We start from the raw sequence: 55,705 nt of genomic DNA, 5'->3' as shown, positions 1-55,705 counted from the left end.
CAGACCCACCACGCCGCGCAGTACCCGGCCCTCCCCCACGACGGGCAGCAGGTAGATCGTCTCCGCCTGCGCGGCGAGCGCACGCACCTGATCCAGGGCTTCGCTCACGACCGCGTCCTCAGGCAGGAACAGCACCTCGGGGGACATGTAGCGGCCGATGGCGTTCTTCGGATACCCGAGGACCGCGGCGGTCATGTCCCGTTCCGCGGGATCCAGGCCCCGCAGCATCCGATCGGCGACCGAGGCGGGCAGCTCGTCCAGCAGGGAGGCGCGGTCGTCCGGGTCGAGGGCCTCGATGATGTCGGAGACCTGCTGGGTGCGCAGCGCGGAGATCAGCTCCGCCTGATGTCCCGTGGACAGCGCGTCGAACACGTCCAGCGCACGGTCCTTGCCCAGCACGCGGAACAGCAGCGCCGCCTCCGTGGCCGGACTGCTCTCGACGAGGTAGACGAGCTCGGAGTCAGGGAGCAGATTCGCCTCGAGGGCGAGCTGCTCGAGCTCCTGCTCGGTGTGGGTCGGGGCTCGCAGCAGATCCAGGACGGTGTCGATGTCGGCGCCGGGGATGCTCATGATCGCCCGTCACGTCCGGCGGACGTCGCCGGGTCAGCGGTGTGGTCCGCCCCCTGTCGGTTCCGCCGCACCCGCAGCGTCTCGAGGACGCCACCGGCGATGCTGCCGATCGCGAGGGCGACGAGCCCGATCACGATCATCGTCGACACCCCGATCCCCGATCCGCCGCCGAGCAGGATCAGAACGCTGATCAGCAGGAACAGCGCCGTGATGGCCCCGGCGAGGGACAGTCCCAGGCGCACTGCGGGAACCCGGGAGGCGATCCCGGCGAGCGCCCCGACGATCGCGGCGATGGCCACGAGATCGATGATCACCCCGGCGATCGCCACCAGCACCGAGGAGGACATCGCGAGGAACAAGGGAATGTTCTGCACCGGTTCACCGAGGGCGACAAGCCCGCCGCCGGTGATCGCGAGGATCATCCCAAGCTGCTCGCCGCCACGGTCCAGGGCCGTGAGGACAGCGAACACCCCAGCGGCGATCACGCACAGCAGCCCCAGGATCATCGCGATCTGGCCGATGGTGGCGATCGTCCCGTCCGAACCGATGAAGACGCTCGTCAGCGCGAGGATCACGCCGAGCAGCAGGCCAAGGCCCACGGCGAGTCCGGCGCGGTTCCAGGACGGGCGGGGGGTTGCGGCGACCGCGCCGACCAGCACCAGGGAGGTGGGCACGGCGATCAGCACGCAGGCCAACGCGACAGCGACCAGCTCGGTGGGGTTCACGTCGAAGGACATGGTGTCAAGCTCTCGTCTCGGGGCGGCAGGCGCGGTGGGCGCCCACCCGTCGGGCATCCATCATGCCCCGCCAGGGCGGCGCTGTGGTGGGGTGCGGCGCTGTCGTGCGGGGCTGGTGCGGGTGCGGTGCGTGTGCGGGGGCGGCGCTGTTGCGGGGCGCAGCGCCGAGCTCACAGCACCAGCAGTGCGAGCGCGGAGATGACCGTCAGAGCCAGCACCAGGTTCTCGAACAGGGCCTGCGGGATGCGCCGCGCCACCTTCGCGCCCAGGTAGGAACCGATCAGCACGATCGGCACCAGCAGCAGATCGAGGGTGAGAACCTCGCGGGTCATCAGACCCAGGCCCGCGGAGAACGGCACCTTGAACAGGTTGATGATCGCGAAGTACCAGGCGGAGGTGCCCAAGAACGTCAGCACCGGCATGCGCATGGCATAGAAGTACATGCTCATCACGGGGCCGGCGGCGTTGGCGACCATGGTGGTGAAGCCGCCCAGGAGGCCGAAGCCGATGCCCTGCGCTGTGGCCGCGGCACCGGGGCGACTGCCCCCGGTAGAGAGGGCCGACGAGTCCGGGTCCCCCTCGGCGTTGGCGACGGCACGCGTCTCACGACGGCTGGTGACCCGGCGTCGCCACACGGTGACCACCACGAGCGCCAGCAGGATCAGCCCGATGGTGACCCGCACGGTGGGCCCGTCGGTGATGGCGAAGAACCACACCCCGATGAGCACGCCGACCATGGCGCTGGGCAACAGCCGGATCAGGGTTCGAACATCCGGCTCCCGGCGGTAGACCCACAACGCGGTCATGTCCCCCACGATCAGGAGCAGCAGCAGCGCGGCGGTGGACTCCTTGGCGGGCAGAGCCAGGGCGAACAGGCCCACGGCGATCGTCCCGGCGCCCGGCAGCGCGGTCTTGGAGAAGCCCACCACGAGGGCACCGAGCACCAGCACCACCCAGCCGACAGAGCTGAGGCCGGGCGGGAGGGCGAGGAGGTCGGACACGGCCGGGAACCTATCAGGGTGGGGCGGAGGCGAGGGGCAGGGTCCAGGGATGGCTGGGGCGGAGCTGGGCTGGGGCGGGCCAGGGCTGGGGCGGGCCAGGGCTGGGGCGGAGCTAAAGCGGAGGGAATCGACCTCTCAGCGGCACATGCCCTGCATAGTGCACGCACCGTGCCGCTGAGCGGTCGATTTCCTCCGGCCCTTCTGGAGACACGGCGACGCGAGGCCCGTCGAGACCACCGCAGGGTCCAAGCACGGCCCCGGCGGACGCCTTCCACAGACGGCACTGTGCTGACCGGCCGCGTGCATATTGCAGGTCGCCGGTCATCTGAGTACCTTTCGCGGAAGCACCCGCGGCAGAAGCAGCCCCCGCTCGGCCACCCCACCGCTACTGTGACCCCATGACCTCCCTCACGACCCGCCGGGCCGGGTTGCTCCTCTCGCTGCTCACGCTGCTGCTGGCGGCGAGCCTTGCTGGCGCTCCTGCCGCCTGGGCATGCAGCTGCATGGGGTACGACTTCGACGAGGCGATCGAGGCGGCGGACCTCATCGCGGACATCGAGATCGTCGAGGTCATCGACGACGACCAGGGAGACGTCACCTACTACGCCGCCGTGGACCGCGTGTGGAAGGGCGAGGAGTCCCGCACCATCGAGTTCTCCACGCACGAGCAGACCGCCGCTTGCGGCCTGGGTCGCCTGAGCACCGGTGACCGTATCCGGGCCTGGGCGAACGGCGCGGACGGCTCCTACTCGATGACCTGGTGCGCATATCCGATGGATCCTCCGGAGGACGAAGCGGCGGCGCTCACCGAGAAGCTCGGGGAGCCTGCCGATCTCACCGACCAGCAGATCCCGCCGGGCCCGAGAGGGGAGGACCCGGAGCTCGACGACTCCCCCGGCTCCCTGTCTATCGCCATGGTGGTCGGCGGCGCAGTGCTCGCCGCAGCCCTGGGGCTCATCCTGGCCGTCGGGGCTGTCACGGTGGTTGTGCTGCTCGTGCGGCGCAGCAACCGCCGCAGCTGACCAGCCCAGGGCCCGATGCGGCGCCCGTCCAGCCGGAGCCGTGGCCGCGAAGACCGCGGAGCGACGACGCTCACCGCTCACCCGATCCAGTCGGTCGCGACCTCACCACCGTCAGCAGCCGCTCGGAGCGCTCCGATCCTGCCGAGGGCTACGGCACCGGTCTGCTCGCCGACGGCTGAGGACACCGCATGCGGCCTGCCCCGAGACGCTGCGGGAGATCGGTCCCGGGCGTGGGCTCGGCCGGATGCCCCCTCCCAGCCCTGCCGCTCATCCTCCCCTGCCGCACCGTGCCCGGTACGCTCGGTCGGAGTGACACGTCGGCGGGGGCCGACGGGTGAGAGCAAGGAGGAACCATGGACGGGGTGAGCATGGGCTTCGGCGCATTCGGCGCGATGTTCTCACTGGTCGCGCTGCTGCTGGTCCTGGCGGGGCTGTGGATCGTGATCTCAGCCGTGCGGGACCTGCTGCGGGCGCGGCGTCTGGCCTCGAGCGGCATCCGGACCGAGGGGCGGGTGATCTCCTCGCACGTGCACTACAGCGGCACCCGGGAGAACCGCTCCAGCCGCGTCGTCGAGACGATCGAGTTCACCACCGACCGCGGGCAGACTGTCCGCGCGAACCCGGTGGTCAGCGACATCGGGACCGTGGACCGCAGCGGGATGAGCGTGACCGTGCTCCACGACCGCGACCGGCCCGAGCGCTTCATCGCGCCGCAGAACGGGCGCGGCATCTCCGCGCGGGTCCCGGTGATGCGGATCGGCTTTGGCCTGCTGTTCCTGGTGGTCATCGGGATCATCGTGAACGGCGGTCGGATGATCCTCGGCCAGCTCCCCTTCTTCTGAGGCGACGCCGGCCCACCGGAACCGACGCCGCCTCGGGCTGCGTCCGCAGAAAGGGGACCCCCGCGGTACGGCGCGGCGCTGAGCTCCGCCGAGTGCTGCTGGAGCCCCTTTTCTGCTGATCCCCTCCCGGCGCCGTATCCGCCCGCACGCCTCCGCTCTGCCGATGCCGCGTCAGCTCTGCGCCGGGCCGCGCGATCGCCGGGCCGCACAGGTCGCCGGATCAGCTCTGCGTGTCTCCGCCGCCGTCGGACGGCGCATCCGCCGGGGGTTCGCCGCCCTCGCCCGGTGCACCCTCGGGCGGGGTGCCGCCCTCACCGTCGGGGCCGCCCTCTCCATCGGCCGGCGGCTGGCCGCCCGGACCGCCCTCGCCGCCGCCCATCCCGCCGACCTCCGGCTCGGTGGTGGTGTCGATGGGGACGTCGATCGTGAAGGCGTAGCCGGAATCCAGGTCGCCGGACAGGGTCGCGAGCTGCTGCTCGTAGCCGTCGGAGAAGACGTTGTCGGTCTCGAGGGTGAGCTGGGAGAGGTTCTCGGCGCTGCCCGCGTACTCGGTGAGCTCGTACACGCCGTCCGCCTCCGCCTCGGGCATCGCGATCTGGGAGGTGAGGATCGCGTTGCCCGCATCCACGATCGACTCCGCATCGGGGAACACCTCGAAGTGCAGGTGCGGCCAGCGGCCCGCGTAGCAGCCGGGGAAGATCGAGGTGAAGGTGACCGCCCCCTGCGCGTCGGCGATCTGCACGCCGCGCAGGTAGGTCTCCTCCTCCACGCCCTCGGAGTACATCGAGTACCGCCCAGCCGCATCGCACTGCCACAGGTACACCGCCGCACCCTCCATCGGCACGTCGCCGCCGGCCATGTCGATGATGGTCATGGTGATGTCGAGGGGGACGCCCTCGACGGTGGTGCCTCCGTCGATCGAGGAGCGGATGTCGGAGCGCTCCACGCCGCTGGTCTCGAGCACGTCGGCGCCGTTGGAGCCGTCGCCCGGGTAGGGGCCGGCGGTCTCGCCGGGCATCTCGGTCAGCTCGGAGGCGGTGGTGCCGCCGGCGTCACTCGCCCCTCCCCCGTCGCTCGCGGCGGCGGTGGTGGAGGCGGAGCCGCCGGTGCAGGCGGCGAGGACGGCGGTGACGCTGCCCGCGCCGAGCACGCCGAGCGCGCCGCGTCGGGAGACCAGAGTGCCGACGTCGAAGGCGAGACCCTGGTCCTCGACGTCCTCGGCCGGGTGGTGGAGGGGCCGGCCCTCGAAGCTGTTGCGCGGTGCGGTGCCCGAGGGGACCGCTCCGGCGGAGTTCTGTGCGGCGGTGTGCTCGCGCGCCTCGGGATAGGGGCGGCCGACGCGGCGGGGGTCGGTGGTGTCCATGACGGTTCCTCTCGGTTTCCTGTGTGGAGCCGGAAACGTAGAGACGCAGGCTGTGGAGCCGCTGTTACCTTTCCGTGACATGTCGGGAGGGTGCCCGGGAGCTCGCTGGGCGTCATGGGCGACGCGGTCCCCGGGGCGGCGGCGAGGGCTCGGGCCGCACTCGGCCGTGCAGAGTCCTGAAGGTCGACCCTGACCTGCGACGGGGGCATGGGGCCTGTCGGCCGGAGAGGAGGATGGCGAAGCGTCGGAGGTGCCGCCTCGAGAAGTGGGCGGGGCCGGGCGCGCTGTGACGCAGACCGCCGCCGAGGCTGCCCCCGTGCACGCTCACGACGGATCTCGTACGGTGCTGAGCATGCGCCTCCTCCTTCTCCGGCACGGTCAGACCCCCTCCAACGTCGACGGAATCCTCGACGCCGCCTATCCGGGGCCCGGGCTCACCACGCTCGGTCACACCCAGGCCCGTGCGGTGCCCGCCGCGCTCGCGCACGAGGACATCGCCGGGATCCACGTCTCCCGCCTGCTGCGCACCCACGAAACGGCGGCTCCGCTCGCGGCCGCCCGCGGGCTCAGTCCGCGGCTGACCGAGGGGATCGAGGAGATCCGCGCCGGGATCTACCAGGGCCGACAGGACGCGGAGGCCGTCGATGCGTATCAGGACAACCACCAGCGCTGGAGCGCCGGGGTCCTCGAGGACGGCCTGCCGGGCGGGGAGACCGGGCGGGAGTTCTGGGACCGCTGGACCAGGGCGCTGCGGCACATCGCGGACCAGCACGCCGAGGACGCGACCGTCGTCGTGGTCAGCCATGGCGCCGCGATCCGCGTGTTCGCCTCGGTCGCCGGAGGGCTCGGCGCCGCCTCGCTGTCCGAGCGGCCGCTGTACAACACCGGTCTGGTCACCCTCATCGGCAGCCCTGCGAGGGGATGGCGCGTCGAGGACTGGGTGAGCAGCCCCATCGGCGGCGAGCACCTGCTGCGCGACGCCGAGCACGACGTGACCGCGGACGACGCGGCCGACGCGAAGGCCTGAGGCGCGACGGCCGAGCGGCGCCGACGTTCCCGCGGGAATGTCATGCCGCGCGCCGGGCGTTCCCGCGGGAACGCCCGGCGGCGCAAGTCACCGCGCCGTCGGCCACTCCAGGCGCGGGGTGTCCGGGCCCTCGTAGGGCGCGTCGCCGACCTCGGCCTGCATCTGCGCGGTGAGCTGCTGCATCGCGGCGAGCTGCTCGGCGTAGGCGGGATCGGCGGCGACGTTAATCATCTCGCGCGGATCGGCCACGAGGTCGTAGAGCTCGTCCTCGATCGGCATGATCCGGTCCGATGAACCGGGGGTGCCGAGCCCATCGTTGTAGTAGCGGATGTACTTCAGCTCCGGGGTGCGCACGCCGTAGTGCGCGGGAGCGTGATGCTCCGGGTCATCGTGCTCCCAGTAGCGGTAGTAGACGGCCTGCCGCCAGTCGGGGACCTCCGTGCCGTGCAGCTGGCGCAGGAAGCTGCGGCCCTGCTGGTCGGGCAGTTCGGCCGACGGGTCCAGCCCCGCGGCCTCGAGCAGCGTCGCGGCGATATCGACGTTGCTGAGGGTGTCGGTGACGCGGGTGCCGGGCGGGATCGTCTCGGGCCAGCGGGCCAGCATCGGCATGGTCAGCGACTCGTCGAGCATCAGGCGCTTGTCGAACCAGCCGTGGTCGCCGAGGAAGAACCCTTGGTCCGAGGTGTAGATGAACAGGGTGTTCTCCGCGACGCCTGCATCCTCGAGGTGCTCAAGGAGCTGGCCGATGGAGTCATCAACCGCCTGGACGCACCGCAGGTAGTCGCGCATGTACCGCTGGTATTTCCAGGCCGCGCGCTCGCGGCGGTGCTCCTCGCCTTCGAGCTGCGTCGGCAGCTGATCCTTGTAGTCGGTGGGGGTGAGGTCATCGAGCTGCATCCGCACCTGCTGCACCACCTGGGCGCGACCCTCATGCTCATCCCACATCGTCTCCGGCTCGGGGATGGTGCCTTCTGCGTAGCGGCCCGCGTAGCGGGGGTGGGGGATCCACGGCCGATGCGGAGCTTTGTGGTGAACCAGCAGGCAGAACGGCCGCTCCGGGTCGCGCCGCTCCAGGAAGCCCAGGGACTGCTGCGTGACCACGTCAGTCGCGTACCCCTCGGTCTGCTCTCGACCCTCTGGCCCGATCATCTCCGGGTTCCAGTAGTCGCCCTGGCCAGGGAAGATCCGCCAGTCATCGAAGCCGCGCGGCAGCGCCTCCGGTGTGGTGCCGAGGTGCCATTTGCCAAAGATCGCGGTCTGGTAGCCGTGCTCCTGGAGGGCTTCGGGGACGGTCCGCACGCGGTGGTCGAAGATGGAGTAGATCGACGGGGCACGGTTGATGTGGCTGTAGGTGCCCGTGAGGATCGAGGCGCGCGACGGGGTACAGATGGAGTTCGTGCAGTACAGGGCGTCCATCCGCGCGCCCTCGTCGGCCAGGCGGTCCATATGCGGGGTGGTGTTCACGCGCGAGCCGTAGGCGGAGATGGCGTGGGCGGCGTGGTCATCGGAGAGGATGAACACGATGTTGGGGCGGGCGGCGCGGGGGCTTGCGGCGCGGGGGCGGGCGGCGCTGGGACCTGCGGTGCTGGGGCGGGGAATGTCCGGCATCATCGACCTTCGCTCGGCGGTGCGAACCAGTCTGTCACGTGCGGAACACGCTGCCCAGGCATGACCAGACCCGGGACCGACGGCCGCTGCGGGACCGCTTCCTGGCACTGCCGGCGGCGGCACCCCTCGTCGCCGGCTGCACAGTCTCGCCGTCAGCCGCACAGTTCCACCGTCGGCCGCACAGTCCTGACGGCACGCCCCGTCGGCCCCCTTCCCCGTAGACTCGCGGCAGTCCCCGAGGAGGACTGCGCACCATGGCACCCTCGAGCGGCTCGAGGGCGGGACCAGCCACGTGCTGCGCTACCTCGTCGATGAGCGCGAGGGGACCTACCGCGAGGACCACCGCACCGACGTGCCCTATCCTCGGCCGTCTCCAACGCTCACCGCCTGGGCGGCGGCACTATCCAGGACGGCTTCGTCGTCGGCTCCGGGCGGGCCGGGGTGTTCAGCGAGCACGCGGCCGACGGGACGGTGCTAGGCAGTTACCGCTACTACGTCCCCAACGACGGGTACCGGCTGTACAAGAACACCTTCGCGGGGTGCTGGTTCGCGCGGGAGTGAGGGGCGGGGCTCGAACGGGTGGTCGATGGGGCGGCGACAGGATGCCACTCACGGCCCCGGTGGAGTGCTCGCTGGAGCGCCCTGTGAGGTGAGCCGACGAGAGGCGCGCCCACGACGGGCATCAAGTCGTCTGTCAGACCCGTTTGGCACACTGGAAGCTCAGCGCGGAGGTAGGAGGCCAGGGTGAGCGAGCAGTTCTCAACACTCGAGATCTGTGCCGGGGCAGGAGGCCAGTCGTACGGTCTTGAGCAGGCAGGGTTCGGTCATGAGCTCGCGGTCGAGATCGATCGTGACGCCGCGGCCACCCTTCGCGCGAACCGCCCTGCCTGGCAGGTCCACGAGGGTGATGTCCGCGAGATCAGCGGCTTAGACTTCCGGGGGATCGACCTCCTGGCCGGGGGTGTCCCCTGTCCGCCGTTCAGCGTGGCAGGTAAGCAGCTGGGGGCCGATGACGAGCGTGACCTCTTTCCGGAAGCTCTCCGGCTGGTGCGGGAAGCACGGCCGCAGGCGGTCATGCTGGAGAACGTCAAGGGACTCGCATCGGCCCGGTTCAGCACGTACCGCCAGTCGATCCTGGATGAGCTCTCCGCCATGGGCTACGAGGCTGATTGGCAGCTGCTCCTCAGCTCAGAGTTCGGGGTCCCGCAGCTGCGGCCGCGCTTCATCCTCGTCGCGTTTCGGTCCTCGAAGTTCAAGAAGTTCCACTGGCCCGGCGCAGTGGGGACGCCGCCGTCCGTCGGCGAAACTCTCGGCTCACTTATGGCCGCTCGGGGCTGGGCGGGTGCTGAACGCTGGGCCGACCAGGCGAACGGCATTGCGCCCACCATCGTGGGGGGATCGAAGAAGCACGGTGGTGCAGACCTGGGACCCACGCGCGCGAAGGCCGCATGGCTCAAGCTGGGGGTGGACGGAAAGGGTGTTGCCGATGAGGCACCCGGCCCGGAGGCTCCGCTAGACCACATCCCGCGCCTAACGAATGAGATGGTGGCGAGGATCCAGGGGTTCGACCGGGACTGGAGTTTTTCCGGCCGCAAGACCTCGGTGTACCGCCAGATCGGGAATGCTTTTCCGCCCCCGGTGGCGAAGAGCATCGGGATGTCGATTCGTGAGGCACTCGGGGCACCCGCAGCCAAGCCTGCGCGCGACGGCAGTCAGCTCCGTATCGTCGCCTGACCGCTGAATACCGTTCGTCCGGTGAGTCTTTCGGCTCATGGAGTGGAGGGGCCGGGAGGACAGCGGTGTCTCCGTCGCGGGCCTGACGCCAGTACCTGCCGCCCAGATATGCGCCGGTGTCGTCATCACTGGGCACCACGCGCACCGAAATGTACTCATCGGGGCGGGGCACGGGGACTCCCAGCGCGATCGCGATGCGCCGATGATACTTTCCGGAGAGAATAAGAATTGACTCTTTAGCGAGAATGTCGCGGGATCCACCGTTGCCTCGGACTCGCTTTTGCGCATCAAGCTGTCGACTCACCGTTGCCACGATGCTGCGGTGGACGAGGCGCCCCTCCGCGGCACGGAAGAGTTCATGGGTGCGCTGCGTGCCGAACTTGTGCGCGAAGATCCGGTCGACCTGTTCGGAGTCAAGCTGCAGCAAGACGTTCGGCGGCAGCGGAGCATCCCGCCACAGCCAGTGCACCCTCGCGAGCCCTTCCCTGCTGAGAGAGCTTTTCTGGTCACGGTTCCGGGACGTCTTCCGGACAGCCTCGGTGACGCGGATGATTCCCAGGGACCAGACGGCATCGTGATCGCTGCCGGTTGCCACAAGCGCCAGTTCATCGAACACTTCGGGGGGCAGCATCCATCCGCCCATCGACTGGGACCACTTCGCATCGACCTGGTGGCCCGCAATACGAAAATCTGTCGTATCGCCGCCGTCGAACTCAAACTCACGCTGAGCAAAGATTTCAAACAGGGTGCCGAAGTGGGTTTTCTCCGTCTTCATGAGTTGGTCCCACCGGTAACGGCCAGTCTCCTGGCCGTTATATATCACGTCGTAGGTGTGCCGGATGACAGCGGCCCAACGCTCTCCCGTCGGGTCGAGGCGTCGAAGCTCTGTCACGACCTCCTGGAGCGCGTCATCGCGCGTCGGCTCGTCATCCTGCAGTTCCGGATCCATGGCATGAGGTTAGCCGTCGACCGTGGCGCACGCCGCAGAGTCACCGATCAGCCTCCGTCACCGCGAGGTCGGAGTCGACGGCGCGCCCCGCTCCCCCGCTGACCGGCCCCGCCGCACTCCCACCACCCCGAACACCAACATCCCCGCCACCGGCACCAGCGGCCACCACCAGGTGACACCGCCCTCGCCCGCCACGCCGACGTTCGCCATGACGGCAAGCCCGGCGATGATCGCAAGCGCCGCCCCGAGGGGTTTCCACACCGGCGGGGCGGGGCGATCGTCGGGCCGCGGGGTCTCGAAGCGGCCCATCACCAGCACCATCAGACCGGTGAGCGCCAGCAACACGAGCGCCCACAGCGGCCGGGTCGCCCACCACAGCCCGCTCAGCGGCTCGGGCAGCAGCGCCGTCGCCCCGAGGCCGAGCAGCAAGTAGGCAAGGCCCACCATGACGGTCAGGTGCCACAGGAACCAGGTCATGATCCGCAGGTTCACCATGACGGTCACCATCCACACGCGCGGCCTCGCGAGCAGCGCCTCGAGGGGCTTTTCGAGACTGAGTACGAGCCCGGCCTGCAGCATCCCGAGGAACGCCATGGTGACGCGGGTGGGGCTGGAGTTGGAGATCGCATCGGCCGCGGAGGAGATCATCGACACGGGATAGGGGCCAAACGCCACGAGAGCGAGTAGCCCGATCGCGCCGATCGCGGCAAGCAGCATCCGTCGGCCGATCCCGGCGAGGCGACCATCCAGCCACGCGTAGCCGACCTGGTGGAACGCCGCCCACACCAGCAGGTAGTTCGGGTAGCCGAGCAGCGGCTGGTCCAGGCTGATGCTCAGCGCATCCACCGCTCCGGCGAGCGCGACACCGCCGACGATGGACCACCAGCCGTAGCGTTCCCACAGCACCAGGCACGGCGGGGCCGCGAGGATCACCATGAGGTAGGCGGCGAGGAACCACGTGGGGATCAGCGCCATCTGGCTGGCAAAACCGACCGTCGCGGGATCCGCGCCGGCCAGCACCGCAACCACGGCGATCACCAGCCAGGCCAGCAGCAGCGGGATCAGGGGGATGCCCAGGCGGCGCAGGCGCGTGCGCAGCCACTGGGCGTAGCCGACGCCCTTACGGCGGGCCGAGCGCCAGGACAGGGCATTGGAGTAGCCGCCCACCAGGAAGAAGATCGGCATCACCTGGAACACCCAGGTCAGCGGATGGGTCCAGCGCGCTTCGTCGAGCACGCCGTGGGGCTGGATCCCGCCGGTGGGGTCCACGGCGATGATCGTCCAATGCCCCAGCACCACGACGGTGATCGCGGCGGCGCGCAGGAAGTCCACGACGCGGTTGCGGCTCGCGGGCGTTTGCGCGTCGATCCTCTGCGCCCTGGTCATCGGCCGATCCGTCATCGCGCGTCCCTCCCCTCGGGCGCGCGCCGCTCGCGGCCCTGGTGAAGGAGCCAATCTATCCGAGGGCGGGCGGGGCACCCCACGATCTGCCATCCTCTCCCCATGAGCCGCGATGCCCAGCACCCCGATGAGTCCCTGACCCCGGCCGCCTACTGGGAGCAGCGCTACACCGACGCGGATCGCGTCTGGTCTGGGAAGGTGAACGCCACGATGGCCGATGTCGTCGGCCCCCTCACCCCCGGCACCGCGATCGATCTGGGCTGCGGGGAGGGCGGGGATGTGCTGTGGCTGGCCGAGCAGGGCTGGCACGCGACGGGACTGGATATTTCCCCCACCGCCGTGGAGCGCGGGCGCGCCGAAGCCGCCGCGCGGGGGCTCGAGCAGGCGCGGTTCGAGGCCGTGGACCTCGAGACGTGGCGCCCGCAGCCGGGGACGTCGGACCTGGTGACCGCGTCGTTCTTCCAGTCGCGGGTGGCGCTGGACCGGATCGCGATCCTGCGCCGAGCCGGGACAGCGCTCCGCCCGGGTGGGCATCTGGTGATCACCGCGCATGCCGGGCCGCCGTCGTGGAGCACGGAGCACCGCTTCACGCTGCATCCGGCCGCGGAGCAGCTGGAGCAGCTCGCGCTGCCCGAGCCAGAGTGGGAGCTGCTGATCGCCGAGGATCGTGAGCGCCCCGCCACGGCGCCCGACGGATCGGCCGGGCATCACCTGGATGCGCTGGTGGTGGCGCGGCGCAGGTGACGTCGTGGTGGCGCGGCGCCGGTGGGGCCGATGGGTGCGCGGCCGCGCGACCATCGGCCCTGGTCCCCGGGCGGCCATCGGCCCTGGTCCCGGCCTGCCCGGCCCGGCGCGCCGTAGAATCTTTGCATGTCACCGGCGTCATCTGATCCTGCCCCGGCCCGTCCGCTCGCGAAGCTCGACAAGGCCGCCTACGAGAAGGAGCTCAAGCGCCTGCAGGCCGAGCTCGTGGCGATGCAACAGTGGGTGATCGAGCGCGGCGAGCGGATCATCATCATCTTCGAGGGTCGCGATGCGGCGGGGAAGGGCTCGGCGATCAAGCGGATCACCCAGTACCTGAACCCGCGGCACACCCGGATCGTGGCGCTGCCCGCGCCGACAGAGCGGGAGCAGACCCAGTGGTATTTCCAGCGGTACGTGCAGCATCTGCCTGCCGCCGGGGAGATCGTCATCATGGACCGCTCCTGGTACAACCGTGCCGGGGTGGAGAAGGTCATGGGCTTCTGCACGGAGCAGCAGTACCACCGTTTTCTGCGGCAGGCCCCGGATGTGGAGCGGATGCTCGTGGAGGACGGGATCCGGCTGCTGAAGTACTGGTTCTCGGTGTCCGATGAGGAACAGGAGGCACGGTTCCGCTCCCGGGCCCAGGATCCGATGCGCCGCTGGAAGCTCTCCCCGATGGACGTCGAGTCGATCACCCGCTGGGAGGACTATTCGCGGGCCAAGGATGCGATGTTCGCGGCGACGGACCTGCCCGGCGCCCGCTGGGTGACCGTGGAGAGCGAGGACAAGAAACGCTCACGCATCAACGTCATCGCCGACATCCTGCAGCGCATCCCCTGGGAATACGTGGAGCCGCAGAAGATCGAGATCCCCGAGCGGCCCGCCGAGCGTGAGGACGGGTACCAGCGGCCCGACCGCTCCGGGTACGTGTATGCCGAGGATGTGGCCGAAGCGCTTGCGCGGCCCCGCGGCTCGCGCGGGAAGAACGGCAAGGGTGCGAAGGCACGGAAATCAGCGAAACAGGTGGCGTCGGGGCCGACGGGGAAGAAGCGGTCCTGAGGCGAGTCCGGGTCCACGGCCCCTGGCGGGTGCATCGGCCGCGGCCCCCATCCGCAGCCGACCCCCAGGGGCCGGACCCGGGTCCCGTCCTCACCCCCTCGGTGAGGCCCGCACCCAGTACCTGGAATCTATGACTGATCCGTGACCAGCGCGATGGGGCGGACTGCACGGGGAGAACTCCCCATCGGCGACGGGCCAATGGGGAGTTCGCATCACACGCCGTCGCGAGGCCCCCGTACATCCGGCGGCGTAAGCCGGTAGCGGGTGGTCCGGTCGCCCTGACCGCCTTCCATCGTCACGATCCCGTCGAGGAGTGGCTCGCGCAGCGCCCAGCGCAGCTGTGCGGGGCTCAGCGCGGTCCGCTCCTGGAGCTCGCGGAAGGAGAGGGGGCCCGCCTTCTTCAGCACGGCCCACACCTGCTCCCCATTGCGAGTCTGGAACGGCGCCGGGACCTCATCGACGATCCGGGTCGCCAGGTCCTCAGTGCGCTGCGCCGACGGGAGAGGAAACTGGACGGGTCCGACCATGACATCGCGCTCAGGGCGCCAGAGCAGAGCCTTGAACTGCACTCCGGTGTCGATGAGCTGCGGCCTCGGCAGCCCGCGGTCGGCGGTTGACCGGAAGACCTCGCGGATCCCTCCGCCTTCTCCTTCGATGATCGACGCACCATCGGCCGTGCGCAGCTTCTTCGCCATCTGATAGAGCCGCTGGTTGACCGCCGCCTGGGCGTGCTCCTCGCTCTCCAACTGATCCAGCGCCACACCGCGCAGCCCACCGGGGCTCTGGATGAACAGCGCCCGCGGCGTGAGGCGCACCTGCACTCCCTTGCCCATGCCGAGCGTGTTCGGACCCAGGTCACGATGCACCAGGGCATTGGCGAGAAGCTCCCGCACCGCATTCATCGGCAGCTCCGTCACGGTGTCCATGTGGCCGTCTGCGCGATATCCGGTGATGGTGTCCAGGTTGGTCAGCGCCCAGCCCAGGAGGTCATCGAGCAGCACGGGCAGTGGCCCGGTGAAGTCCTGGAGGTTGCGGGTGCGCGGCTGTCCCTCCCCGCCGCGCAGCTGGACGGCGGCCGTGACTGTGAGCCCCGGATAGCGGCCCTGGGGGTAGTCGCCGAGCGCATAGAGCCCCGCGAGCGTCGGCTCCCCCTGCGCAGTGATCACGCTGGTGCGACGGAGTATCTCCTCATCGGTCCGCTCCCGGAGCCGCCGGTCCCGCTCCCGGGCTGTGGCCAGGTAGGAGCGGACCAGGCCTGGGTCGAGGTCCTCGACGGTGAGCCCAATCGCCGGGGTGAGGTCGTAGCTGACCTGCTCCTCGGTATGGAGGCGAGCGACCTCCAGCATGCGCAGCTCGTGGTCCTGCATCCGGTAGGCGCCGTCGGACTGGCGCAGATATGCGCTGCCGCCGAATCGGGCCGGCCGCTCCGTGATGGGCAGCGGTGCGACGTGGACCAGGAGCACCCGCTTCCCCTCCACAGTGACAGTCTGGGATGTGAGCTGCGGGCTCGGACTCACACTGAGGCGCGCCTGGCTGGTGATGCCCGCCTCGAGCGCTGCTTCATCGTCGGTACCGGTGACGGTGAAGGCCCCGCCCTGTTCGTTGATCCCCAGGATGATCGTGCCCCCAGCAGGCATATTGGCGAAGGCGCAGAGGGTCTCGCCGAGCTGGGGGACTCCCCCGCTGGCCCGCTTGACCTCGATGGAGGTCGTATCACCGCGGCGTTCTCGCAGCTCATCCAGGACGTCCTGCAGATACTGTTCCGACCAGACCACACTGTCAGAGTAGCAGTCACACTGTCAGAGTGTCACCGATATCGGCGATGAATGACACTCTGCAGGGCATTCACAATGACACTCTGACAGTCTGCGAGATGGCGCCCCCACGCTCACCACTCGTAGCGCAGGTCCCGGGTGGGGCCGACGGAGGGCACATCGCGCAGCTGCCCCACCTCATGCCCTGCCTGCCAGGTGCCGGGCCGTACGCCGATCAGCTCGAGCAGCAGCGGGGTGACGTGCTCGCTGCGCAGCACGCTGCGGTCGGCCACCTGCTTGCGCAGGCGCTCCGCAGCGCCGTCGGGCCCCACCGCATGCAGGGCGAGGAAGGAGCGGCGCACCTGCACCTCGTCCTCGCCGTGGCCGCCCTCGTCCTTGTGGCCGTGGTCGGTGACCACGGCGATCAGCCACTCCTCCCCCAGCTGCTCGTACCGTTCACTGACGGCCTTGACCAGGTAGCGGGTGTGCTCATCGACGTCACGGATGGCCTGGCGATACTCCTCCCCAGTGGAGCCGTGAGCGTGCCCGGCCTCATCGACGCCCTCGAAGTACACGAACGCCGCATCGGGGCCCTCATGGTTCAGCGTCCAGGCGGCGCGGGTGCGCACCTGCTGATCGGCGCTGCGGCAGCCGCGGGAGAAGTCGGTCGCGGCGAACAGCTGGTGCTGCCCGCCGATCTGCTGATCCACCCGCTGATGGATCACGGGCCCGGCACTGGTGGCCGAGACCAGCGCATCCCACGTGCTCGCGGCGAAGGTGCGCGCCGCCGGATCGCCGAAGAACACCTGGGAGAGGAGGTCCGGGGTGCGGGCCAGACGGTGCCCCACGAACTCGTTCCACCACACATTGTTCTGCTCATGCGTGGTGCCGGTCAGCAGCGAGGCCCAGCCCGGCCCGGAATCGGTCGGCGGAGTCATCCACACCGGCAGGATCGCCCCGCCGTCCACGAGGCGCGCGAGGGTGGGCGCGAGGGGGTCGGCGGGCGCGGTGGGTGCGGTGGCGGGCTCAGCGACCGGGTCCGACGGGGGCTCGGCGGCGGGGTCGGCATCGACGGCTGGCTCAGCGGCAGGGGCCGACGGGGACTGCGCGGCGGGCACCGGCTCCGCGGCGAAGCGCGGGTCGGCCGGGTGGTCGGGCTCGGCGAAGCCGGGCACGCGGTCCATCACCGCGGGTAAGGCGAGGTCGATCCGCACCCCGTCCAGGCCGATGAGCAGGAGTTTCATGAGGGGTCCTCCGGGTTGTGGCGGTCAGCGGGCCGGGTCAGGCGCAGGGTGAGGATCTGGAAGGGCCGCAGGCGCAGCGGGATGCTCTGCACCTGCTCAGCCGGGTGCAGCTCGCCAGACCGCTGCTTAGCCGACCGCTGCTCGCCATCCTCCGCGGGCAGCGGCTCGCCCTCGCCCGGCACAGCGCGGACGTCAATCTGCGGATCCTCGAGGTCTTCTTCGAGGGGACTGACCTCGCGGACGCGCTCAGCGGGCATCCCCAGGTGCAGGTGAGTGTCCACATGGCCGCCGTGGCCCTCGTGCAGACGCAGCACCATATCGCCGCTGCCGTCACGGGCCGGCAGCACCGCATCCACATGCACGCCCGGGTCCTCAATCCAGGCGGCCTGCAGGATCCCTGCCGACACGGCGCCTTCCTCGCGGGCAGCACCGGGGTCACCAGCGGCCCCCGCATCCCGCACGGCGCCGACGGCAGCCTCTGCCTCTGTGCCTGCCTTGCTTTCCACGAGCCGCAGCGGCAGGTGCATTGCCTCGGCGGCGTGCACCGCGCTCACCGGGTCCGCATCGGCCAGCAGGGCGTAGCGGATGGTGCGGCGGGAGCGGTCGGCGCGCGGGTCGGGCCAGTTCGGCGAGCGCAGCAGCGACAGGCGCAGCATCACCTGCGCGCCCGCCTCAGTGCCCGGCCAGCCGGTGCCGAGCTCCCCCGGCTCCTCTGTCTCACTCGGAGCGGATCTGCCGGGCAGCGCGTCGTAGCCGTAGCCGCCGTCGGTCAGCAGCGCCGCGCCATAGCCGGGTTCGGCGGCGAGCACCCAGCGCTGCATCGGCAGTTCGAAGCGGGCGAACTCCCAGGAGGTGTTCTCGTGGAAGGGGCGGGCCAGGTGTCCGAACTGGATCTCCGCCCGATGCTCCGTGGCGGCGATTGCGAGCGGGAACGCGGCCTTGACCAGGGTTTCCCGCTCGCCCCAGTCCACTTCCAGGCGCAGGTCCACGCGGCGGGCATCGGCCTCGAGGGTCACGTGCTGGATGGTTTCGGAGTCGCCCAGGCGGCGTCGGATCTCCACGCTCGCGCGCAGCTCAGAGGCCTCCACCAGGCGCAGCTGCGTCGGCTCCCCCACCCGGTCCTGGCGTGCCCCGCGGTAGTGGCGGTCCACGTCCCAGGCGTCGAACTCATTGGGCACATCTTGGAACATCTGCAGCTCATTGGCGCGCGCCCCGGCGGGCAGCAGCTCGCGCCCGGCCGTCAGGTCCCGCACCGCATCCAGCGTCCCATCGGCCGCGATATGCACGCTGAGCTGGCCGTTGTCCAGGGTGATGGTGCCATCCGCGTGCTGCTCGGCGCGCACCTCCTGCCGGGGCTCGCAGCGCACCTGCGCGAGCGGGGCGAGCGCCGAGCCGGGCACCTCCACCAGCTGCGGCCCCTCGGCCGTCTCCACGATCCCGCGGCGCCGGTGGCCGCCCGGGTTCAGCACCCGCGGCGCGGTTCCGGTGCCCAGCAGGGCGAGGCCCTCGGCGGTGATCGCCTCTGCCTGCTCGAGCATGCGGGCGTAGTCTTCGCGGGCTTCGCGGTGCACCCAGGCGATCGAGCTGCCGGGCAGGATGTCGTGGAACTGCAGCAGCAACGTGCGCTCCCACAGCCGATCCACCGCCGCGACGTCCAGCTCGCCCGCGCCCTGTCGCGTCACGAGCGCCCACACCAGCTCGAGGGTGCGCAGCGCCGCCTCCATCCGCCGGTTGCCCTGCTTCATCTCCAGCTGGGAGGTGAAGATCCCGCGGTGGAACTCCAGGTACAGCTCGCCGCGGTAGGTCGGGGCGGCCGACGCGTATTCGGCGCGCAGCTCGTCGAAGAAGCCGTCGGGGTCCCCCATGCGCAGGCGCGGGGAGCCGTCGAGGTTCGCGCGGCGGCGGGCCCGCTCGATCATGTCCGCGGTGGGTCCGCCGCCGCCATCGCCGTAGCCGAAGGGAATGACCTGCAGGCTCGAGCGACCCTTCTCGCGGAAGTTCCGTTCCGCGGCGGCGATCTCATCGGCTGTGAGCATCGAGTCGTACATATTCACCGGCGGGAAGTGGGTGAGGATGCGGGTGCCGTCGATCCCCTCCCACCACATACTCGAATGCGGCAGCTGGTTGGTGCGGCTCCAGGAGATCTTCTGGGTGAGGAAGCCGGTCAGCCCCATCTGCCGGGCGATCTGCGGCAGCGCCGCGGTGTACCCGAAGGAGTCCGGCAGCCACAGGGTGCGCGAACGCTGCCCGAAGACCCGGTCGAAGTACCGGATGCCGTGGGTGAACTGGCGGATCAGCGCCTCCCCGCCGGGCATCATCGCATCGGACTCCACCCACATCCCGCCGGAGGGGAACCAGCGGCCCTCCGCCACAGCCGCGCGCACGCGCGCGAAGATCTCCGGGTGGGCCTGTTCGAGCCACGCGTACTGCTGGGCGCTCGTGGCGGTAAACGTCAGCTCCGGATACTCCTGCATCAACGCAGTGACGTTGGAGAAGGTGCGGGCCACCTTCCGGGCGGTCTCCCGCACCGGCCACAACCACGCCGAATCGATGTGCGCATGGCCGATGGTGATCGCCTCGAGCGCGGAATCCGCGGCGGGGGCGGCGAGCGCGGGGGCCAGGACCGCGCGGGCGCGCGACGCGGTGGCGGGCACATCGTGCAGGTCCACAGCATCGATCGCGCGGTCGAGCGCCTCGGTGATGTGGGCGCGGCGTGGGGAGTGCTCTGGCAGCTCGGGCACCAGGTGGCGCAGGACGTCCAGGTCGTGCAGGAGCCCCCACACTGCGGGCCGACGGGTCACGAACCGGGCCTCGCGCAGGGAGTACAGCAGTTCGGGGCCCGCGGTGAGACGGTCGCCGATCTCGGTGGGGATGGTGCCGTGCTCGAACAGGTCCGGGTTCGCTGCCGCCTCCAGCAGGTAGGTGACGTGCTGCCCGGCCGGGGCGGTGACGGGCACGGTGCGGTTGCGGGAGTTGATGGCCTTCAGCGGCACGAGATCCGCATCGCGCAGCAGGCCCTCGCACTGGTTGCCCGGCCAGTCGTCCTTGAAGCCGAGGTCCGCCTCCAGCAGCACCGGACCATCGGCCGCGGGCACCTCCCCCTCGAGGCGGAAGAACCACGTGGACCAGGCCCGGCCCCACGGGTACGGGAGCTGGACGGCGGTGAACTCCTCGGCCGGCGGGACCTGCTGGACGTCGATCGGCTCACCGTCGCCGGGAACCTGCCACACGCGCACGCGCAGCGGCCCCAGATCCTCGTGCACCGCCGGGGTGATGCGTTCGGTGAGCGCCCGGTCCACGCGGGCCAGCACCCGCTTCTCGTCGTGGTGCATCGGGGTCTCAGCGCAGGTAGGAGAGCTCGGGGAAGGTGTGCGCGGCACGGTCCAGGGCTTGCCGGGCCACGCCCACGCCGTCGATCAGCGGGTGCAGGGCCAGGGCCTCGACCGCGAGCTCGCGCGACCCCTCGAGCGCGGCGCGGATCACGGTGCGCTCCACATGCTTCACGGTCGAGACCAGGCCGCGGGCGTGATCGGGCAGCGGGGACACGGGCAGCGGGCGGGCACCCTCGGCGTCCACCTCGCAGGGCGCCTCCACCACGGCGTCCTCGGGGAGGAAGCCGATGGTGGAGCCGTTGCGGACGTTGAGGATCAGCTGGGCGCGTTCCCCTTGGCCGATGGCGTGCATGATCGCCAGGGCCACGCGGTCGTAGCCGCCGGATTCGAGGTCCTCCTCGTCGCGGTCCATGCCGCCGGCGGCCTCGCGGGACGTGGCCATGTAGGTCTTCTCCCGGTCGCGCCGGGTGCGCTCCCACAGCTCATGGGCCTCACGGGGGCTGGCGTCCCGGGCCTCGCGGTAGAACGCGGCCTGCTGCTGGGCGAGGTACACGCCGCGGGTGTGCTCAGCGGCGGCATCGGCATGCAGCAGCTCGCGCGCATAGTAGTAGTAGTGCAGGTATTCGTTGGGGATGCAGCCCAGAGTCTGCAGCCACTCGGCACCGAACAGGCGACCCTCTTCGAAGTCCTCCAGCAGCGCGGGCTGTTCGAGCAGGCGCGGCAGCACATCGGTGCCGTCCACCTCGATGCCCTGCAGCCAGCCCAGGTGGTTCAGCCCCGCGTAATCCAGGCGCACCTCGCCGGTGCCGACGCGCGCCGCGGTACCCGGGGAGACGACGCCGCCATGCTCGAGGGCGGTGATCGCGCGGCGGGCCAGGCCGATCGGTGAGTCGCAGATCCCCAGCACGCGGTCCCCCAGCACGGTGCGGGAGGCCTCGGTGATGATGCCGGCGGGGTTGGTGAAGTTGATGAGCCACGCCTCGGGGGCGGTCTCGGCGATCGTGCGGGCGATCTGCAGGGCGACCGGCAGGCCGCGCAGCGCATAGCTGATGCCGCCAAAGCCCGTGGTCTCCTGGCCGATGATGCCGACCTCGCGGGCGATCTGCTCATCGGCTGCGCGTCCGGCGGTGCCGCCCACCCGGATGGCGGAGAACACAAAGTCTGCGCCGCGCACCGCCTCGGCGAGGTCCTCGGTGAGCACGACCGCGGGAGCGTCGGGGCGGTCCCCGGCGAGGTCGGCGAGGATCTTCGCCATGGCGCTCAGACGCTGGGGGTCGGTGTCGTGCAGGCGCACCTCGCTGATGCGGGCGTCCGAGGTGTCAGCCAGCAGTGTGCGGTAGACGAGGGGGACGCGGAAGCCGCCTCCGCCCAGCAGTGCGAGTCTCATGGGTGGATGACCTCCGTGGAGTGGGCGGCGGCGTGTTCAGCCAAGGGCGCGGGCAGGGGCTGGTCGGTGACCACCGCGTCGACGGTGGCCAGGTCGATGGCGCTGTAGGCACCGGTGCCGGGAATCTTGCTGGCATCGGCCAGCAGCAGCGAGGAGCTGGCGGCCCGCAGGGCGGCGCGCTTGACGGCAGCCTGGCGGGTGTCGGTGTCCCGCACGATGCCCTTGTCGCTGATGCCGGCGCAGCCCAGGACCGCGCGGTCGATGTGCAGGGCGCCGAGCGCACGCTCCACCTCGATGCCCTGGGTGCAGCGGTATTCGCGGTTGTAGTCCCCGCCCAGGACGATGAGGTCGATGCCCGGGGAGGCTCCGAGTAGGTCCACGACCCCGAGGGAGCTGGTGATGACGGTGAGCTCACGGCCGATCAGCTGACGGGCAAACTCGTAGGTGGTGGTGCCGACGTCCACGAACAGGGTCTGCCCGTCATGGATCAGGGCGGCGGCCGCCGCGGCGAGGGCCTGCTTGGCCTCGCTGTTGCGAGAGAGCACCTCGGCGAAGGGGTCGTCGATCGCGGGACCGGTGGCGTGATCGCTCACCGGGGAGGAGTCCGGGGCGGTGCTGGCGGCGCCGCCGGTCGCACCGGATGCAGACCCGGCAGCAGCGGCGCCGATGGGTGCTGCTGCCCCCTGCTCTGCGTGTGGCTCCGCACTCGGCACCGCGTCGGCGCGCGCGGGGTGCAGCCGCGCCCCGCCGAAGACACGCTCGATCGCACCGTTGGCCTCGAGAGCGTCCAGGTCGCGCCGCACGGTGGCGGTGGAGACGCCCAGCAGCTCGGCAATCTCCTGCGTGGACAGCACGGTGCGCTCGCGCAGCAGTGCTTCGAGGGCGGAGAGGCGGGCGATCCGGATCACGTCTCCACCCTAGTAGCGACCCCACCGACAAGCAACAAAGTCGCGCAACGTCGCTCACGGCTGCCCCGGTGGCCGCTTAGTCACTTCTTCACTTGATGTTCATCTATGCGCGCCCTTGACAGTTTTTGATTGCGAACTCACACTGTGGATCGTTACGTCGTCGGAGCAGCGGCGGCAGTGGCGGGATGCACCCCGCCACCGCCCCGCTCCCCCACCGAACGGAGAGCAGATGTCGTCACCGCCGACGATCACGCCGACCTCGAGCCCCACCGCCCCCGCGGACGCTCCTGCGCGGCGCGACCTGCTGGCCGTGGGCGAGCTGTTCCTCGACGTCCTCTACGGTCCGCTCGAGCGGGCACCGCGTCTGGGCGAAGAGCTGCACACCGACCGCGCCGCCCTCGTCCCCGGCGGGATCGCGAACTTCGCGCGGGCCGCCGCGGCGCTCGGGGCCCGCACCGCCGTGGCCGCCCCCGTCGGCGACGGCGATGCCGCCACCGCCCTGGTGCGCGCCCAGCTGCAGGCCGAGGGCATCGCCGTGGACGCCCTGCAGGTGCGGCCCGGCTGGGCACTGCCGATCACCTCCGCGATCGCCTACGACGGGGACCGCGCCCTGATCACCGGCGGAGCGGACCGCACCGGCGCGCATCGCATCACCCCGGACACCCGCGGGGCCGACGCCGTCGCGGTCCACCTGCACCTCGAGGACATGCCCTGGCTCGCGGGCACTGAGGGCAGGGTCTTCGCCGACGTCGGCTGGGACCCCACCGGGCGCTGGGACCGGGCGATCCTGCGCCACCTCGAGCACTGCTTCGCCATGCTGCCCAACGCCGAGGAAGCCCAGGCCTACACCCGCACCGACACCCCCGAACAGGCCGTGCGCGCCCTCGCCGAGCTGGTGCCGGTGGCAGTGGTGACCCTCGGAGCCCGCGGAGCGCTCGGGATCGACGCCCGCACCGGAGCGCAGGTGCACGTGGAGGCGCTCGACCTCGGACCGGCCGATGCCACCGGTGCCGGCGACACCCTGGGCGCCGCGCTCATCGTCGGCTTCTCCCTCGGCTGGGAGCTGCCCGCAGCTCTGGAGCTCGCGACTCTCGCCGCCACCGCCCGTGCCGCTGGTGTCGCCGGACCCGGCCGCATCCCCGCGCTGCCGCAGCTCGCCGAGCTCGCCCGCGCCCATGACCTGCCCCTCGTTGACCGTCTCGACGAGGTGCTGCGCAAGGACCCCCGCTCCGAGACCACCCCCGCCACCTCCGACACCTGCACGTCCGACCGTTCCACCCCCGCCCCCGCTCATCACCTGTCAGGAGATCTGTCATGACCGCTTTCCGTCCCCATCGCCGCTCCGTCCTCGGCGCCAGCGCGCTGGCCGCCATGGGCCTGCTGGCCGCCTGCTCCACCTCCACCACCGGGAAGTCCGGCGGTTCCGACGGCGGCGGTGCCGGCGGTGGCCAGAACACCATGTGGTACTGGCCCGAGGGCTTCGACGAGAAGATCATCAGCGCCGTGCAGGAGAAGTTCCCCGAGGCGGGATTCTCCCAGGTCATCCAGGGCGGCGACTTCAAGCAGAAGCTGCAGACCACCCTGCAGGCCAAGTCCGGGCTACCCGCCATCACCGGCATCAAGGGCGAGGACATCGCGTTCTTCAAGTCCGTCCCCGAGTACTTCGTGGATCTCAACACCCTGGGCGCCGAGGACAAGAAGGGCGAGTACCTGGATTGGAAGTGGGAGCAGGCCACCACGACCGACGGCAAGCAGCTGGGCATCCCGATCGACATCGGCCCCACCGCCCTGTTCTACCGCTTCGATGTCTTCGAGGAAGCCGGACTGCCCGCGGATCCCACGGAGCTGGGTGAGGCCATCACCGAGTGGGATGCGCTGTTCGAGATGGGCAAGAAGCTGCAGGAGAAGGACTCCGAGACCTACCTGCTGCGCAACCTCGCCGGCGTGTTCGACTATGCGCGCCGCCAGTCCGGCAAGGCGTTCATCGACGAGTCCGGCACCTTCATCGGCGCGGAGGAGCACGTCCGTCACGCCTGGGACCTCGCCGTCTCCGCCCACGAGATGGGCATCAACGCCGCGCTGGACTCCAACACCGCCGACACTGCCGCGATGGTCGCCTCCGGCAAGCTCCCCGCCGACTTCGGTGCCTCCTGGCACCTCGCGGACCTCATCGTCGACGCCCCCGACACCTCCGGGAAGTGGCATGTGACCACCCACCCCGGTGAGGCCACCAACCAGGGCGGCTCCTTCCTCGGCATCCCGGAGGGAGGCACGGAGGATCCCGAGCTCGCGCTCGAGATCATCTTCGAGATCCTCAGCGCCCAGAACCTCGCCACCGAGTACACGCACTCCGGCAACTTCCCGGCGAACATCGGTTCCTTCGACACCCCGGAGGTCACCGGCGAGGTCGAGTTCCTGGGCGGCCAGGTGGCCTCGGAGGTCTTCTCCGCCGCCGCCGAGCATGTGCGCCCGCTGTTCGAGGACTCCCGCGACGGCACCGTCGGCGCCCCGTTCTGGGCCCAGCTGACCGAGGTCGAGGCCAGCGGCAAGGACCCCGAGACCGCGTGGAACGACGCCGTCAAGGAGGCCACGCGCCTGGCCGAGCAGAACGGCGTGAAGGTCGACTGATGACCCTCGCGGATCCACGATCGACGCCCCCGCCGCCGCGGACCGTGTCTCCGCGGCGGCGGGGACGCCCCATCCCCCACGAGCCCGGGACCCTCGTGCTGCGCGGCAGCCGCGCAACCAAGGCGTATGCCGCCCTGTCGCCGTACTTCCTGCTGTTCCTCGTCTTCGGCGCGATGCCCATCGCGTTCACGATGGCGCTGGCCTTCACCGACTGGCGGGGGCTGGGCAGCTGGAACATCATCGGCCTGGAGAACTTCCAGTACCTGCTCACGGATCCGCTGTTCCGCAAGGCCCTGGTCAACACCCTGATCCTGTGGGTGATGTCCACGGTGCCGTGCCTGACCCTCGCCACGCTGGTGGCCCTGGGCCTGCATTCCACGGTGCGGTTCTCCACCGTGTACCGCGTGGCCTACCTGGTCCCCAACATCACGTCGCTCGTGGCGATGGGCATCCTGTTCAGCTCGATCTTCTCCTCCAACTTCGGCATCGCCAACGCCCTGCTGAACGTGATGGGTCTGGACTCGGTGCGCTGGCTGCAGACTGAATGGGGCATCAAAGTCGCGATCGCCTCGCTGTCCGCCTGGAGCTTCGTGGGCTACAACGCCCTGCTGATCCTCGCGGGCCTGCAGTCGATCAACAAGGAGGTGTACGAAGCGGCGCAGCTGGACGGCGCCGGGCCCGTGCGCACCTTCTTCTCGATCACTCTGCCGCTGCTGCGCCCGATCGTCACCTTCGTGACCATCATGTCCACCATCGGCTCCCTGCAGTCCTTCACCGAATCCCAGGTGCTCACCAGCTCCCTGGGCGGCGGCGCCGCGAGCGCCGGCGGCGTCGGAAACTCGGGGCTGACGATGGTGCTGTACTTCTACTCGGTGGCGTTCCAGGAGAACCGCTACGGGTACGGTGCCGCGATCGCCTGGGGCGTGATGGTGGTGGTCATCGTCTTCACGATCATCAACTGGTTCGCCACGAGGGAGCGCCGCTCATGACCCTCACCAGCCCGGGGGGCACCCTTCAGAGCGCCGACGGGACCGCGTCCGCGGGCCCCCGTCGGCCCGCTGCGCGGAACCGACCCGCTGCGCGCCGTCGCCCGGTGCGTCGGCTCCTTCCGGGGTTCGTGCGCCATCTGCTGCTGGGGATCGGCGCGCTGATCGCGCTGTTCCCGCTGTACTGGATGTACGTGCTGTCCAGCCACCGCTCGGCGGCGATCTATCAGTTCCCGCCGCCGCTGTTGTTCGGCGACAAGATGGCGGAGAACTTCTCCACCGTCATGAACACGGTCAACGTGTTCGGCGCGATGGGCAACACCATCATCGTCGCCACCACCGTGACGGTGCTGGTGCTGCTGATCGACTCGCTGGCCGCTTTCGCCTTCGCGAAGTTCTCCTTCCGGGGCAAGAACCTGCTGTTCCTCGTGGTGATGGCGACGTTCCTGCTGCCCTCCCAGCTCTCCACGATCCCGCAGTTCCTGCTCATGGCGAAGATCGGCTGGGTGGGGCAGCTGCAGGCCGTGATCGTGCCGTCCCTTGCCGGGGCGTTCGGGATCTTCTGGCTGCGCCAGTACTTCCAGAACTCCGTGCACCTGGAGCTGATGGAGGCTGCGACGCTTGACGGCTGCGGGTTCCTGCGCCAGTACTGGCATGTGGCGTTGCCCTCGGCCCGCGCGGCCCTATCGTTCCTGGCGATCTTCACGTTCATCGGCTCGTGGAACGACTTCATGTGGCCGCTGATCGTGCTGAACAACCCCGACCAGCTCACCTTGCAGGTGGTGCTCTCGCAGCTGCAGACCACCCACGGCACCGACTACGGCATGCTCATGACCAGCGCCGTGATCGCCGTGACCCCGCTGCTGATCGTGTTCGTCATCGGCGCCCGGCAGTTCATCAACGGGATCACCGACGGTGCGGTGAAGTGAGGGAGTAAGGGATAGCCCCGGCACGGCCCGGCCCCGAGAACGGGGCCGGGCCGTGCGAGACCTCAGTCCACCGGGCTGGCCGCCGCCGCGGTTCCGTTGGCGGTTTCGAGCGAGGCCACCAGGCGCACAGTGGCGCCGTCAGCGGCCTTTCCTGCCAGCTCGACGGTGATGCGATGGTTTCCTCCGCGGTGCTCGGTGGCATCCAGAGCGCCCAGCACCGTCGTGCCATCCCACAGGTAGGCCCGCACGGTGCCAGCGCGCGCCAGTCGCACCTGCGCGTTCACCACGCCACCGGAGCGGTGCACGTTCTCCAGCAGGAGCGAGCCGCTGGGCAGCGCCGGTGCACCGCCCAGGCCCACCCCGTCGGATGCGAGAGAGGATCCTCGACGAGCTCGGCGGGGAGTGAGAGCATCACGGTGATGCACCACAGTTGAATAAGGTTGCAGCTGAATAAGGTTGCAGCGAATGCCGCGAGAGGAGACCCATGCTCGCCGTCGTCGTCCACGCACCCGATGACCTCCGCGTCGAGGAGGTCCCTGACCCCGTTCTCGCCCCCGACCAGGTGCTGCTGCGCATTGCGTTCGGCGGGATCTGTGGATCAGACATCGCCTATTGGAAGGACGGCATCTCCGGCACCGCCGTGCTCAAGGACCCACTGATCCTGGGGCATGAGGTCTCCGCGACCATCGCGGAGATCGGCGCCCAGGCCGCCGCGCAGGTCCGTAAGGCCGGTCTCGACGTCGGCTCCGCGGTCACCGTGCATCCCGCCACGCTGGTGGGTGATCACCGGATGCCGCCGCAGACCGCGCATCGCACCAACCTCTGGCCGGAGGTCCGCTACCTCGGATCCGCGGCCTTCGACCCGCATGAGCAGGGCGGCTTCTCCACTTTCCGTGCGGTGCGGCCCGCACAGCTACGGGCCATTCCCGACGGGGTCTCGCTCAAACAGGCCGCGCTCGCCGAGCCGTTCGGTGTGGCGCTGCACGCTGTGGCACGCGCCGGAGACATTTCCGGGGCAGACGTGCTGGTCAATGGCGCGGGGCCGATCGGGGCGCTCGCCGTGGCCGCCGCCCGCCGGGCCGGTGCCGCCACGGTCACCGCCGCGGACCTCTCCCCCACTGCCCTGGAGATCGCCCAGGCGATGGGTGCCCACAGCACGGTGAACATCGCCGCCGGGGAGCAGCTGCCGGCGAACGTGGATGTCGCGATCGAAGCCTCGGGGGCTCCGCGGGCGCTCGGCGGGGTGATCGCCGCGGTCCGCCGCGGTGGGGTGCTGGTGCAGGTGGGCAACCTGCCCTCCGCCGAGGTCTCAGCGAGCCTGGGCGGCATCGTCACGCGGGAGATCGACTACCGCGGCTCCTACCGTTTCGTCGATGAGATCAGTGACGCCCTGACTGCCATGGCAGAAGGCCTGGACGTCTCCCCGATGATCACCCACACAGTGCCCGTCGAGCGCGCCGAAGAGGGGTTCCGCCTCGCCGCCGACCGCAGCAGCGGATCCTCCAAGGTGCTCATCGACCTGCGGTAAGTCCCGTGGGGCCGACGGGGCCCGCAGCGTCATCGGGGCACTGCAGGACAGGTAGGGCATCTCCCCCTGTTCGCCGGGGGCTGACCCCCACGCGATCTCCAGGCGCACGCGCTAGCCTGAATCCACGTCCTGGACGCTCTGCGCCCCGGTCCGGCCCGGTCCGCGGACCGTCACCGGCCCCGGTGCTGCACCGTCCGTTCCCGAGGCCATGAGGGGGTCTGGTGAGCAGCAGCGAAGGTACGACCCGCCACGGGTCTGAGGCGGGAAGCGGCCGCTTCCCCGATCCCTTCGCGCCCGACGCCCGGCACGCGCAGCCCGCTGGTGAACAGGCCGCTCACCCTCAGCCCCACGCCCCGCAGCGCCCGTCGGCGACCCCGACTCCTGCGGCCACCCCCGCGCCCGACACCCCGGCACCGCAGCCGCCGTTCGCACGGGGCACCGCGCAGGACTCGGCGGCTCACACACCGTCGGCCCCTCCCCCGCACCTGGCCCCACCCACCGCGTCGGGTTCCCGTGACCTGCCGTGGAAGGCGACGGCGGAGCGGCGCACGATGTGGGGGCAGCGCCCTGCGCAGGGGCCGCTCGAGGGGAAGGTCCATCCGCCGCACTCGAAAGCCGTGTCGGTGCCGCGCCGCCGCGGGAAGTGGCTGACCCGCGGCGTGCCCACCGTGCTGGGCGGCGTGAGCGGGTTCAGCGTGTTCACGGTCTTCGGGATCGCTGCGCTGATCGGCGGGGCCGGGCTGCTGTGGCCGCTCGCGGCGGGCCTCGGCGTCGGCGCCGTGGTCGGCGGTGGCTCCGCATTCCTGCTGCGCAACCGCAAACCGGCCAAGCCCCGTCTGACCTTGACCGATGCCGATATGGCGCCCTCCACCCGCGCCCTGCTGGAGGAGGTCGTGAATGCGACCACGCAGCAGCGCCGCCGCATCGTCGAGCTGCGCCGCCGCTCCCCCGGCTCCGCCGTGAAGCCCGTGCTGCAGCATGCCGATTCGCTGCTGGCCCGGATCGATGCCCTCCTGGGCCACGAGGTGCTGCAGGGGCGTCGGCCCTCCGATGGGGACGTGATGATGCTCGAGGGCATGTCCTCGCGGTACATCCCCGAGCTGCTGGATGCCACCGAGGACACCATCCGCTTCCTCGCCTCGTTCCAGGGCGACGCCCGGCGCGAGGCGCTCGCGAACCTGAAGAGCATCGATGAGCAGCTCACCGTGCTCGCCGAAGGGGTGGAGCGTATCGAAGGGGACGTGGTCTCCGGGGTGACCCGCTCCCTCGAGGTACACCACGAGTTCCTCACCACGCGGCTCGCCGATCGGCGCCTGGACCCCACCTTCGACGTCTGACACCTTCGCACTCCCCCGTCGGCCCTGACCTGCGGGAGTGACCGCCCACCCTGACCCGCCTGCCCGACCAGACCTGATCTCACCGCTTCGACCCCGTCCCAGGAGGACCCCATGGACAAGCTGCAGCCGCCCGCCCCCGCCACCGAGCTGACCCCCGCCGAGCCGACCGAGCAGGTCACCGAGGAGCAGGCCGTCTCCGCCCTGCCGGATCTGCCGCCGGAGCAGCAGCGTGAGCTCGAGCGACGGGCCGATGCGTGGGTGGAGCAGGTCGCCGCGATGAACCCCGCCTCCCAGGAGTACACCGCGCAGGTCAACGCGCTCGGCGCGGTGGCGCGACGCACCTTCGAGCGCACCAGCCAGAGCTCCTCGCGGTTCATGCAGCAGACCCTCAAGCAGTCCAAGGACAAGGGCAACGCCCAGGAGTCGGTCGCGAAGTCCCTCGCGGAGCTGCGCACCACCATGGAGGACCTCGCCCCCAAGGAGGAGACCTTCGCGGACAAGGCGCTGGGCTGGCTGCCCGGCCGCAATGCCGCCAAGCGGTACTTCCGCAACTTCGAGACCAACCAGGATCAGCTCGACCAGGTGCTCGGCGCCCTCTCGCGCGGCCAGGAGATGCTGCAGAAGGACAATGCGGAGCTCGCCGTGGAGCGGCGCGGCCTGTGGGAGGACCTCGAGGCGCTGCAGAAGGCCTCCCACCTGCTGGGTCTGCTGGATGACCGGGCGGTGCGGCGCGCCGAGCAGCTGCGCGGCGAGGGCAAGGGCATGGAGGCCGATGCGCTCGAGCGGGACGTGCTGTTCGCTGTGCGGCAGCGCCGCCAGGACGTGGCCACGCAGATCGCCGTGACCGTGCAGGCCTACATGTCCATGGGCGTCATCGAGGACAACAACACCCAGCTGCAGCAGGGCGTGGAGCGGGCCCGCACCACCACCGTCACGGCGCTGCGCACCGCGGTGATCACCGCCCAGGCGCTGGAGAACCAGAAGATCGTGCTGGACCAGATCGATGCGGTCAACCGCACCACCGACTCGCTGATCGACCGCACCTCGAAGATGCTCGCCGACAATTCGGTGAAGACCCAGCAGCAGGCCGCGACCTCCGGGGTCTCCGCCGAGACGCTGCAGGCTGCCTTCGACAATCTGTTCAGCACGATGGACGGGATCGACACGTTCCGCGCCCAGGCCAATCAGAACTTCCTGACCACCGTGACGAACCTGCAGCAGCAGGTGGATCGGGCCCAGCCGTACCTCGAGCGGATGAACAAGGAGCGCGCCGAGGTCACCGAGATCGAGTCCGCCGCGAGCCTGCTGGAGATCGACGAGGGGCGGTGAGAGGCGGGGGTCACCCCTCTCAGGCGTGGGGCACGAACTCCTGGCGCTGTTTGCCGAGGCCGTCGATCCCCAGCTCCACCACGTCTCCGGCCGCGAGGTAGGGGAAGCGGCCGGAGAGGGCCACGCCCTGCGGGGTGCCGGTGTTGATGAGGTCCCCGGGCTCGAGCACCATGTACTGGCTGAGGTGGTGGACCAGCTGCGCCACGGTGAACACCATGTCGGAGGTGTTCGAGTCCTGACGGGCCTCGCCGTTCACGCTCGACCACAGGCGCAGCGCCTGCGGGTCGACCTCGTCGGCCGGCACCAGCGCGGGTCCGACGGGGTTGAATCCCTTGCCGCACTTGCCCTTGGACCACTGCCCGCCGGAGTCCTCCAGCTGCCAGTTCCGCTCCGAGATGTCGTGGCTCGTGACGTACCCGGCGATGACGTCCAGCGCCTCCTGTTCATCGGAGAGGTAGGACGCCTGCGCGCCGATCACGACACCCAGCTCCACCTCCCAGTCCACGGTGGTCGCCCCCGGCGGGATCTCGACGGGATCATGCGGACCCACGACGGTGTTCGGGTGCTTGAAGAAGATGATCGGGGTGGTGGGCGGCTCCGCCCCGGACTCCGCGGCATGCGCGGCATAGTTCTGGCCGATGCAGATCACGGCCTGCGGCCGCGCGATCGGGGCGCCGACCCGCTCACCATCTGCGTCGTCCCAAACGGGCAGCTCCCCGGCAGCGAGGGCGCTGGCCGCGCGGGCGAGCCCGTCGGAGGCCAGGAACGCGCCGTCCACATCAGCGGTCAGGCCGTCGAGGCGGTAGGTCACCCCCTCGTGCACGAGAGCTGGTTTCTCCTGGCCGACGGGGCCTAGACGTCGCAGTTCCACGGGATCCTCCTGGAGACGCTCGGTGGGGCGGCCGGCCGCTGCGTTCTGCACCAGCCGCGATACATCCGACCTTAGCGGGTGGCTGGCCGTAGGATCGAGGTGTCCGAGCTCTGATCTGGAGGTTCCCGTGTCCCCTTCCACCGCTCCCGCCCTCGAGTACGACGGCATCCGCGCCCTGGTCACCGGCGGCGCATCCGGCATCGGCGCCGCGACCGTCCGCGAGCTCATGGCCCGCGGCGCGCGCGTGGCCGTGCTCGATCTCCACCCCGACGGCGCTCCCGCCGGGGCGCTGCCCTTGACCTGCGACGTCTCTGACTCTGCGAGTGTGGACCAGGCTGTGGCCGAGGCAGCCGAGCAGCTCGGCGGGCTGGACGTCGTCATCAACAACGCCGGGATCGGCGCGCAGGGGGACGTGACCGCGAACGACGATGAGGAGTGGGCGCGGGTCTTCTCCATCAACGCCACCTCGGTGGCGCGCGTGGTCCGCGCCGCCCTGCCGCACCTGCGCGTCTCCGAGCATGCGGCCGTGGTCAACACCGCCTCGATCGCCTCCGAAGTGGGGCTGCCCGAACGGGTGCTGTATTCCGCCTCCAAGGGCGCGGTCCGCGCGATGACCCTGGCCATGGCTGCGGACTGGGCGAAGGACGGCATCCGGGTCAATGCCGTGGTGCCGGGCACGGCGGACACCCCGTGGATCGGTCGGCTGCTGGAGAAGGCCGAGGATCCCGCGGCCGAGCGGGCTGCGCTCAACGCCCGCCAGCCGCACGGCCGGCTCGTGTCCGCCGAGGAAGTGGCCGAGGCGCACTGCTACCTGGCCTCCCCGCGCAACCGGTCGACCTCGGGCGTGCTGCTCGCGATCGACGGCGGGATGATCGGGGTGCGGACGCGGGGGTGAGGGCCGGTGGGCCGGTTGGCTCGGGGCTGGGGCCGAGGCTGTCCAGGCCGGCGGGAAACGGGCCGTAGGGAATCGACCTCTCAGCGGCATGGTGCGTGGCGCGTGCCGCTGAGAGGTCGATTTCCTCCGCTACCGCCCGGGCCAGCCGCAGTCGGCACAGCTCAGGCACGGCCAGAGCCCGCCGGGCCCCGGGCCAGAGGCCGCCGAGCCTTCGCTCAGCCCTGCCCGACCCGCACCGGCTGGCCGGTCCGCACGGATTCCTGCGCCGCGGCGACGATCCGCACGGTCCGCAGGCCCACCTCGCCCGTCGGCTCCACGGCCTCACCGGCGCGCACGGCGTCGAGGAAGGCGTCGATGAGCACGGCGTCGGTGTTCTCGCCGTAGGCGTGCCACTGGCCGGGTCCGCCCACGTGCTGGGCGAAGGCGTCGATCTGCAGCTGCCCGCCGGTGCCCACGGCCTGCAGCCGCAGCCCGCCCCAGGTGGAGGCGTTTTCCGGCTGGGACCAGGAGCAGTCGATGGCGGCGACCATGCCGGAGGCGTAGGTCAGGGTGACCAGGCCCCCGGTCTCGGCGCCTTCGCCGGCGCGGTCGGCCCACAGGATCCGGTTGGCAACGGCGTGGACCGTCTCGGGCGGCCCGAACATGCTGTCGAGGATCTCGGCGATGTGCACGGTGTGGTCCACGAGCGCCCCGCCGCCGGCGAGCTCCACATCGGTGAACCAGTCCCGGCCGTCGGGCAACTTGCCGTTGTTGGTGCCGGTCAGGCCGATCACCTCGCCGAGCGTTCCCTCGGCCACGGCCTGCTTCAGCGCGATGACGGCGGAGGCGAAGTGCACGGGGAAGGCGGTCATGAGCACCACGCCGGCCCCGGCGCACGCGGCGACCATCTCCTCGGCGTCCGCGACCGACGTCGCCAGCGGCTTCTCGCACAGGACGTGGGCGCCGCGGCGGGCGGCCTCGAGCACGAGGTCCTTGTGGTCGGCGTTCGCGGCGGTGACCACGATGGCGTCGGGCCCGCTATCCCACGCCTGCCAGGCCTCGTCGTAGCTGCCCACCACGCGGCTGGCCTGCACGTCCCCGAACCCGTCGGGGTCGGCGACGACGAGCTGGACATCCTCGCGGCCATCGAGCAGCGCGGCGTAGGAGCCAGCGTGGGTATGGGCGCAGCTCATGAGCGCCACCTTCAGCGGCGCGGCGGTATCGGTCGAGGTCAGCATGCGATGCTCCGTCCGGTGCGCAGGGACTCGAGGGCGGCGCGGGAGACCTCCACGGCGGTGACGCCGTCGGCCGCCTCCACGCGGGTGGGTGTGCGGTGCTGGATCGCGGAGATGAAGTCGACGATCTCCGCCGCATAGGGGTCGCGCATCGTCGATACATCCGGCAGGAACCCGTCACCCGAGCGCTGGCGCGCAGAGGCCACCGCGTCGAACATGACCCCGGGATCGCCGTCACTGTCGTACTGCAGGCGCCCCGCGTCCCCGGCGATGTCGAAGGTGTAGCGGAAGGTGGTGCCCTGCGCGCCCCACAGACCACGGCAGTGGCTGATCGCGCCGGAGGCGTGGGTGAGGACCACGTGCGCGGTGCGGATCCGATCGTCCGACGGGGCGATCTGCTGCTGGGCGTAGACGCTCACGGCGGGCCCGGCGATCCACAGCGCCTGGTCGATATCGTGGATCATCTGGTCCATCACGATGCCGCCGGAGAGCTCCTCATCGGCGTACCAGTCACGGTCCGGAAGAGTGCCGGTGCGCTCGAAGCGCAGCACCGCGACGGTGCCGACCCGCCCGGCGTCCACGGCCTGCTTCGCCGCGTGATACTGCGGGAAGTACCGCACCACATGCGCGGGATACAGGGCGCGGCCGACGCGCTTGGCGTGCTCGGCCATCTCGCGGGCCTCCTCGCCGGTGAGGGCGAAGGGCTTCTCGCAGATCACGTCCTTATCGGCGTCCAGGGCGGCGTGGACGATCTCTGGGTGCGAGGGCGTGGGCGTGGTGACGTCCACGATGTCCACGGCCTCAAGCAGCGATGCGAGCGAGTCGTGGACAGTGGCCCCGGTGCGCTCGGCGTACTGCTCAGCGCCCTCGAGACTGTGACAGTGCAGCTCGACACCGAGCTCGCGCCAACCGCCGAGGTGGGCGAAGGAGATCCCGCCGGTGCCGACAACGCCGACGCGCAGCGGGGGAACTGGGGTGGTGGTCATGCGCTGGTGTCCTTCCTGACCCGACCCCGCGGGACCGCGCTGGAGCGGTTCGCGGGATCCGGCACCGACAGGTTCAGTCGGAACGCTACCAGCGCAGACGCATTATGCAACCGGCTTGGGGAAATGGGTTGAGGGTCGTCGAACGTTGAACGGTTCAGCCACGCACGTCGGCGGTCTGCTCCTCCCGGAACAGGCCGACGAAAAAGATGGTGACCAAGACAGCGAACGCTGCCGGGATGAGCCAGATCGACCTCCAGTCATGGGTGCCGTCGCTCTGCAGGAACATGTCCACCAGCGGCCCGGAGACCAGCGCACCGATCAGCAGGCCCGCCCCGTACGTGGCCAGCGAGATCAGACCCTGCGCAGCAGAGCGCACCTTCGCGGGAGCGAAGCGATCGGTGTAGATCTGGCCCGCGACGAAGAAGAAGTCGTAGCAGACGCCATGGAGGACCAGGCCGATGATCACCATCCACATCATCGCGCCGGAATCCCCGAACCCGAACAGCACGTAGCGCAGCGCCCAGGCCAGCATCCCCACCACGATCGTCCACTTGATCCCCAGCTTCCTGAGCATCAGAGGCATGGCCAGGAGGAAGAGCGCCTCCGACATCTGCCCGATCGACTGCACGGCCGCGGCGCGCTCCACACCGATCTCGTTGAGGTAGAGGTTGGTGAAGTTGTAGTAGAACGCCAGGGGGATGCAGATCAGGATCGAGGAGATGAAGAAGACGAGGTAAGAGCGGGTCTTCAGGAGCGCGAGCGCATCCAGGCCGAGGATGTCCCGGACCGTGGCGGGGCCCTCTGTCGCCTCTGGCGGGGTGTGGGGGAGCGTGAAGGCGTAGAAGCCGAGCAGAGCGGACCCGATCGCAGCCATCACGAAGGTGTGGGAGAGCGTCTCGGCGGCCTCCCAGCCCAGCCAGCCGATCAGCAGCCCGGCGATGATCCAGCCGATGGTCCCGAAGATCCGGACGCTCGGGAACTGTCGTTCCGGGTTCTCCATGCGTCGGAACGAGATGGAGTTGGCCAGCGCGAGGGTGGGCATGAACGACACCATGGCCAGCAGCGCGAAGATGAAGAAAGACCCGAACCCTTCCTGGCGACCCGCCAGAAACAGCATGGCCGCGCTGAACAGGTGCAGCACGCCGAGGATCCGCTGCGCCGGGAAGAAACGATCCGCAATCAGCCCCACGATGAACGGCGCGATGATCGCCCCGAGCGACTGGGTCAGGAACGCGAGGGAGATCTGACTCCCTGAGGCGCCGAGCTCCACGGCGAGATAAGTGCCCAGCGTGACGAACCATGCTCCCCAGACGAAGAACTCGAGGAACATCATGAGTGACAGGCGCACGCGCGTGATGGTGTCCAGCATGACCCCGCATGCTAGTACGTGGCGCAGATCACGTCATCGTCCGTGGCTCTGCCAGTCGTGACCTCGGGGTGATCTCGACCAAGCCGGCCCTCGCCCCTACCCCACACTCCCGCGCTCCACCAGCCGATGCGGGGTGGTCACCACACGCGGCTCGCCCCGATACCCGCCGATGCGCTCGAGCAGCAGGTCCAGCACGGTCGCAGCCAGGCGTGGCCGGTCGGGGTCGATCGTGGTCAGCGGCGGAGTGGTCAACACGGCTTCGTGGATGTTGTCGTGGCCGATGACGGCGATGTCCTCGGGGATCCGCGCCCCCATGGCGTGCAGTCCGGCGATCGCGCCGCGGGCGATGTCGTCGTTACCGCACACGATGCCGTCCACCTGCGGATGCTCCGCCCGCAGCTGCCCCACGGCCTCCAGGCCGCCCTCCGGGGTCCAGCCGGGCACCTCCTGCACGATGGGCTCGAAGCCTCCGTGCTCGGCGAGCGCCCGCCGGTATCCCATCACGCGCAGCATCGAGGTGGAGTGGGCCTGCCGGGCTTCAGCGACCTTGAGCGCCCCGAGGTAGGCGATGCGGGTGCGGCCGGCCTGCAGCAGGTGAACGGTCGCGTCGTGGGCGGCCTGCTCGTTGTCGGTGCGCACATAGTCGGAGCCCTGCGGGAGGCGGGTCTCCTCGAGGTGCTCGCCGATGAAGACGGTGGGTTGGATGGTGTGGCCCAGCTGCGCGAGGACGTCTTCGCCGATCAGCAGGGGGTTGAACACGACGCCGTCGCCGAGCACGCGGGTGAAGCCGGACAGCACGCTGTGCTCCTCGTCCCGTCCGGCGGCGGTGCTGTGGAGCATGATGCTGCGGCGGCGGCGCTGTGCCTCGTCGGCGAACTCCTGGGCCAGTTCGGAGAAGTAGCCGCCGGCCAGGGAGGGGATCGCGAGGGTGATGAGGCCGCTGGTGCCGGTGCGCATCTGTTGGGCGCTCACCTGCGGGCGGTAGTTGAGGTCCCGGATGGCCTGCTGGACCTTTTCGCGGGTGGCGGGGCCGACGTTGGGCCGGTCGTTGACGACGTTGGAGACGGTCTTGATCGACACCCCGAGCAGCTGGGCGATGTCCCGCATAGTCGCCGGGCGCGGCTGCTCCATCGGCCCTTTGGCACCTGCGGTGTGTGTGCCGCTCACGCTGCGGCCGCCGTCTCCTGGGCCTCCGCGATGCGCTGCTCCCAGGCGCGGGCCAGCAGCACCGCGGTCACCGTCACGCCGATCCCTCCGCTCATGAGCAGGCCCACGGGCATGATGATCCCACTGATCACCGCCGCCGCGGCGATCGTGATCATCCAGGACAGTGTGGCCCCGGGCAGCAGTAGCGGGCCGGTGAGCGCGGCGGTGCGCGCGGCGGGAAAGGGCAGCTGCGGGTGCACGGCGCGCAGGGCGAGGGCGTGGGCGCTGCATACCGCCCCCAGCAGGGCGAGCACCGCGGCGACGATCAGCCCAGCAGGCACGAACCAGGTGGGCAGCAGCCCGGCGATGCCGAGCAGCACGTTCAGCGCCGCCGCGGCACCGATCAGCAGGAAGGGCCCGGCCACGCGGTTGGCCGGACCCAGCTCGGCCCGCCAGGCGACCAGCAGCCCGCTCCACCCCGAGTCTGCGACTCCCCCGTCGGCACCCCGCACGGCGCCCTCTCCGGCAGCCTCAGCGGCCCTTTCACCCCGCTCGCGCAGGATGCGGATCAGCACCACGGTGGCCGGTGCTGCTCCCAGCAGCACACCGCCCAGCACCGTGAGGGCCAGCCACGCCAGGTGCAGCAGCACCAGGCGTGGCACCCACGCCAGCACCGCCATCACGGTGCCGGCGGTTCCTCCGCCGAGGGTCTCCGCCGTTGTGGCGGCGTGCTGCTGGGTCATCGCCCGGACCTCATCCCTTGTTGCCGGTCAGGGCGATCGATTCGATGATCTGGCGCTGGAAGATGAGGAACACCGCCAGCACCGGGATGAGGGAGACGATCGAGGCGGCCATGATCAGCGGGAAGTCGGTCTGCACCGCGTAGGTGGCGTTGAAGTTCGCGATCACCAGCTGCAGGGTGTGCACGTTCTCGCTGTTGAGGTAGATGATCGGACCCAGGTAGTCGTTCCAGGTGCCCATGAACCACAGGATCACCTGCGCGGCGATCGCGGGCCTGATCAGCGGCAGCACGATCCGTCCGAAGATCTGCGGGTGCGAGGCACCGTCGATCACGGCCGCTTCGATGAGCGAGTCGGGGATGCTCATGAGGTACTGGCGCAGGAAGAACACCATCATGAGGTTTCCGAACAGGCCCGGCACGATCAGCGGCAGCAGGGTGTCCACCCAGCCGATCCTGCTGAACAGCATGAAGGTGGGGATCATGAGCGCGGGGAAGGGGATCATGATGCCGGCCAGCAGCCCCAGGAAGATCGCGTTCTTGCCGGGGATCTTCATCTTGGAGAACCCGTAGGCGGCGAAGCTCGAGGTGATGGTGCCGATGGTGATGACCGTCAGCGACACGATCGAGGAGTTGATGATGCCGGTAAGGATGGGGCCGGCCTCCCAGATCCGCAGGTAGTTCTCCCACACGATCGGGTCGGGGATCCACTGCGGCGGCAGGACGAAGACGTTCTCCCGGGTCTTCAGAGATGTGGAGAGCATCCAGGCCAGCGGCAGCAGCATCGTGAAGGCACCCAGGCACAGCAGGATGAACACGATGACATCGGCCGGGCTCTGGAAGCGGCGCTCGCTGCGGCGCCGACGCGGGGCGGCCTCGGCGCCGACGGCGGCGGGCGGGGTGGAGCTCAGTGCACTGGTGGTCGCCATGGGTCGGTCCTCCTCATTCCACCGTGAAGACGTTGCGCGAGTTCAGGTAGAACTGGAAGGCCGTGACCACGAAGATCATGAGGCCCAGCACGAGGCTCATGGCGGTCGCGTATCCCAGCTTCAGGTTCTGGAAGCCCTGCTGCCAGATGTACCAGACGATGGTGGCGGAACCGAACTCGGGGCCGCCCGTCGGGGTCATGATGTTGATCTCCGCGAACATCTGGGCGCCGCCGATGATCCCGGTGACCACCAGGAAGAACGTGACGGGGCTGAGCATCGGCACGGTGACGTGCAGGAAGCGTCGCCAGGCCCCGGCGCCATCCAGCATCGCGGCCTCCAGGAGGTTGCGCGGCACGGACTGCAGGGCCGCGAGGTACAGCAGGGTGGAGAAGCCGATGCCCTTCCACACGCCCATGATGATCAGCGCGGGCTTGACCCAGGCCTTCTCCGCCAGCCAGTTCGGTCCCTCGATGCCGACCATCGCGAGTACCTGGTTGATGAGGCCGAAGTCGCCGTTCAGCGCCCACTGCCACAGGATCGAGATCGCGGCGACGGAGGAGACGCCCGGCAGGTAGTAGATGACGCGGAACGCCGCGCGGCCGGGGATCCGGCGGTTCAGCGCGAGGGCCAGCGCGAGGGAGATCGAGAGGCCGATGGGGATGCCGAGCATGAGGAACACCGTGTTGCCCAGCGACTGCCAGAACTGCGGGTCGCTGGACATAGTGCGGAAGTTCGTCAGGCCCGAGAACAGCGGCGCGGACAGCCCGTTCCAGTGGGTGAACGCCGCGTAGAAGGAGAACAGCAGCGGGGCCAGGGCGAACAGGGCGAAGCCCACCACCGGCGGGGTGATGAACAGGCCACCCCAGATACGTTCGCGGCGGTGCAGTCGCCCTTTTTCGTGCTGCGGCCGCAGGGGGACGCCGCTCCCGGCGGCGCGCCCGGCGGCACCGGAGGCCGCGGCAGAGCCGACGGCGAGCTGGTCACGGGGGCTCGTCATGAGTTCGCCTCCTGGTCGATGCGGAACTGTTCGTTCCCGGCGTCGAGGAAGCCCTGCATGGACTGCTGCGTCTCGGCCAGGTATTCCACGACATCGCGGCGGCCCTCGAGGACGGGCTGGAGGTTGGTGTGGAAGGCGTGGAGCCACTCCGGGGTGTAGGTGAGCATGTCCTGCACGAACCGGCCGTAGTCCTCGACGATGTCGATGTACTCCTGTTTGTTCTGCGGCTCGGTGGAGGTGTCCTTCACCCATTCGCGGGCGTGGGTCTGCGTGTTGGGGATGGTCTGGCCTTCGCCGACGATGATTTCCTGCGCCTCGGGGTCGCAGGCGAGGAACATGGCGAGTTCAGCGGCCATGTCCTTTTTGGTGCTGTTCGCGGACACGCCGATGCCGAGGGAGCCGATGAAGGTGGCCGGCTTACCGGTGGCGCCGACGGGGTAGGGGCACAGGTCGAAGTCGAAGTCGAGGGTGCGGTAGAGGGTCAGGTCCCAGGGGGCGACGGGGAAGAAGCCGATCTGTCCGCGCAGCCAGCGCTGGTAGCCGTCCAGGCCCTCGGTGTCGTTGATCGAAGGGGTGACTTCGTGGACTTCCCGCAGGTCGACGATGAACTGCAGGGCTTCGGCGAACTCGGGGGTGTCCACGGTGACCTGCGTGAGGTCCTCGTTCAGCCAGTCGGCGCCGTTGGACCACAGGAACGCGTGGATCTCCGCGCCGACGTTGATGGACGCACCCCAGGTGTCCACCTTTCCATCGCCGTCGCGGTCCCCGGTCAGCTGCTGACAGCGTGAGAGGTACTCATCCCAGGTCAGCGGGACATCGGGGTCGGGGTGCTCGACGCCCATCTCGTCGAAGAGGCTCTTGTTGAAGCCGAAGGAGAAGGGGCCCAGATCCTTGGGCATCCCGTAGATGGGGCCGGAGCCGCGCTGATCGCCGTCGAACGTGTACAGGTCCAAGCCCGCCTGCCAGATGTCATCCACGGGCAGGTCGGTGGATTCGACGTACGGGGTGATGTCCGCGAGGACGCCGTTGACCATGTAGGCGGTGGCGCGGCCAGCGTCGAAGTAGAACACGTCCGGGGTGCGGCCGCCGAGGATGGCGGTCTGCAGCTTGGTGGCGTACTGGTCCGCCGAGGTGGAGATGATGTTGACCGTGGTGTCATAGCGCTCTTCGAAGAGCTTGACGGCCCGCGAGAACACGTCTCGCTCCTCCGTGGAGCCGCGGAACATGAAGGTGATCGTGTTGGGGTCCGCGGACTGCATATTGCCGCAGCCCGTCGCGCCAAGGGCGGTGAGGGCCGAGGCGCCAAGGGCGCCGCTGAGGAATCGTCGTCGTCTCATCCCGGGTGATCCATCTCGTCGTCGAGAGTGCTCCTGGTGGCCGGTGGCTCCCGGCCGGGCTCCCGGAGCTCATCGACGAACTCCGGCACCCCACTGCTGTGTGAGGCGTGACACAGAGTACATCGTTGAACTAAGGTCGACAACACCTGTCGCCCAGACACCTCGCGCGGTGCCGTTGCCGTCACCGCCTCCCGAGCCAGGAGTGAGTCGATGAGCAGCCTCGCCCGCATCGCCCTGCACCCTCAGTTCGTCATCGCACCCGTGCGCCGTAGGCTGTTCGGGGCGTTCGTGGAGCACATGGGGCGCTGCGTCTACACCGGCATCGTCGAGCCCGGCCATCCGCGAGCCGATGCTCAGGGGCTGCGGGAGGACGTGCTGGAACTGGTGCGGGAGCTCGGGGTGAGTATGGTGCGCTACCCGGGCGGGAACTTCGTCTCCGGCTACCGCTGGGAGGACGGGGTGGGGCCCGTCGAGCAGCGGCCCGTGCGGCGGGATCTGGCCTGGCATTCCACGGAGCCGAACACGTTTGGGGTCGATGAGTTCATGGCCTGGTGCGCTGCCGCGCAGGTGGAGCCGATGATGGCGGTGAACCTCGGCACCCGCGGCGTGCAGGCGGCGGCAGATCTGCTCGAGTACTGCAATGGCGCCCCGGGGACGGAGCTCGCGGATGCGCGGGCGCGCAATGGGCATCCAGAGCCGTACGACGTGCGCCTGTGGTGCCTGGGCAATGAGATGGATGGGCCGTGGCAGCTGGGTCATATGCCGCCGGAGCAGTACGGGATGCTCGCGGGTGCGACGGCTCGCGCGCTGCATCGGGCGGATCCCGGTTTGGAGCTTATCGCCTGCGGGTCCTCGCATTGGACGATGCCCACCTACGGGCGCTGGGAGCAGGTGGTGCTGGAGGCCTGCGGGGATGAGGTCGCGATGATCTCCGCGCACGTCTACTACCAGCAGCGCGACGCGGATGCCGCCTCCTATCTCGCCTCAGCCGATGACCTCGATGGGTACCTACGCGCGGTGGCCGCGGTCTGCGATCACGTCGCAGCCATGCAGGGTTCGCGCGAGCAGGTGCTGATCAGCCTGGATGAGTGGAACGTGGTCCATCCCGGGCCGGACCCCGGCGAGGAGCCGAGCGGTGATGACTGGCCGATCGCCCCGCGCTTCGCCGAGTCCACCTATGACGTGCAGGACGCTGTGGTGCTGGGAAGCCTGCTGATCACGATCCTGCAGCACGCCGACCGGGTGGGCGCCGCGTGCCTGGCGCAGCTCGTGAACGTCCTCGCGCCGATCCGCACCACCCCTGGCGGGCCGGCGTGGCGGCAGAGCATCTTCCACCCCTTCGCGCTGACCTCCCGGCATGCCCACGGCACGGTGCTGCACACCGTCGTCGACTCCCCGATGTTCACCAGCGCCCGGCATGGGGAGAGCACCTGCCTGGACGCGGTCGCCACCTGGGATGACGAGGAAGGCCTGCTGACCGTGTTCGCGGTGAACCGCTCGGCGGAGGAGACTCTCGAGCTTGCCGTGGATGTGAGCGCGTTCGGGCCGCTCACGGTGATCGAGGCGCTGCACCTGCATGAGGAGGACCCCCGCACCGTCAACTCCGCCGAGGACCCCGCGGCGGTCACCCCGCGGCCACTGCCTGGGGTGCACGCCGAGGACGGGCGGATCCTCGCCGAGCTTCCGCCGATCTGCTGGGCGATGCTGCGCCTGCGCGCCGAGCAGCCCTGACAACGGGCACACCTGACCGGCAGTTCCCGACCGAGAAACCCTGCAGAGAGGACCCCGATCATGCGTCGACGCACTGTGACCACGGCCCTGGCCGCGGCGCTCACCACCTCCGCGGCCACTCCGGCGATCGCGGCGCCACCCCCGTCGGCCCCCTCCCGCCCTGGACGCGGGCCGCGCCGCGGCCAGGACCGTGCGCCGCAGCTGCTGCACGACGGGGTGGGGCTGTACCCGCGGGTGCTGCGCCTTACCCGCCAGGACGATCCGACCGAGCGGCTGCTCGCCTCGATCGTGACCTTCGAGGGCCCCTCCGGGTCCGGGGCGATCTGGGAGTCCACCGACGGTGGTGCCTCATTCACGCAGGTGGGATCCGTGTTCGACGATGCGACCGCGGGCGGGGAGGGCCTGTGCTGCGCGACGCTGTTCGAGCTGCCGCGCGCCGTGGGTGAGATGCCGGCCGGGACCCTGCTGTGGGCGGCGTCGGTGGGGCAGGATCGGCCCGAGCGGCGCATGTCCATCCGCATCTGGGCGAGCACCGATGTGGGCCGCAGCTGGGAGCAGATCGCCATCAGCCACGTCGCCGAGAACGAGGGCGGACTGTGGGAGCCGGAGTTCGCGGTGGCCGATGACGGGACGCTCGTCATGTGGTTCTGCGATGAGACCGACGGGGAGAACCACTCTCAGAAGATCGTGCAGCAGACCTCGACCAATGGGCTCACCTGGACGGATCCGGAGCCGGTGATCGAGCTGGAGGATCCGTCGGCCCGTCCCGGGATGCCGAATGTGCGCCGCCTGCGCACCGGGGCGTGGGCGATGAGCTACGAGGTGTGCGGGCCCAAGGATTTCTGCCGCACCTTCGTGCGCACCACCGATGATCCGCGCCACTGGGGCGATCCGACCGCGCGGGATGCGGTGATCCGGGCGGCCGATGGCACCGAGCCCCGCCACACCCCCACCCTGCTGGTGGACGAGGACGGATCGGTACTGCTCGGCTCGCAGATGCACTACATGGACGACGGGGGGCTCTCCCCGCTGAACGGGCAGGTGGTGCTGCGCACGAACAGCCGCTCCCTGCAGGGGAGGATCCGCTGGGTCACCGAGCCCGCGCCGGTGCCGGTCGAGGATCCGTGGGACAACTACTGCCCGAACTACTCCCCCACGTTCGTGCGGACAAAGACCGGACACCTGCTGGAGATCACCACCGCGCCCGGCGAGGACGAGCTGTGCCGCGCCTGGTTCGGATCGCTCGGCTGACCGGGCGTCGCGGGTAGGCTCGCGCAGGTGAGGACCCCGAGGACCCGCGCTGGCTCACGCCCGAGGAGCAGCGGACCTGGCGCGCCCTGACCAGCCTGCTGGAGCGCCTGCCCGACCCGGCCGACGGCCGCACCACCCTCGCCGCCCTCACCGAAGCCGGCTTCGAGAAGGTCGTGGCGACCACGCCGGGCCATGCCGTCGAGGTGCTGGACCTCGCGATCGATCCTCTCGCTCCCGAGCAGTTCCTGGCTCTGCGGGAGATCGCCGAGCGGATCGTCGGGACGATCGAGAAGACCCGGTAGGGCTCGACCCGGTGGGCATTCGTCAGCCATCACTCGGCGCGGCACCCGATGACGTGGTGCCGGATGGGTCAGCTCATCCTCGACCTCCCGGAGTGATCCCCATACCTCGCCTCGTCTCCATCGAGTTCTCGTGCGACGGGCCCCTTCGGCGCGGAGGCCGCTGCCGCGTGCGCAGAGCTGGCCGACGACATCGCCGCGGAGGACGGCCTGATCTGGAAGGTCTGGACCGAGGGCCCGCGAGCGTCCGTGGTGGGCGGCGCCTATCTGTTCGCCGACGAAGAGTCTGTCGAGCTATACATCCACAAGCACACCCGGCGGCTGGGCACCCTCGGGATCACCGATGCGCGGATCTCGAACCTGGGCGTCAACGAGCAGCTCGCGGAGCACTGGCCAACAGGCCTTCCCCGCGCCGATGCTCGGCCTACGTCCTGTCGACCGCCGCAAGCGCTCCACCGGCCGCACCGACAAGATCCGTCGCGAACCGCTGCGCCTCGGCGCCGGTGAGGTCGTGGACGGTCAGGCGGAGGTGCCCAGAGGGATCGGCGCCCGCGGAGCCCGAGGCGAGGCGGAACTTGTCGCCGGTCCGCACCCGCCATCCCCGACGGGCGAGCTCCGCCGCGACCTCCCGGGCGAGGTGCGGGACGGGGACCCACAGGCTCATCCCGTCGGCCGCACGGACGGGCAGGCCCCGCGCCGTGAGCAGCTCGGCGAACTCGGCGTTCCGGGCGGCGTAGTGCTCTCCGGCGCGCTCGACGAGGGCACGGGACGCGTCGTCGGCGAGGACCCCATGTGCGATGCGCTGCAAGAGATGGTTGACCCAGGTGGTGCCGGGGCTGAGCCGCAGCGCGAGCCGGCCCGCGGTCTCCGGGGCGGCCGACGGCGCCGGCGAGCGCCGGGGCGAGGTCCGGGATGAGGGCGGCACCGGGGACGTCTCCGAGGCGACCAGGCACATCCGCACCATCTCCGCCGAGATCCGGGCGCTGTCAGCCCGCTCGGAGGACGAGCTGTACCTCGCGGCGCCCGCGCTCGAGGGGCCGCCGGCCGACGGGCCGCCGGTGCGGGCCGCGCTCATCCGCGCCCCGCTGATCGAGGAGATCGGGGCGGCCGCGGAGCTGCTCGCCGCGCTGCCGGACGGCCGCGCGGTCGCGGCGCGGCAGGGTCGGGTCATGGGTCTCGCCTTCCACCCGAGTCCACCGGCGAGACACGCTTCCATGAGCTGTTCCTGCGGGTCGTGCGGAAAGGATGAGGAAAACGGAACGGTCGATTCGGCCTCATCCGACGCGATCGACAGGGTCCAGGACTTCCAGCCCGAGATGCGCCGCGACGTCTTTCATCGTCCTGTCATGGGTGGCGACGACGACCGGCTCGCCCAGGAGCAGCGCAGTGGCGAGATGCAGCGCATCGAGGGTCTTCACGTGGCGCTCGATGGACTCGGCCACAGCATGCGTGTCGCGCCCGATCTCGAGCAGTCCCACCCGATCCAGGAGCGGCGTCCCGTCGACGAGGGACCGTCCCTCACGGCGGAGGACGCGCACCACCTCGGTGCGGAGCAGGCGGGAGGACACGAGAGTCCCGGCCCGGTCCATCCAGGACTGGACGTTCGTGCGCTCCGGTACATCGAGGATCGCGCGGAGAGCAACGGAGGAGTCGAGATAGACGAGGTCACTGCTCATGACTCAGTGATCGCCGCGCATCTCGGCGAGGAACGCATCCGCCTCACTCGAGGTGTACACGGGCCCGCCGACCCGCGACGGCCACGGGGACGGCGTCGACCGCGCAGGGGTGAATCTCCCCTGCCGCTCGAGCCTCGCCAGCACGCCTTCGGATTCTCGGGCGCTGCTGACGCGCCACCGCGGCACGCCCCGCTCCGTCACGACCACATCCTCCGTATCGGTGACACGAGCGAGCACCGCGGCGGTCTGCTGGTTGAGCTCGCGCTTGCTGATCGTGGTCATGACCGCATTGTACTACCGGTGTAGGACATCGTCACTGCAGGTCAGCCCCCGAGCAGCCCCACCAGGTGCCGTCCCCACTCCTTGACGGCCTCGAGGTCGCGGAAGTCGCCGACGGGGGTGCGCATGGACTTCAGCAGCAGCCGCTCGTGCAGGGGAATCTTGTCCATGATCACCCAGCCGGGGAAGTTCTTCACGGCCATGGGGTGCAGGGTGAGCTTGGCGAGGAACGCGTCGGTGGGCTTGAAGTTCTCACGGTTGGCCGGGTCTGCGGCGGAGCCGGAGACGGAGAAGAAGGCGAAGGGCCTCGTGCCGAGCGCGTCGATATGCGTGGTAGCCCAGGTCGAGGCGCTCTTTTCGACGGAGAGGGCGCGGATGCCGGAGCCGAGCACCACGGCGTCGTGCGCGGCGGGGTCCGGGTCGGTCTCGACGTCGGCGAGCACGGGGTCCAGCCCGGCCTCGCGCAGCGGTTCGGCGAGCGCTTCAGCGAGGGTGCGGGTGGCGCCGGAGTGAGTGGCGTAGGCGATGAGCACGGTCATGGCCACATCCTGGCACCAGCGCTCCGTGGCAGCCAGGGACCGAAGCCATCCGGGCCCCGGGCACTGCACCGTCCGGGCACCGCACAGCCAGCGTCACCAGCACTGCCAGCACTCCCGAACCGGGCACGCCTCAGCGGATGAGCCGACGCTCCCGGGCCACGCGCAGGGCGGCGGTGCGGTTGTCCACGCCGAGCTTCTCGTACAGGTGCACCAGGTGCGTTTTGACGGTGGATTCGGAGATGAACAGGGCTTTGGCGACCTGCCGGTTCGTCGCGCCACCGGCGAGGGCTTCGAGGATCTCGCTCTCGCGCGGGGAGAGGGCGGTCGCGGGGCTGGTCATGCGGGCCACGAGCCGCTGCTGCACCTCCGGGGACAGCACGGAGCGTCCGGCGGCGGCCTCCCGCACGGCGTCCACGAGGGCCGCGGTCGGGGAGTCCTTGAGGACGTAGCCGACGGCCCCGGCTTCGAGGGCGCCGACGATGTCCGCCTCGGTGTCGAACGTCGTGACCGCGAGGACCTGCACCCCGGGGTGGCGTTCGCGCAGGGTGCGGGTGGTCTCGATACCGCCGGCGCCGGCGCCGAGGTTCAGGTCCATGAGCACCAGGTCCGGGAGGGTATCACCGAGGGTGACCAGGCGGTCCAGTTCGGCGAGCGCCGCCTCCCCGGATCCCACCTCGCAGCCCACCTCGATGTCCGGGTCCGCTTCGAGCAGGGCGCGCAGGCCCGCGCGGACCACGGGGTGGTCGTCCACCATCATGATGCGGATGCTCATGGCGCCTCCTCGGGGACTGCGGGGGCTCGGGGCTCAACGGCGGCGTGGGGTGCTGCGGGGGCTCGGGGTTCTGCGGGGGCTGTGGTCTCGGGTCCCGCAGCGGGTTCCAGCGGCAGCACGAGCCCGACGGTGGTGCCCTCGCCGGGGGCGGAGTCGATGCTCACGGTACCGTCGGCGCTCGCAAGGCGGCGGCGCAGCAGGCGGAGCCCATCCCCGCCATCGACGCGCTCGGGCCCGTTCCCGCTGGCGGCGCGGGTGGTCACGGTCGCGGGGTCGAAGCCGATGCCGTCGTCGGCCACATCCAGGCTCACCCGGTCCTCCCACCACGCCAGGGTGAGCACGCACCGCTCCGCCCGGGCGTGGCGCAGCACGTTCGCGACCAGCGACTGGGCGCCGCGATGCAGGGTCTCGATCTGCGCGGGCTCGAGCTCGCGGGCGCTTCCGTCCACGCGCAGCTCAAGGCCCGGCGCCCCGGGCTGGCGTTCGGCGGCGGCGATGACGGTCCGCAGGGACTGCTCGAGCGTGCTCTCACCGGCGCGGTCGGCGAGGTCGCGAACGATCCGCCGGGCCTCGGCGAGGTTCTCCCGAGCAGTGTTCTCGATACCGTCCAGCTCGGTGGCGGCCCCGGGGTGCACGGCGGCCGCGGCCCGGGATTGCATGACGATGGAGTTCAGGCCCTGGGCGAGGGTGTCGTGGAGGTCCTGGGCCAGGCGCTGGCGTTCCTCGACCACGCCCTTGCGGCGCTCGGAATCGGCGAGGTCCTGCTGGGCTTCGCGCAGCTGGGCGAGCAGGCGGCGGTTGCGGTCGGATTCGCGCAGCAGCCGCCGGTAGACGGCGTGGGCGATGAGGGAGAACACAGCCCCGACCATCGGCCCCATGATCTCCCCGATCCCGAGCGCCCACTGCTCATGGGCGAGCAGCGGCGTGAGGATCGCCCAGATCGCCACGATGGCCAGGGCGATCACCCGCGTCACGCGCGGCAGAGCGAACAGGACCAGGAAGAACAGGGGGAAGGCGACCCACACGAAGGCGGCGGAGACGATCGTCGTGCCCATCCACACCACGGTCACCGCCGTGACCCATCCGCCGGCGGGAAGCTGCAGGTCCAGGGTGCCGTCGGCGCGGCGGGAGGGCCGACGCATCGCCCGCTCGGCTCCCAGCGCGTAGACGGTCACCAGCAGGGCGGCGGTGGTGATCGCGAGGGCCTTGGGGGTGTCGGACGTGGTGATGGCGCGCAGCGCACCGACGGTCGGCAGCAGCAGGAACCCCAGGTGCATGGCGATACGCAGCGGCGCGGCCAGCGTGTCGGTGCTGTCGCGGTCCAAACCGTCCTTCAGGGCGCGCATTCCTCCAGCGTAGAGCCGGGGGGTGGAGGGGACATCGTCCGAACGGACCGCTCCGGGCTCCACCGAGCAGCGGCCGATGCCGCCCTGCCGGGCGGATCCGTCGGGCTCGCGTAAAGAGTGGAGTGGAGGCATGTTCGTCGCACTTCGAGACATCCTTCATGCCAAGGGGCGTTTCACCCTCATGATCGGGGTGATCGCCCTGCTCACACTGCTGCTGGTGCTGCTGACCGGGCTCACGCGGGGCCTGGCGCACCAGAACATCTCCGCGATCGAGGAGCTGCCGGCCGATGCCGTCGTCCTCACCCCCACGCTCGGGGACCAGGTCTCCTGGGCTGATTCGCAGGTCTCCACCGATCAAGCTGCCACCTGGTCTGACGCCGAGGGTATGGAGACCGAGGCGCTGTCGGTCGGGCAGATGCGCATCGACGCCGACGGGGAGGTGACCTCGCTCGCGCTGATGGGGATCGACCCGGAGGGGCAGGTCGCCGCCTCCCTGCCGACCGCGCTGGACGAGGGGGAGATCCTGCTGCCCGTCGATACTGCCGAGGCGCTGCAGGTCAGTGACGGGGACACCGTCTCGATCAACGGGCAGGAGGCGACTGTGGCGGGGACCGTGGAGGTCAGCTGGTACTCCCACTCACCCGTCGGCTACGTGGACGTCGCGACGTTCCGGGCCTTCGCCCACCAGGCCAAGGACACCGAATCCTCCGCTCTGCTGGTGCGGGGCGCTGCCGCGGACGACGAGGCCGTCCAGGCGGTCGCCGCGGATACCGACACGCGGGCGCTGAGCGTCCGGGAGTCCCTGCAGGCACTGCCGTCGTACTCCTCGGAGAACGGCTCGCTCTCCCTCATCCAGGGGTTCCTGTACGGCATCTCGGCGCTGGTCACGATCGCATTCCTGTCCGTGTGGACGATCCAGCGCACCCGCGACATCGCGGTGCTGCGGGCCTTGGGCGCGAGCGCCCGCTACGTCCTGCGCGACACCGTGGGCCAGGCGGCGATCCTGCTACTGGTCGGCGCGGCGGTCGGCGGGCTCGTCGGCTGGGCCGGTGGCGCAGCGCTCGAGGGTGTCGCCCCCTTCGAATCATCCGTCGTGACGGTGGTGCTGCCGGTAGTGGGCGTGCTGCTCATCGGCCTGCTGGGCTCCATCGTCGCCACCCGCCGCGTCACCCGCGTGGATCCGCTGCTTGCCCTGGGAGGGAACTGATCACCATGAGCACCGCTGCACCTATGACCACCACGACCACGACGACCGGCACGAACACCCATCGGGCCGATGCCCCGGTGCGCACTGCGCTGCGGATCGACATCGTGACCGTCACCTATCCCGATGGCACCCACGCCGACGGGACCCCGCGCACCACGACAGCGCTCGACCACGCGAGCCTGCGGGTGGACCGCGGCGAGTTCGCGGTGATCCTGGGGCCCTCGGGCTCGGGGAAATCGACGCTGCTGAGCGTCGCCGCGGGCCTCGTGGTCCCGGATTCCGGGGCCGTCATGATCGAGGGCACCGATATTGCGCAGCTCAGCGAGAAGAAGCGCACCCTGGTGCGGCGGGACCGGATCGGCGTGGTGTTCCAGCAGCCGAACCTCCTGCCGGCCCTCACGGTGCGCGAGCAGCTGCTGGTCACAAGCCATATCGCGGGGCTGCGTCGGGCGGAGAAGAAGGCCCGGGCACAGCGGGCCGATGAGCTGCTGGAGCGGGTGGGCATGGAGCAGTACGCCCGGCGGCGTCCGCATGAGCTCTCCGGCGGGCAGCGCCAGCGGGTGAACATCGCCCGGGCGCTGTGCACGGATCCGGCGGTGCTGCTGGTCGATGAGCCCACCAGCGCCCTGGACCATGAGCGCTCCCGCACCGTGGTGGATCTGCTGGTGGGGATCACCCGGGAGCTGTCCGTCGCGACCGTGATGGTCACGCACGATGAGGAGTTCGCAGACGATGCGGACCGTGTGATCACGCTGCGCGACGGCGTCGTCCAGCCCGCCGCCTGAGCGGCGGGTGCCCTCCCGGTCCCGGAGACCGGTTCAGCTCTGTGGACGGGGCCGGGAGGGAGGCTGCGACCCGGCCTGGGGCGCGATCGGGGAAGAGGTCGCCATCCGGCCGGGTCCAGCCTGGGGGGCCAGGCCCGTCGGGGCCGCGGGGGTGGCCTGCGCGGTGGGTGCGACGGAGTCGCCCTGCGCCTTCTTCGCGGCGGAGCGGCGGGTCAGGATCACGCCGCCCACGATCACGGCGGCCACGCCCACCAGGAACATGACCCCCACGAACGCCGCGATGATGACGATCAGCATGCCGCTCAAGGCTGCCATGGGGACCTCCTGCTGGTGAGACCGGGGACGGCGGTGGCCGACGGGGCTGAGTTTACTGCGACCGTGGCCGGTGACGTGAGCGGGTGGGGGCTCTGCCGGGTCGGTTGACGGTGCGCCAGATGGGGCGGGTTCGCCCCCGGGGTGCTGAGTGGTGTCCTGGGCCTGGGGTCCTGGGCGAGATAGGTTCCGGGCGGCGCGAAAATCCTGTGGTGACATCAATGTCATGGCGCGACACACCGGTCTGACCTGCACGGAAGTGATGGTCTCGGGGCGTACTGTCGACGCATGACCGTCCTTGACACTCATGTCACCCCCGCGCAGCTCGGCAGCTTCAGCATCGGAGAGCTGTCCCTTCGCACCGGTGTCAGCCAGCGTTCGCTGCGCTACTACGAGGCGCAGGGGCTGCTGGAACCGATGCGCACGCCGCTTGGGCATCGGCGCTTCGATGCGGCCGATGTGGTGCGGGTGCGGCTGGTCCAGCGGCTGTTCGGTGCGGGGCTCAGCAGTGGGGAGATCGCGCCGCTACTGCCCGCGCTGCTCGGTGAGGCCGGGGCCGATGGGGGTGCGGTGGAGGAGCTGCGGGCGCATCGGCGGCGCCTGGGCGAGGAGATCGACCGCCTGCGTGACACCGCGGAGATCCTCGACGAGGTCATCGAGGGGTGCGACGCGCCCGAGTGAGGGCGGGGGGCGCGACGGGCGGCCCTGAGCGCGGCACGCTGCCCCTGGCGAGGCTCGCGAACCTGGGAGAGTTATCCACAATTTTGGAGAGCCAGCTGACGCGGTGACCTCGGGTCGCTACCGTGACTGTGTTCCACGACACGAATAGGGAGCTCTCCTCATGGCCCGACGCCTCATCGCCGCCACGGCATCCGCCGTGCTCATCCTCGGCCTCGCCGCCTGTGACGACGGCAAGGGGCCCGTCACCACGCCGCCACCGGACCTCGGCTTTGAGCCCCAGACCAGTGACGGCGGGGGTGACGAGAACGAGGCGAGCGACGGTGGTGGTGACGACGGGGCCAGCGATGGAGGCGGCGACGGCGACACCCAGGCCGCACCCGATATCCCAGCACCTGACCGCGCGGACTTCCCGGGGATGGATGAGCACACCGAGGAAGGTGCGGCACAAGCGTTCCGGTACTACATCGCCATGTCGATGTGGGCCCACCAGACAGGTGACGACTCCAGCCTTCCAATGCTCGAAGATCCAGACTGCTCCAGTTGCGCGGAACTCAACGCCACCATCGCGCCACTTAAAGAACATAATGAATACTGGTCTGAGTTCGATATCACAGACGTCGGCATCCGCACACACGATTCAGATCTCAATGATGTGGAAGTCGGATACCTCTTCACCATCTCATCTCATACGCGGCCGAACGACACCTTTAAGGACAGAGTCGACGTGCCTGAGCTGGAGTACAGCACTGTCGGCGGAATGAACTGGAATGACGGAGCATGGAAAGTCTCGGGAATCAATGCAGAGTGGGGCACCGATGCACACGAGTGAACCTCAGAGCCTCCGACTACCTCTGCGGCTTACCTCAGCGACCGCATTAGCTATTATCGCCGCTTTCGCAGGAGGACCCGCAGCAGTCGCAAACCCGCAGACAGACTTCGGTGGCGAAATTACCGACAGTGAAGTCCGGGTTGGCACAGGCTCAGCGCTGGATTGGTCTCTCCCTCCCCCTAAGGACAACACAACGGACGTCAAAGCATCTGCAAGCGGAGCAATTTCTACAATCGTGACCGAATGGAATACGGTGGCTGATCCCGGAAATATTGAGTGCAGCAGCGCCTCCGCGGACGAATTCTCGTGTGTACCTCCGACGAACAGCTGTCACGAGGGAAGTGGGGCGTCCACCGACTATCGAGTTAGCGGGGATGACGTCTTCACGCTGACCGCTGGAGTCAAGCGCTCTGGCGGGGCTCCTCGGAAGGGCTCTACGGTCCACGGCACGCAGACCAATTTGGCAGACAACAGCGTGAAAGACCTGGGGTGGGACTGCGTCCGCCCCGGCACCCCCGAGGCCGACAGCCCCGCGGCACAGATCGTGATCACAGCCGAGGACTTCGCCGAACTCCCCGTCAAAGCCCCCATCGCCCACGCGGGCCCAGAGCGTGGCTGGTTGCCGGTGAACATGGTCAACGTCCTCTACACCGACGCCGACACCCAGGAGCTCGAGACCGAGGTCCTCGGCACCCCCGTCCGGATCCGCGCCACGCCGGTGGAGTTCCACTGGGACCTCGGGGACGGCAACACCATCACCACCACCAATCCCGGCAAGCCCTTCCCCTCCGAGCGCGTTTCTTCCGAGTACCGGTTGGAGGGCTGGTATGACATCACCCTGACCACGACCTTCACCGGCCAGTTCTCCGTCGATGGCGGGGAGTGGCAGGACATCGAGGGCAGCATCGAGATCGAATCCGACCCCGTCGAGCTGTACGCGAAGTCCCTCGAATCGCGCCTCGTCAACGGCAGCGCCACCGACGAGGAGGACGACGAGGACGAGGACGAGCCGTGGATCCCCGAGCGCACCCCAGACACTGAGGGCCCCATCGACCCCGAAGCCCGCCACCGCAGAATCTGAGTTCGACGAGCACCACTCGACTATGGAAGTCCCCGCATGGTCAGACGCCTCAAGACCCACGCCGCCGGACATCGAGTGCCCACGGCCCGCCTCAAGCATTCATCGCGTACAGGGGTGATTCATCATGGCTGAGATAGTCGTCGTCGCGGTCCTGACCGTGCTGTGCTTCATTGCTGGCCTCACCGGCGGACGTCGCATAGCTGCGAGCGCTATGGCCCCGGCAATTCTGCTTTTTCTCGCCATTCTCGGCAACCACAGCAGTCTCGCCTCAGTACCTCCCGGTACAGCTTTCTTCACAACGAATGGCTGGTTGGTCGGAGCGCTCACTTTCATCGTATTCCTGAACGACAAGAAGAGCCCTGGCGTCACAGATTCGCCCCACGGTGATCAGTCCAATGATGCGAGAAGCTCGGAGTCGCTCATGTCGAGGTGAGGCCGCTCGTGGACCCACTTCCGCCGCCCTTACATCCGCTGGACCAGCAGGCTGCGCGGGCGGCACCACCTCACCCCACCACGCGCCCGTCCTCGAGCCGCAGCACCTGGTCCGCGTCGCGCAGAGCTACGGGGCGGCGGGCGATCATGACGATCGTCGCCCCCACCTCGCGCAGGCCATCGATGATGCGCTCCTGCGTGAGGGCGTCCTGGTGGCTGGTCGCCTCATCGAGCACGAGCACCGACTCGCGCACCCCACCAGGCGCATCGGCGGCGCGCAGCAGGGTGCGCGTCAGCGCTCCCCGCCGCTCAGCGCCGCAGCACGGCGGCCCACAGTGCAGAAGCTCCTCGACAACCTCGGCCACGAAGGTCACTAATCAGTGGCACGAGTCAGGTGAGACCCCACCGGGAACGATAAGGGGCCGCACGGTGAGGTGCGGCCCCCTTCTGCATGCAGGTCACCTCAGGTCCGTGTGGGCTGGGGTGTGTCAAGGATTTCGGACAGTCGATGTGTTCTCCGGTGGTCAGGCGACCACTGGGAGGGTGGTGGGGGTGGTCTGCTCGGTCCACGCCTTGGCGGGGG

At 69.9% G+C, this 55,705-nt stretch carries 51 protein-coding genes and 3 pseudogenes (1 of these 54 cut by a window edge); 24 read left to right on the top strand and 30 right to left on the bottom strand.

Going from position 1 to position 55,705, the window contains the following annotated elements; all coding sequences use genetic code 11:
• The 3 genes from mgtE to CJ197_RS13170 all read right to left on the bottom strand — a co-directional run.
• Positions 1–570: the start of a magnesium transporter gene (mgtE, locus tag CJ197_RS13180; RefSeq protein ID WP_102237201.1), read on the bottom strand. It extends 789 nt beyond the left edge of the window; 570 of the gene's 1,359 nt are visible here — the first part of the coding sequence; the start codon lies at positions 568–570; the stop codon falls past the left edge of the window.
• Positions 567–1,307, bottom strand: a complete 741-nt coding sequence (locus CJ197_RS13175) for a hypothetical protein (protein ID WP_102237200.1) — start codon at positions 1,305–1,307, stop codon at positions 567–569. The genes mgtE and CJ197_RS13175 overlap by 4 nt, the downstream gene beginning before the upstream one ends.
• Positions 1,308–1,477: 170 nt before the next feature.
• Complete coding sequence (locus CJ197_RS13170) at positions 1,478–2,308, bottom strand: sulfite exporter TauE/SafE family protein (RefSeq protein WP_102237199.1); 831 nt, start codon at positions 2,306–2,308, stop codon at positions 1,478–1,480.
• 398 nt (positions 2,309–2,706) lie between these two features.
• Here CJ197_RS13170 and CJ197_RS13165 point away from each other — a divergent pair, with 398 nt between their 5' ends.
• Entirely contained in the window at positions 2,707–3,330 is a 624-nt protein-coding gene (locus CJ197_RS13165) for a hypothetical protein (protein WP_102237198.1), read from the top strand.
• A gap of 353 nt (positions 3,331–3,683) precedes the next feature.
• On the top strand, positions 3,684–4,172 hold the full coding sequence (locus CJ197_RS13160) for a DUF3592 domain-containing protein (protein ID WP_233190959.1): 489 nt from the start codon (positions 3,684–3,686) through the stop codon (positions 4,170–4,172).
• Positions 4,173–4,392: 220 nt separating this feature from the next.
• Here CJ197_RS13160 and CJ197_RS13155 read toward each other — a convergent pair whose 3' ends face one another.
• The gene (locus CJ197_RS13155; protein ID WP_102237197.1) at positions 4,393–5,535 is read right to left on the bottom strand and encodes a 3,4-dioxygenase subunit beta; all 1,143 of its coding nucleotides are present in this window, start codon (positions 5,533–5,535) and stop codon (positions 4,393–4,395) included.
• A gap of 352 nt (positions 5,536–5,887) precedes the next feature.
• Here CJ197_RS13155 and CJ197_RS13150 point away from each other — a divergent pair, with 352 nt between their 5' ends.
• Positions 5,888–6,562: a histidine phosphatase family protein gene (locus CJ197_RS13150; RefSeq protein ID WP_102237208.1), complete on the top strand. Its 675-nt coding sequence runs from the start codon at positions 5,888–5,890 to the stop codon at positions 6,560–6,562.
• Between the two features lie 87 nt (positions 6,563–6,649).
• On the opposite strand, the gene CJ197_RS13145 is transcribed toward CJ197_RS13150, so the two are convergent.
• Positions 6,650–8,170, bottom strand: a complete 1,521-nt coding sequence (locus CJ197_RS13145) for a sulfatase (protein WP_102237196.1) — start codon at positions 8,168–8,170, stop codon at positions 6,650–6,652.
• 744 nt (positions 8,171–8,914) lie between these two features.
• Here CJ197_RS13145 and CJ197_RS13140 point away from each other — a divergent pair.
• Positions 8,915–9,904 carry a DNA cytosine methyltransferase gene (locus tag CJ197_RS13140; RefSeq protein WP_102237195.1) on the top strand — a complete coding sequence of 330 codons (990 nt, stop codon included), beginning with the start codon at positions 8,915–8,917 and terminating at the stop codon, positions 9,902–9,904.
• Between the two features lie 118 nt (positions 9,905–10,022).
• Here the strand turns inward: CJ197_RS13140 and CJ197_RS13135 are convergent.
• Positions 10,023–10,853 (bottom strand): annotated as a pseudogene (locus CJ197_RS13135) (NaeI family type II restriction endonuclease); the annotation flags it as partial.
• Between the two features lie 57 nt (positions 10,854–10,910).
• The gene (locus CJ197_RS13130) at positions 10,911–12,239 is read right to left on the bottom strand and encodes an acyltransferase family protein (RefSeq protein WP_233190957.1); all 1,329 of its coding nucleotides are present in this window, start codon (positions 12,237–12,239) and stop codon (positions 10,911–10,913) included.
• A gap of 117 nt (positions 12,240–12,356) precedes the next feature.
• On the opposite strand from CJ197_RS13130, the gene CJ197_RS13125 reads away from it, so the two are divergent.
• A complete protein-coding gene (locus CJ197_RS13125) occupies positions 12,357–12,998 on the top strand; it encodes a bifunctional 2-polyprenyl-6-hydroxyphenol methylase/3-demethylubiquinol 3-O-methyltransferase UbiG (protein ID WP_102237193.1) in 642 nt (213 codons plus the stop codon).
• 126 nt (positions 12,999–13,124) lie between these two features.
• Complete coding sequence (ppk2, locus tag CJ197_RS13120; protein WP_102237192.1) at positions 13,125–14,057, top strand: polyphosphate kinase 2; 933 nt, start codon at positions 13,125–13,127, stop codon at positions 14,055–14,057.
• 212 nt (positions 14,058–14,269) lie between these two features.
• On the opposite strand, the gene CJ197_RS13115 is transcribed toward ppk2, so the two are convergent.
• The 5 genes from CJ197_RS13115 to CJ197_RS15245 form a co-directional block, all read right to left on the bottom strand.
• Entirely contained in the window at positions 14,270–15,832 is a 1,563-nt protein-coding gene (locus tag CJ197_RS13115; protein ID WP_233190955.1) for an RNA-binding domain-containing protein, read from the bottom strand.
• Positions 15,833–15,945: 113 nt separating this feature from the next.
• Complete coding sequence (locus tag CJ197_RS13110) at positions 15,946–17,055, bottom strand: alkaline phosphatase family protein (RefSeq protein ID WP_102237191.1); 1,110 nt, start codon at positions 17,053–17,055, stop codon at positions 15,946–15,948.
• On the bottom strand, positions 17,052–20,387 hold the full coding sequence (locus CJ197_RS13105; RefSeq protein ID WP_102237190.1) for an alpha-mannosidase: 3,336 nt from the start codon (positions 20,385–20,387) through the stop codon (positions 17,052–17,054). The genes CJ197_RS13110 and CJ197_RS13105 overlap by 4 nt, the downstream gene beginning before the upstream one ends.
• A gap of 7 nt (positions 20,388–20,394) precedes the next feature.
• Entirely contained in the window at positions 20,395–21,774 is a 1,380-nt protein-coding gene (locus CJ197_RS13100) for a 6-phospho-beta-glucosidase (RefSeq protein WP_102237189.1), read from the bottom strand.
• Positions 21,771–22,682 (bottom strand): DeoR/GlpR family DNA-binding transcription regulator, encoded by a 912-nt coding sequence (locus CJ197_RS15245; RefSeq protein WP_158239505.1) that lies wholly within the window; start codon positions 22,680–22,682, stop codon positions 21,771–21,773. The genes CJ197_RS13100 and CJ197_RS15245 overlap by 4 nt, the downstream gene beginning before the upstream one ends.
• Before the next feature lie 229 nt (positions 22,683–22,911).
• On the opposite strand from CJ197_RS15245, the gene CJ197_RS13090 reads away from it, so the two are divergent.
• From CJ197_RS13090 to CJ197_RS13075, 4 genes are read left to right on the top strand one after another with little or no spacing between them, the layout of a single operon-like run.
• Positions 22,912–24,000: a carbohydrate kinase family protein gene (locus CJ197_RS13090; protein WP_102237188.1), complete on the top strand. Its 1,089-nt coding sequence runs from the start codon at positions 22,912–22,914 to the stop codon at positions 23,998–24,000.
• The gene (locus tag CJ197_RS13085; protein WP_102237187.1) at positions 23,997–25,310 is read left to right on the top strand and encodes an ABC transporter substrate-binding protein; all 1,314 of its coding nucleotides are present in this window, start codon (positions 23,997–23,999) and stop codon (positions 25,308–25,310) included. The genes CJ197_RS13090 and CJ197_RS13085 overlap by 4 nt, the downstream gene beginning before the upstream one ends.
• Positions 25,310–26,299, top strand: a complete 990-nt coding sequence (locus CJ197_RS13080) for a carbohydrate ABC transporter permease (RefSeq protein ID WP_102237186.1) — start codon at positions 25,310–25,312, stop codon at positions 26,297–26,299. Before CJ197_RS13085 ends, CJ197_RS13080 begins: the two co-directional genes overlap by 1 nt.
• Entirely contained in the window at positions 26,296–27,225 is a 930-nt protein-coding gene (locus CJ197_RS13075) for a carbohydrate ABC transporter permease (protein ID WP_102237185.1), read from the top strand. The genes CJ197_RS13080 and CJ197_RS13075 overlap by 4 nt, the downstream gene beginning before the upstream one ends.
• A 62-nt stretch (positions 27,226–27,287) precedes the next feature.
• Here CJ197_RS13075 and CJ197_RS13070 read toward each other — a convergent pair whose 3' ends face one another.
• Positions 27,288–27,650: a hypothetical protein gene (locus CJ197_RS13070; protein ID WP_146007781.1), complete on the bottom strand. Its 363-nt coding sequence runs from the start codon at positions 27,648–27,650 to the stop codon at positions 27,288–27,290.
• A 59-nt stretch (positions 27,651–27,709) separates the two neighbouring features.
• Here CJ197_RS13070 and CJ197_RS13065 point away from each other — a divergent pair, with 59 nt between their 5' ends.
• The 3 genes from CJ197_RS13065 to CJ197_RS13055 all read left to right on the top strand — a co-directional run bounded on the left by CJ197_RS13065 (position 27,710) and on the right by CJ197_RS13055 (position 31,419).
• Positions 27,710–28,753, top strand: coding sequence for an L-idonate 5-dehydrogenase (locus tag CJ197_RS13065; protein WP_102237183.1), 1,044 nt, complete (start codon positions 27,710–27,712; stop codon positions 28,751–28,753).
• A 551-nt stretch (positions 28,754–29,304) separates the two neighbouring features.
• Positions 29,305–30,090: a hypothetical protein gene (locus CJ197_RS13060; protein ID WP_233190951.1), complete on the top strand. Its 786-nt coding sequence runs from the start codon at positions 29,305–29,307 to the stop codon at positions 30,088–30,090.
• A 111-nt stretch (positions 30,091–30,201) separates the two neighbouring features.
• The gene (locus CJ197_RS13055; RefSeq protein WP_102237182.1) at positions 30,202–31,419 is read left to right on the top strand and encodes a toxic anion resistance protein; all 1,218 of its coding nucleotides are present in this window, start codon (positions 30,202–30,204) and stop codon (positions 31,417–31,419) included.
• Between the two features lie 19 nt (positions 31,420–31,438).
• Here the strand turns inward: CJ197_RS13055 and CJ197_RS13050 are convergent, their stop codons facing one another.
• A complete protein-coding gene (locus tag CJ197_RS13050; RefSeq protein ID WP_158239504.1) occupies positions 31,439–32,290 on the bottom strand; it encodes a fumarylacetoacetate hydrolase family protein in 852 nt (283 codons plus the stop codon).
• Between the two features lie 127 nt (positions 32,291–32,417).
• Between CJ197_RS13050 and CJ197_RS13045 the strand changes: the two genes are divergently transcribed.
• Entirely contained in the window at positions 32,418–33,185 is a 768-nt protein-coding gene (locus tag CJ197_RS13045; protein WP_158239503.1) for an SDR family NAD(P)-dependent oxidoreductase, read from the top strand.
• A gap of 215 nt (positions 33,186–33,400) precedes the next feature.
• Here CJ197_RS13045 and CJ197_RS13040 read toward each other — a convergent pair whose 3' ends face one another.
• The 8 genes from CJ197_RS13040 to CJ197_RS13005 all read right to left on the bottom strand — a co-directional run bounded on the left by CJ197_RS13040 (position 33,401) and on the right by CJ197_RS13005 (position 41,902).
• On the bottom strand, positions 33,401–34,402 hold the full coding sequence (locus tag CJ197_RS13040) for a Gfo/Idh/MocA family protein (protein WP_102237181.1): 1,002 nt from the start codon (positions 34,400–34,402) through the stop codon (positions 33,401–33,403).
• Positions 34,396–35,385 carry a Gfo/Idh/MocA family protein gene (locus CJ197_RS13035; protein WP_102237180.1) on the bottom strand — a complete coding sequence of 330 codons (990 nt, stop codon included), beginning with the start codon at positions 35,383–35,385 and terminating at the stop codon, positions 34,396–34,398. The genes CJ197_RS13040 and CJ197_RS13035 overlap by 7 nt, the downstream gene beginning before the upstream one ends.
• Positions 35,386–35,539: 154 nt before the next feature.
• A complete protein-coding gene (locus CJ197_RS13030) occupies positions 35,540–36,754 on the bottom strand; it encodes a nucleoside permease (protein WP_102237179.1) in 1,215 nt (404 codons plus the stop codon).
• 96 nt (positions 36,755–36,850) lie between these two features.
• Entirely contained in the window at positions 36,851–37,885 is a 1,035-nt protein-coding gene (locus CJ197_RS13025) for a LacI family DNA-binding transcriptional regulator (protein ID WP_102237178.1), read from the bottom strand.
• Positions 37,886–37,917: 32 nt separating this feature from the next.
• On the bottom strand, positions 37,918–38,643 hold the full coding sequence (locus tag CJ197_RS13020; RefSeq protein WP_102237177.1) for a hypothetical protein: 726 nt from the start codon (positions 38,641–38,643) through the stop codon (positions 37,918–37,920).
• Positions 38,644–38,653: 10 nt separating this feature from the next.
• On the bottom strand, positions 38,654–39,568 hold the full coding sequence (locus tag CJ197_RS13015; protein WP_102237176.1) for a carbohydrate ABC transporter permease: 915 nt from the start codon (positions 39,566–39,568) through the stop codon (positions 38,654–38,656).
• A 13-nt stretch (positions 39,569–39,581) separates the two neighbouring features.
• The gene (locus tag CJ197_RS13010) at positions 39,582–40,565 is read right to left on the bottom strand and encodes a carbohydrate ABC transporter permease (RefSeq protein ID WP_102237175.1); all 984 of its coding nucleotides are present in this window, start codon (positions 40,563–40,565) and stop codon (positions 39,582–39,584) included.
• Entirely contained in the window at positions 40,562–41,902 is a 1,341-nt protein-coding gene (locus tag CJ197_RS13005; RefSeq protein ID WP_102237174.1) for a sugar ABC transporter substrate-binding protein, read from the bottom strand. Before CJ197_RS13005 ends, CJ197_RS13010 begins: the two co-directional genes overlap by 4 nt.
• 210 nt (positions 41,903–42,112) lie before the next feature.
• Between CJ197_RS13005 and CJ197_RS13000 the strand changes: the two genes are divergently transcribed.
• The 5 genes and pseudogenes from CJ197_RS13000 to CJ197_RS15930 form a co-directional block, all read left to right on the top strand.
• A complete protein-coding gene (locus CJ197_RS13000; RefSeq protein WP_102237173.1) occupies positions 42,113–43,633 on the top strand; it encodes an alpha-N-arabinofuranosidase in 1,521 nt (506 codons plus the stop codon).
• A 60-nt stretch (positions 43,634–43,693) separates the two neighbouring features.
• On the top strand, positions 43,694–44,884 hold the full coding sequence (locus tag CJ197_RS12995) for a sialidase family protein (protein WP_102237172.1): 1,191 nt from the start codon (positions 43,694–43,696) through the stop codon (positions 44,882–44,884).
• Between the two features lie 173 nt (positions 44,885–45,057).
• Entirely contained in the window at positions 45,058–45,186 is a 129-nt protein-coding gene (locus CJ197_RS15780; RefSeq protein WP_255407887.1) for a hypothetical protein, read from the top strand.
• Positions 45,187–45,333: 147 nt separating this feature from the next.
• Positions 45,334–45,690 (top strand): annotated as a pseudogene (locus CJ197_RS15935) (YdhR family protein); the annotation flags it as partial.
• A gap of 401 nt (positions 45,691–46,091) precedes the next feature.
• Positions 46,092–46,223 (top strand): annotated as a pseudogene (locus tag CJ197_RS15930) (pyridoxal 5'-phosphate synthase lyase subunit PdxS); the annotation flags it as partial.
• 234 nt (positions 46,224–46,457) lie between these two features.
• On the opposite strand, the gene CJ197_RS12970 reads toward CJ197_RS15930, so the two are convergent.
• From CJ197_RS12970 to CJ197_RS12950, 5 genes are all read right to left on the bottom strand, one after another.
• The gene (locus CJ197_RS12970; protein ID WP_102237169.1) at positions 46,458–46,859 is read right to left on the bottom strand and encodes a PIN domain-containing protein; all 402 of its coding nucleotides are present in this window, start codon (positions 46,857–46,859) and stop codon (positions 46,458–46,460) included.
• A gap of 3 nt (positions 46,860–46,862) precedes the next feature.
• Positions 46,863–47,141 carry a type II toxin-antitoxin system Phd/YefM family antitoxin gene (locus tag CJ197_RS12965; RefSeq protein WP_102237168.1) on the bottom strand — a complete coding sequence of 93 codons (279 nt, stop codon included), beginning with the start codon at positions 47,139–47,141 and terminating at the stop codon, positions 46,863–46,865.
• Between the two features lie 41 nt (positions 47,142–47,182).
• Complete coding sequence (locus CJ197_RS12960) at positions 47,183–47,677, bottom strand: flavodoxin domain-containing protein (protein ID WP_102237167.1); 495 nt, start codon at positions 47,675–47,677, stop codon at positions 47,183–47,185.
• 130 nt (positions 47,678–47,807) lie between these two features.
• Positions 47,808–48,449, bottom strand: coding sequence for a response regulator transcription factor (locus CJ197_RS12955; RefSeq protein WP_102237166.1), 642 nt, complete (start codon positions 48,447–48,449; stop codon positions 47,808–47,810).
• The gene (locus tag CJ197_RS12950) at positions 48,446–49,795 is read right to left on the bottom strand and encodes a sensor histidine kinase (RefSeq protein WP_102237165.1); all 1,350 of its coding nucleotides are present in this window, start codon (positions 49,793–49,795) and stop codon (positions 48,446–48,448) included. The genes CJ197_RS12955 and CJ197_RS12950 overlap by 4 nt, the downstream gene beginning before the upstream one ends.
• 130 nt (positions 49,796–49,925) lie before the next feature.
• Here CJ197_RS12950 and CJ197_RS12945 point away from each other — a divergent pair, with 130 nt between their 5' ends.
• Together CJ197_RS12945 and CJ197_RS12940 are read left to right on the top strand one after the other, a co-directional pair.
• A complete protein-coding gene (locus CJ197_RS12945; RefSeq protein ID WP_102237164.1) occupies positions 49,926–51,002 on the top strand; it encodes an ABC transporter permease in 1,077 nt (358 codons plus the stop codon).
• Between the two features lie 23 nt (positions 51,003–51,025).
• The gene (locus tag CJ197_RS12940; protein WP_102237163.1) at positions 51,026–51,787 is read left to right on the top strand and encodes an ABC transporter ATP-binding protein; all 762 of its coding nucleotides are present in this window, start codon (positions 51,026–51,028) and stop codon (positions 51,785–51,787) included.
• Positions 51,788–51,820: 33 nt separating this feature from the next.
• On the opposite strand, the gene CJ197_RS12935 is transcribed toward CJ197_RS12940, so the two are convergent.
• Complete coding sequence (locus CJ197_RS12935; protein ID WP_102237162.1) at positions 51,821–52,102, bottom strand: hypothetical protein; 282 nt, start codon at positions 52,100–52,102, stop codon at positions 51,821–51,823.
• Between the two features lie 285 nt (positions 52,103–52,387).
• Between CJ197_RS12935 and CJ197_RS12930 the strand changes: the two genes are divergently transcribed.
• The 3 genes from CJ197_RS12930 to CJ197_RS12920 all read left to right on the top strand — a co-directional run bounded on the left by CJ197_RS12930 (position 52,388) and on the right by CJ197_RS12920 (position 54,690).
• Entirely contained in the window at positions 52,388–52,780 is a 393-nt protein-coding gene (locus CJ197_RS12930; RefSeq protein ID WP_102237161.1) for a MerR family transcriptional regulator, read from the top strand.
• Between the two features lie 160 nt (positions 52,781–52,940).
• On the top strand, positions 52,941–53,609 hold the full coding sequence (locus CJ197_RS12925; RefSeq protein WP_102237160.1) for a DUF6318 family protein: 669 nt from the start codon (positions 52,941–52,943) through the stop codon (positions 53,607–53,609).
• 460 nt (positions 53,610–54,069) lie between these two features.
• Entirely contained in the window at positions 54,070–54,690 is a 621-nt protein-coding gene (locus tag CJ197_RS12920; protein WP_233190949.1) for a hypothetical protein, read from the top strand.
• Between the two features lie 91 nt (positions 54,691–54,781).
• Here the strand turns inward: CJ197_RS12920 and CJ197_RS15240 are convergent, their stop codons facing one another.
• Positions 54,782–54,946 (bottom strand): hypothetical protein, encoded by a 165-nt coding sequence (locus CJ197_RS15240; RefSeq protein ID WP_158239502.1) that lies wholly within the window; start codon positions 54,944–54,946, stop codon positions 54,782–54,784.
• A 247-nt stretch (positions 54,947–55,193) separates the two neighbouring features.
• Entirely contained in the window at positions 55,194–55,496 is a 303-nt protein-coding gene (locus CJ197_RS12915; protein WP_102237159.1) for a hypothetical protein, read from the bottom strand.
• Between the last annotated feature and the right edge of the window lie 209 nt (positions 55,497–55,705).

Source organism: Brachybacterium sp. UMB0905, from assembly GCF_002871795.1.
Lineage (GTDB): Bacteria > Actinomycetota > Actinomycetes > Actinomycetales > Dermabacteraceae > Brachybacterium.
The sequence above is the reverse complement of the archived record's forward strand: the minus strand, read 5'-3'. Positions and strand labels throughout refer to the sequence as shown.

Excerpts from the sequence above, each read along its gene's own strand:
- CJ197_RS13175 (WP_102237200.1), bottom strand. The coding sequence starts at position 1,307 with ATGTCCTTCGACGTGAACCCCACCGAGCTGGTCGCTGTCGCGTTGGCC.
- CJ197_RS13165 (WP_102237198.1), top strand. The coding sequence starts at position 2,707 with ATGACCTCCCTCACGACCCGCCGGGCCGGGTTGCTCCTCTCGCTGCTC.
- CJ197_RS13160 (WP_233190959.1), top strand. The coding sequence starts at position 3,684 with ATGGACGGGGTGAGCATGGGCTTCGGCGCATTCGGCGCGATGTTCTCA.
- CJ197_RS13155 (WP_102237197.1), bottom strand. The coding sequence starts at position 5,535 with ATGGACACCACCGACCCCCGCCGCGTCGGCCGCCCCTATCCCGAGGCG.
- CJ197_RS13150 (WP_102237208.1), top strand. The coding sequence starts at position 5,888 with ATGCGCCTCCTCCTTCTCCGGCACGGTCAGACCCCCTCCAACGTCGAC.
- CJ197_RS13145 (WP_102237196.1), bottom strand. The coding sequence starts at position 8,170 with ATGCCGGACATTCCCCGCCCCAGCACCGCAGGTCCCAGCGCCGCCCGC.
- CJ197_RS13130 (WP_233190957.1), bottom strand. The coding sequence starts at position 12,239 with ATGACCAGGGCGCAGAGGATCGACGCGCAAACGCCCGCGAGCCGCAAC.
- CJ197_RS13125 (WP_102237193.1), top strand. The coding sequence starts at position 12,357 with ATGAGCCGCGATGCCCAGCACCCCGATGAGTCCCTGACCCCGGCCGCC.
- ppk2 (WP_102237192.1), top strand. The coding sequence starts at position 13,125 with ATGTCACCGGCGTCATCTGATCCTGCCCCGGCCCGTCCGCTCGCGAAG.
- CJ197_RS13110 (WP_102237191.1), bottom strand. The coding sequence starts at position 17,055 with ATGAAACTCCTGCTCATCGGCCTGGACGGGGTGCGGATCGACCTCGCC.
- CJ197_RS13105 (WP_102237190.1), bottom strand. The coding sequence starts at position 20,387 with ATGCACCACGACGAGAAGCGGGTGCTGGCCCGCGTGGACCGGGCGCTC.
- CJ197_RS13100 (WP_102237189.1), bottom strand. The coding sequence starts at position 21,774 with ATGAGACTCGCACTGCTGGGCGGAGGCGGCTTCCGCGTCCCCCTCGTC.
- CJ197_RS13090 (WP_102237188.1), top strand. The coding sequence starts at position 22,912 with ATGTCGTCACCGCCGACGATCACGCCGACCTCGAGCCCCACCGCCCCC.
- CJ197_RS13085 (WP_102237187.1), top strand. The coding sequence starts at position 23,997 with ATGACCGCTTTCCGTCCCCATCGCCGCTCCGTCCTCGGCGCCAGCGCG.
- CJ197_RS13080 (WP_102237186.1), top strand. The coding sequence starts at position 25,310 with ATGACCCTCGCGGATCCACGATCGACGCCCCCGCCGCCGCGGACCGTG.
- CJ197_RS13075 (WP_102237185.1), top strand. The coding sequence starts at position 26,296 with ATGACCCTCACCAGCCCGGGGGGCACCCTTCAGAGCGCCGACGGGACC.
- CJ197_RS13065 (WP_102237183.1), top strand. The coding sequence starts at position 27,710 with ATGCTCGCCGTCGTCGTCCACGCACCCGATGACCTCCGCGTCGAGGAG.
- CJ197_RS13060 (WP_233190951.1), top strand. The coding sequence starts at position 29,305 with ATGTGGGGGCAGCGCCCTGCGCAGGGGCCGCTCGAGGGGAAGGTCCAT.
- CJ197_RS13055 (WP_102237182.1), top strand. The coding sequence starts at position 30,202 with ATGGACAAGCTGCAGCCGCCCGCCCCCGCCACCGAGCTGACCCCCGCC.
- CJ197_RS13040 (WP_102237181.1), bottom strand. The coding sequence starts at position 34,402 with ATGCTGACCTCGACCGATACCGCCGCGCCGCTGAAGGTGGCGCTCATG.
- CJ197_RS13035 (WP_102237180.1), bottom strand. The coding sequence starts at position 35,385 with ATGACCACCACCCCAGTTCCCCCGCTGCGCGTCGGCGTTGTCGGCACC.
- CJ197_RS13030 (WP_102237179.1), bottom strand. The coding sequence starts at position 36,754 with ATGCTGGACACCATCACGCGCGTGCGCCTGTCACTCATGATGTTCCTC.
- CJ197_RS13025 (WP_102237178.1), bottom strand. The coding sequence starts at position 37,885 with ATGGAGCAGCCGCGCCCGGCGACTATGCGGGACATCGCCCAGCTGCTC.
- CJ197_RS13020 (WP_102237177.1), bottom strand. The coding sequence starts at position 38,643 with ATGACCCAGCAGCACGCCGCCACAACGGCGGAGACCCTCGGCGGAGGA.
- CJ197_RS13015 (WP_102237176.1), bottom strand. The coding sequence starts at position 39,568 with ATGGCGACCACCAGTGCACTGAGCTCCACCCCGCCCGCCGCCGTCGGC.
- CJ197_RS13010 (WP_102237175.1), bottom strand. The coding sequence starts at position 40,565 with ATGACGAGCCCCCGTGACCAGCTCGCCGTCGGCTCTGCCGCGGCCTCC.
- CJ197_RS13005 (WP_102237174.1), bottom strand. The coding sequence starts at position 41,902 with ATGAGACGACGACGATTCCTCAGCGGCGCCCTTGGCGCCTCGGCCCTC.
- CJ197_RS13000 (WP_102237173.1), top strand. The coding sequence starts at position 42,113 with ATGAGCAGCCTCGCCCGCATCGCCCTGCACCCTCAGTTCGTCATCGCA.
- CJ197_RS12995 (WP_102237172.1), top strand. The coding sequence starts at position 43,694 with ATGCGTCGACGCACTGTGACCACGGCCCTGGCCGCGGCGCTCACCACC.
- CJ197_RS12970 (WP_102237169.1), bottom strand. The coding sequence starts at position 46,859 with ATGAGCAGTGACCTCGTCTATCTCGACTCCTCCGTTGCTCTCCGCGCG.
- CJ197_RS12965 (WP_102237168.1), bottom strand. The coding sequence starts at position 47,141 with ATGACCACGATCAGCAAGCGCGAGCTCAACCAGCAGACCGCCGCGGTG.
- CJ197_RS12960 (WP_102237167.1), bottom strand. The coding sequence starts at position 47,677 with ATGACCGTGCTCATCGCCTACGCCACTCACTCCGGCGCCACCCGCACC.
- CJ197_RS12955 (WP_102237166.1), bottom strand. The coding sequence starts at position 48,449 with ATGAGCATCCGCATCATGATGGTGGACGACCACCCCGTGGTCCGCGCG.
- CJ197_RS12950 (WP_102237165.1), bottom strand. The coding sequence starts at position 49,795 with ATGCGCGCCCTGAAGGACGGTTTGGACCGCGACAGCACCGACACGCTG.
- CJ197_RS12945 (WP_102237164.1), top strand. The coding sequence starts at position 49,926 with ATGTTCGTCGCACTTCGAGACATCCTTCATGCCAAGGGGCGTTTCACC.
- CJ197_RS12940 (WP_102237163.1), top strand. The coding sequence starts at position 51,026 with ATGACCACCACGACCACGACGACCGGCACGAACACCCATCGGGCCGAT.
- CJ197_RS12935 (WP_102237162.1), bottom strand. The coding sequence starts at position 52,102 with ATGGCAGCCTTGAGCGGCATGCTGATCGTCATCATCGCGGCGTTCGTG.
- CJ197_RS12930 (WP_102237161.1), top strand. The coding sequence starts at position 52,388 with ATGACCGTCCTTGACACTCATGTCACCCCCGCGCAGCTCGGCAGCTTC.
- CJ197_RS12925 (WP_102237160.1), top strand. The coding sequence starts at position 52,941 with ATGGCCCGACGCCTCATCGCCGCCACGGCATCCGCCGTGCTCATCCTC.